35 protein-coding genes and 1 other annotated feature are annotated in these 40,504 nt (G+C 34.5%); of the genes, 6 read left to right on the forward strand and 29 right to left on the reverse strand.

The annotated features are described in order from the left end of the window. Positions 1-92: 92 nt before the first annotated feature. Together ACFO5Y_RS06615 and trkA are read right to left on the reverse strand one after the other, a co-directional pair. Positions 93-1,544, reverse strand: a complete 1,452-nt coding sequence (locus ACFO5Y_RS06615) for a TrkH family potassium uptake protein (protein WP_197104964.1) — start codon at positions 1,542-1,544, stop codon at positions 93-95. Positions 1,545-1,554: 10 nt separating this feature from the next. Continuing rightward, a complete protein-coding gene (trkA, locus tag ACFO5Y_RS06620) occupies positions 1,555-2,907 on the reverse strand; it encodes a Trk system potassium transporter TrkA (protein WP_197104965.1) in 1,353 nt (450 codons plus the stop codon). 763 nt (positions 2,908-3,670) lie between these two features. On the opposite strand from trkA, the gene ACFO5Y_RS06625 reads away from it, so the two are divergent. After that, positions 3,671-4,462: a cytochrome b5 domain-containing protein gene (locus ACFO5Y_RS06625; protein ID WP_380706383.1), complete on the forward strand. Its 792-nt coding sequence runs from the start codon at positions 3,671-3,673 to the stop codon at positions 4,460-4,462. 54 nt (positions 4,463-4,516) lie between these two features. On the opposite strand, the gene ACFO5Y_RS06630 is transcribed toward ACFO5Y_RS06625, so the two are convergent. From ACFO5Y_RS06630 to ACFO5Y_RS06670, 9 genes are all read right to left on the reverse strand, one after another. After that, complete coding sequence (locus ACFO5Y_RS06630) at positions 4,517-5,137, reverse strand: carbonic anhydrase (RefSeq protein ID WP_197104966.1); 621 nt, start codon at positions 5,135-5,137, stop codon at positions 4,517-4,519. A 75-nt stretch (positions 5,138-5,212) separates the two neighbouring features. Next, complete coding sequence (locus ACFO5Y_RS06635; protein ID WP_197104967.1) at positions 5,213-5,704, reverse strand: shikimate kinase; 492 nt, start codon at positions 5,702-5,704, stop codon at positions 5,213-5,215. Positions 5,705-5,714: 10 nt separating this feature from the next. After that, positions 5,715-7,022: a 3-phosphoshikimate 1-carboxyvinyltransferase gene (gene aroA / locus ACFO5Y_RS06640; protein WP_197104968.1), complete on the reverse strand. Its 1,308-nt coding sequence runs from the start codon at positions 7,020-7,022 to the stop codon at positions 5,715-5,717. After that, on the reverse strand, positions 7,015-8,223 hold the full coding sequence (aroC, locus tag ACFO5Y_RS06645; protein WP_197104969.1) for a chorismate synthase: 1,209 nt from the start codon (positions 8,221-8,223) through the stop codon (positions 7,015-7,017). The genes aroA and aroC overlap by 8 nt, the downstream gene beginning before the upstream one ends. Positions 8,224-8,247: 24 nt before the next feature. Beyond that, positions 8,248-9,129: a shikimate dehydrogenase family protein gene (locus ACFO5Y_RS06650; protein WP_197104970.1), complete on the reverse strand. Its 882-nt coding sequence runs from the start codon at positions 9,127-9,129 to the stop codon at positions 8,248-8,250. After that, on the reverse strand, positions 9,107-10,207 hold the full coding sequence (aroB, locus tag ACFO5Y_RS06655; RefSeq protein WP_197104971.1) for a 3-dehydroquinate synthase: 1,101 nt from the start codon (positions 10,205-10,207) through the stop codon (positions 9,107-9,109). The genes ACFO5Y_RS06650 and aroB overlap by 23 nt, the downstream gene beginning before the upstream one ends. After that, a complete protein-coding gene (gene aroF / locus ACFO5Y_RS06660) occupies positions 10,207-11,244 on the reverse strand; it encodes a 3-deoxy-7-phosphoheptulonate synthase (protein ID WP_197104972.1) in 1,038 nt (345 codons plus the stop codon). Before aroF ends, aroB begins: the two co-directional genes overlap by 1 nt. 544 nt (positions 11,245-11,788) lie before the next feature. Next, positions 11,789-12,580 (reverse strand): ribosome small subunit-dependent GTPase A, encoded by a 792-nt coding sequence (gene rsgA, locus ACFO5Y_RS06665; protein ID WP_331459532.1) that lies wholly within the window; start codon positions 12,578-12,580, stop codon positions 11,789-11,791. Continuing rightward, positions 12,577-12,744, reverse strand: coding sequence for a S1 domain-containing protein (locus ACFO5Y_RS06670; protein ID WP_197104974.1), 168 nt, complete (start codon positions 12,742-12,744; stop codon positions 12,577-12,579). Before ACFO5Y_RS06670 ends, rsgA begins: the two co-directional genes overlap by 4 nt. 383 nt (positions 12,745-13,127) lie before the next feature. Here ACFO5Y_RS06670 and ACFO5Y_RS06675 point away from each other — a divergent pair, with 383 nt between their 5' ends. Then, positions 13,128-14,084 (forward strand): glutathione S-transferase family protein, encoded by a 957-nt coding sequence (locus ACFO5Y_RS06675; protein ID WP_197104975.1) that lies wholly within the window; start codon positions 13,128-13,130, stop codon positions 14,082-14,084. 55 nt (positions 14,085-14,139) lie between these two features. Here the strand turns inward: ACFO5Y_RS06675 and ACFO5Y_RS06680 are convergent, their stop codons facing one another. Beyond that, complete coding sequence (locus tag ACFO5Y_RS06680; RefSeq protein WP_197104976.1) at positions 14,140-15,135, reverse strand: ornithine cyclodeaminase family protein; 996 nt, start codon at positions 15,133-15,135, stop codon at positions 14,140-14,142. 452 nt (positions 15,136-15,587) lie between these two features. On the opposite strand from ACFO5Y_RS06680, the gene ACFO5Y_RS06685 reads away from it, so the two are divergent. Continuing rightward, positions 15,588-17,126 (forward strand): MFS transporter, encoded by a 1,539-nt coding sequence (locus tag ACFO5Y_RS06685; protein ID WP_197104977.1) that lies wholly within the window; start codon positions 15,588-15,590, stop codon positions 17,124-17,126. A gap of 69 nt (positions 17,127-17,195) precedes the next feature. On the opposite strand, the gene ACFO5Y_RS06690 is transcribed toward ACFO5Y_RS06685, so the two are convergent. The 3 genes from ACFO5Y_RS06690 to ACFO5Y_RS06700 all read right to left on the reverse strand — a co-directional run bounded on the left by ACFO5Y_RS06690 (position 17,196) and on the right by ACFO5Y_RS06700 (position 19,468). After that, entirely contained in the window at positions 17,196-18,191 is a 996-nt protein-coding gene (locus tag ACFO5Y_RS06690) for an NADPH:quinone reductase (protein WP_197104978.1), read from the reverse strand. A gap of 64 nt (positions 18,192-18,255) precedes the next feature. Next, positions 18,256-18,723: a hypothetical protein gene (locus ACFO5Y_RS06695; protein WP_197104979.1), complete on the reverse strand. Its 468-nt coding sequence runs from the start codon at positions 18,721-18,723 to the stop codon at positions 18,256-18,258. A 70-nt stretch (positions 18,724-18,793) separates the two neighbouring features. Continuing rightward, a complete protein-coding gene (locus tag ACFO5Y_RS06700) occupies positions 18,794-19,468 on the reverse strand; it encodes a uracil-DNA glycosylase (protein WP_197104980.1) in 675 nt (224 codons plus the stop codon). An 88-nt stretch (positions 19,469-19,556) separates the two neighbouring features. Here ACFO5Y_RS06700 and ACFO5Y_RS06705 point away from each other — a divergent pair, with 88 nt between their 5' ends. Next, on the forward strand, positions 19,557-20,066 hold the full coding sequence (locus tag ACFO5Y_RS06705; protein WP_197104981.1) for a GNAT family N-acetyltransferase: 510 nt from the start codon (positions 19,557-19,559) through the stop codon (positions 20,064-20,066). A 10-nt stretch (positions 20,067-20,076) separates the two neighbouring features. On the opposite strand, the gene ACFO5Y_RS06710 is transcribed toward ACFO5Y_RS06705, so the two are convergent. The 9 genes from ACFO5Y_RS06710 to ACFO5Y_RS06750 form a co-directional block, all read right to left on the reverse strand. Continuing rightward, entirely contained in the window at positions 20,077-20,673 is a 597-nt protein-coding gene (locus ACFO5Y_RS06710; protein WP_197104982.1) for a class I SAM-dependent methyltransferase, read from the reverse strand. Positions 20,674-20,737: 64 nt separating this feature from the next. Beyond that, a complete protein-coding gene (locus ACFO5Y_RS06715; protein ID WP_209494358.1) occupies positions 20,738-23,464 on the reverse strand; it encodes a LysM peptidoglycan-binding domain-containing protein in 2,727 nt (908 codons plus the stop codon). A 92-nt stretch (positions 23,465-23,556) separates the two neighbouring features. Next, positions 23,557-24,204 (reverse strand): amino acid ABC transporter permease, encoded by a 648-nt coding sequence (locus ACFO5Y_RS06720; RefSeq protein ID WP_138403452.1) that lies wholly within the window; start codon positions 24,202-24,204, stop codon positions 23,557-23,559. A gap of 108 nt (positions 24,205-24,312) precedes the next feature. Continuing rightward, positions 24,313-24,519: a binding site (T-box leader), on the reverse strand. Between the two features lie 89 nt (positions 24,520-24,608). Then, complete coding sequence (locus ACFO5Y_RS06725; protein WP_138403453.1) at positions 24,609-24,971, reverse strand: DUF6568 family protein; 363 nt, start codon at positions 24,969-24,971, stop codon at positions 24,609-24,611. 65 nt (positions 24,972-25,036) lie between these two features. Beyond that, positions 25,037-26,653 carry an LPXTG cell wall anchor domain-containing protein gene (locus ACFO5Y_RS06730; protein ID WP_197104984.1) on the reverse strand — a complete coding sequence of 539 codons (1,617 nt, stop codon included), beginning with the start codon at positions 26,651-26,653 and terminating at the stop codon, positions 25,037-25,039. Positions 26,654-26,807: 154 nt separating this feature from the next. Continuing rightward, entirely contained in the window at positions 26,808-27,983 is a 1,176-nt protein-coding gene (locus ACFO5Y_RS06735) for a CapA family protein (RefSeq protein ID WP_231606931.1), read from the reverse strand. 13 nt (positions 27,984-27,996) lie between these two features. Then, entirely contained in the window at positions 27,997-31,494 is a 3,498-nt protein-coding gene (locus ACFO5Y_RS06740; protein WP_197104986.1) for a pyruvate carboxylase, read from the reverse strand. 26 nt (positions 31,495-31,520) lie between these two features. After that, positions 31,521-32,144, reverse strand: a complete 624-nt coding sequence (locus tag ACFO5Y_RS06745; RefSeq protein WP_197104987.1) for a thermonuclease family protein — start codon at positions 32,142-32,144, stop codon at positions 31,521-31,523. A 168-nt stretch (positions 32,145-32,312) separates the two neighbouring features. Then, complete coding sequence (locus tag ACFO5Y_RS06750) at positions 32,313-32,774, reverse strand: PTS sugar transporter subunit IIB (protein ID WP_197104988.1); 462 nt, start codon at positions 32,772-32,774, stop codon at positions 32,313-32,315. A gap of 216 nt (positions 32,775-32,990) precedes the next feature. Here ACFO5Y_RS06750 and ACFO5Y_RS06755 point away from each other — a divergent pair, with 216 nt between their 5' ends. Further along, a complete protein-coding gene (locus tag ACFO5Y_RS06755) occupies positions 32,991-34,154 on the forward strand; it encodes a helix-turn-helix domain-containing protein (protein WP_197104989.1) in 1,164 nt (387 codons plus the stop codon). A gap of 89 nt (positions 34,155-34,243) precedes the next feature. On the opposite strand, the gene nrdH is transcribed toward ACFO5Y_RS06755, so the two are convergent. The 5 genes from nrdH to ACFO5Y_RS06780 all read right to left on the reverse strand — a co-directional run bounded on the left by nrdH (position 34,244) and on the right by ACFO5Y_RS06780 (position 38,201). Then, entirely contained in the window at positions 34,244-34,471 is a 228-nt protein-coding gene (gene nrdH / locus ACFO5Y_RS06760) for a glutaredoxin-like protein NrdH (RefSeq protein ID WP_138403460.1), read from the reverse strand. 134 nt (positions 34,472-34,605) lie between these two features. Then, positions 34,606-35,463, reverse strand: coding sequence for an LD-carboxypeptidase (locus tag ACFO5Y_RS06765; protein WP_197104990.1), 858 nt, complete (start codon positions 35,461-35,463; stop codon positions 34,606-34,608). A gap of 29 nt (positions 35,464-35,492) precedes the next feature. Beyond that, positions 35,493-36,284 (reverse strand): ABC transporter ATP-binding protein, encoded by a 792-nt coding sequence (locus ACFO5Y_RS06770; protein ID WP_197104991.1) that lies wholly within the window; start codon positions 36,282-36,284, stop codon positions 35,493-35,495. Between the two features lie 16 nt (positions 36,285-36,300). Then, the gene (locus ACFO5Y_RS06775) at positions 36,301-37,191 is read right to left on the reverse strand and encodes an ABC transporter permease (protein ID WP_138403463.1); all 891 of its coding nucleotides are present in this window, start codon (positions 37,189-37,191) and stop codon (positions 36,301-36,303) included. 8 nt (positions 37,192-37,199) lie between these two features. Continuing rightward, on the reverse strand, positions 37,200-38,201 hold the full coding sequence (locus tag ACFO5Y_RS06780) for an ABC transporter substrate-binding protein (RefSeq protein ID WP_197104992.1): 1,002 nt from the start codon (positions 38,199-38,201) through the stop codon (positions 37,200-37,202). Positions 38,202-38,637: 436 nt separating this feature from the next. Between ACFO5Y_RS06780 and ACFO5Y_RS06785 the strand changes: the two genes are divergently transcribed. Then, positions 38,638-40,344 (forward strand): Rqc2 family fibronectin-binding protein, encoded by a 1,707-nt coding sequence (locus ACFO5Y_RS06785; RefSeq protein WP_197104993.1) that lies wholly within the window; start codon positions 38,638-38,640, stop codon positions 40,342-40,344. Positions 40,345-40,504: the final 160 nt, after the last annotated feature.

Genomic DNA, 40,504 nt, shown 5'->3' on the forward strand with positions numbered 1-40,504 from the left:
TCGTTACTAACATTTTACACGAACCTGTTATGGGTTTCTTTATTTGTCGCACTTAATTTTACAATTCATCTTATACTAAATTATACTGCTTGCTAATAGCGTTTTAGCCATGTATTAGGAGAAAATAGAATTAACATTGGGAATATTTCTAAACGTCCCATGATCATGATGAATGATAATATTATTTTGATAAAAGGACTAAAATGTGCAAAGTTTTGAGAGGGTCCGACAATGCCTAAACCAGGTCCAATATTATTAAATGTTGCGGCTACCGCACTAAAAGAGGATAGTAGATTTGGAGTTTCTAAACTAACTACCAGCACTGCCACAATGAAAATCAGAATATAGACCACCAAGTAACTTAGAACAGTATTAGCCAATTTAGAATCTATACGACGACCTTCATATTGGATGGCAACGACTCGATTAGGACGAATCGTTTGTTTAATTTCAGCCCAAGCAATTTTAACTAATAATAAAACGCGTGAAACTTTTAAACCACCCGCGGTCGATCCAGCCATTCCTCCGACAAACATCAATAGAATGAGTATCAATTGCGAGAATAAAGGCCAATGATCAAATAGAGCAGTTGAATAACCCGTTGTTGAAATGATAGAAGCTACTGTAAAGAAACTATCCCGAAATGCATTGACAACACCATAAGAGGTTGAGATCAAATTCATGGCGATTAAAAGCACACCTACGGCGATAATTGCTAGAAACCAACGAAGTTCTTCACTTTTTAGTACTCGCTTCGCGTGATGTATGAAGACTAAATAGAACAAATTGAAATTGATACTGAATACAATCATACCGATACTTAAAATCATCTCAACTGTAAAACTGTCATAAGGTGCGATACTCCCATTCAAAACACCGAAACCACCCGTTCCTGCTGTCCCAAAAGCTAGTAACATCGCTTCGAAGAAGGGCACACCGGCAAGATACAAGCATATTAGGGTAATCATCATAAAAGTGAAATAAATAATATACAAAATTCGAGCGGTTGAAGACAACCTCGAAACAAGTTTACCAAAGGTAGGTCCAGTCATTTCAGCTTTCATGATATGTACTGATGACGACTCAGCTTTAGGTAAAATCGCCAAGGCGAAGACTAAAACTCCCATCCCACCAACAAAGTGGGTGAAACTACGCCAAAACAACATTGAATGTGATAAAGCTTCCACATCAATTAAAATACTTGCACCTGTCGTTGTAAATCCACTCGCCATTTCAAAAAAGGCATCGACGAACGATGGAATCTGTTGGCTTAGAACAAAAGGAATGGCACTAAAAAAAGAAATAGAAATCCAAGATAGTGATACTATCGCAAAACCTTCACTCGCATAGAAAGTACGACGATGCAATTTCGTCCGTAATAGGGCAAAACCAATAATAAAAGTCCCTAGAGAAGTACCAAGAAAACTAGCAATATTTACCCAACTTTCTTGATAGATCACACTGACTATTAAGGGTAATAACATCAGACCAGCAAGAATCATTAAAATATTTCCGAGGGTATAGCGGATAAATTGTTTATTCATTATGGCCTCCTTACTTCAAGATATCATCAATATCGCTAAATGCCTTATGCTTAGTTACAATAAGCACATGATCATCAGCTAAGATAACATCGTCACCTGTAGGATATATTAATTGCGAGCCTCGTATTATGTAGGCAATTAAGACATTGTCTTTTGTATTTAGATCTTTAAGCTTAATATTCACCACACGACTGCTTTCTTTTACAAGGAATTGTAAAGTCTCAACTTGGTCATCAGCAATTCTAATTAAAGCCTCTACATTTGATGCCGTTGCATTTCTTAAAGAGCGAACGTATCGTAAAATCTTGTTTGTTATTAATCGTTTTGGGGTCACGATGGCTTGCAAGTCCGAGTCACTCAATATTTTTAATAAGCCAGTTCGACTCACTTTTGTCATGACTTTCTTAATACCTAAAGATAGGGCGTACATCGAATTAATAATATTTTCCTCGTCGATACCCGTCAAACTTAAGACCGCATCAAAATTCTCGATACGTTCTTCTAATAACAATTCCTGTTCCATTCCGTCGCCTTTAATCACAACGACTTGTGGGAATCGGTGACTGAGGTCTAAAGCTCTTTCTTCATTTAATTCAATCACTTTTAAATCAATATCCATCTTACTCAGTAGATGAAGAGTGTAATAGGTCAAACGGCCTCCACCAATAATTAAAACCGATTTAATTTTTTCTTCACGATAACCAGCTTTGGAATAAAAGTTTGCTAAATCTTCTCGAGATCCTGTCACATAAACACGATCCCCAACTCTCAAGACAGATTGTCCACTAGGTATAATCGTTTGTTTATCATGGGTTAGGGCGCAAATTAATACTTCACCATATTCATTTCTAAATTGATTTAAAGACTGATCGGCCAACGGGCTGCCAGCTTTAATTTCTAGTTCAACTAGATTCACACGGCCTTTACCGAATTGTTCAATACTGAGTGAATGAGGGAACTCAATACTTTTGGTAATGTAACGAGCAGCAACCATCTCTGGATTGATAACTAAGTCAATACCTAGGCTCTCACGAACAAATTCAATATGATTTGTATATTTAGGATTTCTTACACGAGCAATGGTGTACTTAGCACCTAATTGCTTAGCAATAATTGAACTTATGATATTCGTTTCATCCTCAGGTGTCACAGCAATAAACATATCACACTGTTCAACACCAGCTTCGACTAAATTATCATAATCCGCGCCGTCACCAACTAAACCTGTTATGTCGGTTTTATTAATAATGCGATTCAATCTTTCTGGAATGGTTTCGATGAGAACGATATTATTATTCTCCAATGCTAGTTCTTGGCAAAGAATTTCACCAACTTTTCCTCCACCTATAATGACAATATCCATTTGACGATTCTCCTTCGTTTTCATAAAATTTTAATTTAAATAAGTTGAATATTAGCAATTTGACTTGATCCTAAATATACATGCAATGAGAAGCCTGTAATTGCATGGTTTAGACTAAGAAATATAAGAGCTAATAAGACAGTCATTTCAAACTATATAAAGCAATATTACAATAGTTTCATCAAGTAATAAAGAAAATATTGCTGGCAATATCATAAGTGATTAAACAAGTATAAAGTGATGCTGTTATGCGATTAGGAAAATTGAAAACTTAAAAAAGATAGAAGTTTGAGTCATAGGATAGATCGAGGAACTTAATGAGATGTAAGAGATCAATTTGAATTTTAAAAGAAAATAGAAACATCAGAATTGATTATTATCATATTACTTAAAATAGAATTCAGTCTCTGAGTATCTTTACGCATAAGTCTAAGCATAATAATCTGAATTAACCTCAGAATCGATATTTAAATTTATGCGGTGAAAAAGAAGTAGGGTTGGCGAGATAAAACATGGATATTGTGGAACAATACATTTTCTCATTCGAGTTTACATAATATATATTATCGAACTTATTTAACGAAGATTTCTATAGTACTAAATCTATTGGTTAATATCGTGGCATATGAATTGTATTATAACTTCAGTTATTTTATCATTACTATAATCACTTCGTTACTTTTATATTTTATAAAGGAGAAATTTGATATGAAGAAATCATAAAAAAAATTATTAACTGTTTCATTAGCCGCTAGCGTGTTATTTGGCGCAGACATACGTATGGTTTATAGCTGAAAACACCTCTGAAGCCAGTTCAGAACAAGTTGATAACTCTGAATCTGAAACAGATACACAAATGGATGGTTTGCCATTAATTAGTAAAGCAGATTTAAATGAAGCCAATGGTCAGGATGGAAATCCAGCTTATGTTGCTGTATTTGGATATGTATATGACGTTACTGACATTGATGAATGGGAAAATGGTGAACATAATGGCGCTCAAGCCGGTACTGATGCTTCGAGTTTTTTCATTGAATCACCTCATGCTATCGACACTTTAGAAGGATTAGAACAAGTTGGAGTTTATAATGACTGGGAAGTATCAGATGATTTATTAGCTGAATTTAATAATGAAAACGAAGAACTACCAAATTTAGTTGCAGTTCGTGGAATCGTTTATGATGTTACTGACGAAGAAGCTTGGCCAAATGGTGAACATAACGGTATTAGCGCTGGATCTGATGCAACTGATAACTTTGAAAACGATTCTCCACATGAAGATGACCTATTAAGTACTTTAAAAATTGTTGGAAAACATGTGGATTATGTCTTTTCTGAGGATGAATTAGCTAATTTTGATGGTAAAGATGGAAATCCAGCCTATATTGCTGTAAATGGTACGGTATACGATGTTACAAACTTTGGTGCATGGGCAGATGGTGAGCATCAAGATATGGTCACTGCTGGTACAGATGCAACCGATCTTTTTGAATCAGAATCTCCTCATAATACAGAATTTTTAGAAGCCGTACCATTAGCTGGTCGTTTTGAATAACATTAAAATAGAAAAATCCCAGTCTAATTTTAATCGGACTGGGATTTCTTCTCTTTATAATTCTATGAATTCATTTTCTTCTTCATTAAATATGGAGATCACACCGTCACCAATACTATAATGCCAACCATTTAAAGTTAACTGATTTTTTTCAACACGATCTCTGATATTCTCATAAGTCATAAGATTGCTTAATTGTTGAATTACATTTAACTTTTCAAGTCGATTAGCCTTAACTGTCATATCTTCATCTGGTAACTCTTTAGATACTTGTTGACGTAAGCTTTCTAATTGTGAGATCCAAATACTAGTATATGGCAACTCCTCAATATTTTCAGGAGGATTAATACTTGCTGCACACCCACCACAATTTGAATGACCACATATAATAATATTTTTTACATTTAAAACTTCGACCGCATATTCTATAGCAGATGTAGTGGAAGCATATTTCACGCTCTGCCCTGCTGGTGGGACAATATTAGCAATATTTCTAATGTGAAAAATCTCACCTGGATATGCTTGCAACAAGCGTTCTGGACTCACTCTAGAGTCAGAACAGCCTACAAATAATGTATGGGGTGTCTGAATTTCACTGAGTGATTCATATAAATCCTTATTTTCTTTGTAATCTTGTTCTTTAAATTGTTTCAGTGCTTTATATAAGTTTTTCAATTAACAAAACATCCTATCTTATTAGAATAATATTAAGTTTACTCATCTTAAATTAGAGATGCAAATTTTATTTATTTATATCATAGCAATGATTCTATCTGAAACTTCTTGTGTGTTTAGTGTATCGGTATCAATCGTGTAAGTAGCACAAGTTTCATAATAAATTAAACGCTTCATATATAAAGCTTTTAGTTCCTCAGTTGTTCGATTCTTTGCAATGGGTCTTAAACTCATTTTGTCATTATTGATCCGGTGGTGTAATGTTTCAAAATTTGATTTTAAATAAATTACATTTGATGTCTCTTTTAGTATCGCCCTGTTTGCATAGTTTTCAATACAACCGCCTCCTGTAGATATGACGCCAGGAATTGAATAGTATTTTAATAAAAATTGATGCTCAAGTTGTCTGAATTGTGTTTCACCATACTTATCAAAATAGTCAGATAAAGGCATTTGTATCTTTTTGATAATTTCTTTATCTAAATCATAACATGGTATATTCAATGATTTGCTTAATGTTTGGGCAACAGTTGTCTTCCCTGCTCCCATAAAGCCAATTAGAATCATAGTTAACACCTCAATTTTTGTCTGTTTTTTCTGTTTGAGACATACGTTCAATTTCATCAAAGAATGTTGGATAGCTGATATTCACACAATCAGCATCCTCTAATTCAATAGTTTCATTTGCAGGAATGAGAAGTCCAGCTATTTGTAGCATCATACCAATTCTGTGATCACCATAACTGTTTACTTTTGCTCCTTTTAAAGGAGTTGAACCGTGAATAATTAAGCCATCATGTGTTTCTTCAATGTTTGCATTCATTTTCCTTAATTCTTTCGCTACTGCTTGAATTCGATCTGTTTCTTTAACACGAAGTTCGTGAGCATCTTTTATTATTGTCGTCCCTTGAGCTTGTGTTGCTAAAAGTGCAATAACTGGGATTTCATCAATTAATCGCGGTATGATTGATCCAGAAATACTTGTAGAGAGTAATTGACTCGTTTCAATGCTGATGTCTGCACTGTAATGATTCGGCAGTATGTTAACAAATACTTTTCCACCCATAGCTTTAACAACATCTAAAATTCCTGAACGAGTATTGTTAATCCCTACATTTTTTATTTCGATGTTACTATTTGGTAATAGTAAACCAGCGGCAATAAAGTAAGCTGCCGATGATATATCACCAGGGACATCTATATCTTGCCCAATGAGTTGTTGCCCACCCTCTAACATGATTGTCTTACCTTTTATATTAAGAGATACACCAAATTGCTCAAGCATTTCTTCGGTATGATTTCGTGTTGTTTCCTTCTCTATAATAGTGGTCACACCTTCTGATAAGAGTCCTGCTAATAATATTGCTGATTTAACTTGAGCACTTGCGACGGGCATCTCATATTTGATGGCTTTTAATTTTTCAACGGGTTCAATAATTAAAGGAGGTAAAGTCGTATTTGCAAAACCTTGTATATTTGCACCCATGCTTTTTAATGGATTGATAATTCTATCCATCGGTCTTTGACTTAGGGACTCATCACCAATAAGCGTGCTTTTAAAGTTTTGACCCGCTAATAGACCACTTAATAGTCTCATCGTAGTTCCAGAATTCCCTGCATATAATGGCTTACCCGGCTCTTGTAATTGTTTAATTCCTTTTCCATGAATAATCACTGTGTCTCCATCATCATCAATTTCCACGCCAAGTTGTCGCATTATTTGAAGTGTATTTAAACAATCCTCTGATCTTAAAAAACCAGTAACTTTTGTCATACCTTCAGCAATGGAGCCCATGATTATTGCTCGGTGTGAGATGGATTTATCTCCAGGAACGGACAATTGAAACTGAATATTTTTTAATGAACCTTTTAATCTTTTAGCCATGATTGCCCACTCCGTTTTGCCACATTTCTGGATTTTTACTGTATTCTCTGTAAGAATTCACTGCTTCTTTAAGTTCTATGAAACTATCGTGAGGAAATTTTTCTAAGATTGCTTGTGTTAATTCAGTTGCAATTACCGCTTGAGCTACGACGCTTGCTGCTGGAACAGCAGTCGTATCACTTCTTTCAATATTCGCTTCGTAATTTTCCTTTGTATAGATATCCACACTTTGAAGGGGTTTATATAATGTAGGAATAGGTTTTTTCACACCACGTATTACGACAGGCATACCATTTGTCATTCCGCCTTCTAAGCCACCTAAATGATTACTCAATCTGTAGAAGCCTCTCTCTGGTGTATAAGCAATCTCATCCATCACTTCACTACCGAATCGTCTTGCTATTTCAAATCCATCTCCTATTTCTACACCTTTAAATGCATTAATACTCATCATAGCTTGTGCCAGTCTGCCATCTAGCTTTTTATCAAATTGTGTATAACTACCTAAACCAATTGGCAAACCTTCTGCAATCACTTCTACAACGCCACCTAAAGTGTTACCATCTCGTTTTGTTTGATCTATCTTTTGAATAACGGCCTCTTCTTGACTTGAATCAACCATCTTTACAGGGGATTTATCAGCAAGTTTTCGAATATCAGTAAGAGATAATTTTGAAATATCAGCTTGACCTTGAATACCCCCTAATTCACAAACATAAGCAACAATATCTATGTCTAATTCGTTTAATAATTGCTTTGTAACAGATCCGATAGCAACCCGCATTGCAGTTTCTCTTGCAGATGAACGTTCGAGGACATTTCTTAAATCTTCATGATGGTATTTTATACCTCCTACAAGATCGGCATGTCCGGGACGAGGTCGTTGAACTGCACGTCTTTGTCGACTTTTCGGGTCATCATTCGGTTCGATACTCATTACACTTTTCCAGTTTTTATTATCACGATTCGCTACGATTAGTGTTAAGGGTGACCCTAATGTCTTTCCATATCGTACTCCAGATGTAATTTCTACTGTATCTCTTTCTATCTTCATTCGATTTCCTCGACCGTAACCCTCTTGACGTTTCGCTAATTCATGATTAATTTTCTCAACATTGATGGGTAAACCTGCAGGTAGACCTTCAATAATTGTTGTTAAACTTGGCCCGTGTGACTCTCCAGCAGTAATAAATCTTAGCATGTACATTACCAACTTTCTTTTATTTTATGAATGACGTTTAATTAAATTCTGTATGGTTTCGATATTCATTTGATAACCTGTCATCAAAGTGTAATTTAATGCTGCTTGATGAACTAGCATATCAATACCTGTAATTACCTTACAGCCTCGGCGTTGTGCTTGTTGGATAAATTGAGTCATTAAGGGTTCATAAACAATATCGCAGACGACTGTGTTGGGATTTAACCAAGTTTCATTTTCTAATACTGTTTGCATTGTATTAGGAGACATTCCGACTGAAGTCGTTTGTACTAATATATCAGCATTTGTTACGGCTATTTTTACTTCACTTGAAACAGCCGAATCGATCAGATTAATAATGATGTTCGGAAAGTCTTCCTTTAAACTAGTAATGATATTTTTTATAGCTAATGGGCGGTCAATATTTCTGGCAATAATATTGATATGTTTAATGCCTTCTAATGCCGCCTGAGCCAAGATGATTCGTGTTGTATTTCCAGAACCAAAGATTGTAACAGTTTGATTCTTCAAAAGAACATCTTGTTGTTGAACGGCATTCCAAAACCCTTTGCCATCTGTATTAAAGCCTATCCATCTTCCATTATTGGGTATCAACATATTAATGGCTTGAACATATTGGGCTGCTTGATCTAATTCATCAACACACTGTAGTGCTTGGAATTTTCCAGGCATCGTTACATTAATACCTATCGCATTCAAACTTTTTAAGGCTTGAATGCGATCAATTGTCTCATCTTCCGATGTTTCGAAGGCTAGGTAGACTAAATTTAATTTATCCAATTCAAAACTAGTATTATAAATTAAAGGTGATTTGGAATGACTAAGTGGCGATCCAATCACTGTAGCAAAACCAGTGGTTGCACTAATATCTCTGATGTACTTCATATTGCTCCCACTCCTTTTCAAAATTTTGTTGAAAAGTGTTCAAATCGATTACATGTAAACGACACTGCCCAAATTCATTGGGTAAGACAGTTGTCATTTGATGCGTCCGTCTTTTTTTATCGTTTAACATTATATTTATCAGTTGGTCAGATGTATATGATGGTTTTTCGCTTAATAGATGATATTCACTCAATAATTGTATAAGGCTAGTATAGATATCCTTATGTATAAGTTGTTGAGTAACTGCCATTTTTGTAAAAACAGCCATACCCATAGCAACACCTCGACCGTGACTTATTCGATACTGGCTTCTTTGCTCTAGAGCATGGCCTAAAGTATGACCAAAATTGAGTAATTGACGTAAGCCTTGATCAAATTCATCTTTTAATACGATATCTCTTTTCATTTTGACGCATTCGTAAATAATTTCAGGTAAATCTGAAGATTCTTTATTTAATGGCTGTTCTCTCTCTATTAATTCTTTTAGTAATTTTGGATTCATAATCATTGCGTATTTGATTAATTCACTACAACCATCTTCGAATATGTCTGTCGGTAAAGACTGAAATGTACTCGTATCACACAGAACACAGACAGGATGATGGAAAGCTCCGACTAAATTCTTGCCTTGCGTGATATCGACGGCGGTTTTTCCACCTACAGATGAGTCAATCGCGGCAAGAAACGTTGTTGGAACTTGTATATAAGCGATTCCTCGTAGATAAATACTTGCCGTAAAGCCTACTAAATCCCCAATTACGCCCCCACCTAAGGCGATAAGTACATCATCTCGAGTAAAATGGGCATCTGCCAAGTATCGAATGATTAGCTCGACATTTTTCAAATTCTTTTGAGCTTCACCAGGTGGTAGAGAAAGAAATTCAATATTTTCACAATGATTTTCTAATGAATATTTAAGTTTATCTAAATAACCATGTTTGTTTACGTTATCTTCAGTGATAATTAAAACTTTTCGTTTTTGAATAAATTGACTCAGATATTTTACAGCATTATCGATTAAATTTTTCCCTATTACAATATCGTAAGGTTTATTGACTTGAACTGTAATTCTCTCCATCATATTATCTCCTGGTCTGCACGATTCTTTTCTAATCTCTTCATGAATGCATGTAATTTCCAAACTTTCTCAGTTAATTGTTTGAATTGTTCTGGATATAAAGATTGTGCACCGTCCGATTCAGCGTGATCGGGATCAGGATGGGTTTCAATAATTAAACCATCTGCACCCGCTGCTATTGCAGCTAAAGATAAAGATTCGATAATGTCACGACGTCCAGCCGCATGACTTGGATCAATTACAATAGGGAGATGACTTAATTCTTTGACTATCGCAATGGCCGAGAGATCTTGAGTATTTCGTGTTGTAGTTTCAAATGTTCGAATACCACGCTCACAAAGGATTACGTTCTCATTACCTTCAGACATAATGTATTCCGCACTCATTAACCATTCTTGTATTGTTGCTGACATGCCTCGTTTTAAGAGAATTGGTTTGTTTGTTTTTCCCAAAGCTTTTAATAAGTCAAAATTTTGCATATTTCTTGCTCCTACTTGAAACATATCAACATCTTTAAATAATTCAATCTGATCAATTGACATTACTTCTGAAACGATGGGCATATCCAACTTTTGCCCAACGCTACTCATAATATCTAACCCGCTCTTCCCTAATCCTTGGAAAGAATAAGGGGATGTTCTAGGTTTAAAAGCACCACCCCGAAGCATATTTCCACCAGCTTCTTTCACATATTCAGCTGTTTTTTCTAATTGATCTTTATCTTCAATTGAACAAGGACCACCGATCATTGCGAAATGTCCACCACCAATTTTAATATTCCCAACCTCTATTACACTTGGGTCAGGATGAAGTTGTTTACTTGCTTTTTTATAAGGGGATTGAATCTTTTCAGTTTTAATAACCTTTGGTAAACGAGTAATTAACTCCAATTTGTCATCGGTCACGATGCCATGTAATTCTAGCGTGATTCCTTTAGTGTGTGGTAATAAAGTAACATCCAGCTCCATTTGTTTAAGTGTTAAAGTTAATTTATCTAATTCATCTTCTCTTGTTTGCGGGTTTAATTTTACAATCATTTTTATATCCTCCTTGGATGGTTGAGTATAGATTATCGTCATTGCAATGTCATTTTGACAGTCTCCTTCATTAAAAACTACTTAGAATATAAAAATATATATAAAAAGACCTAGCGACTGCAATCACCTTTAGTAGTGATTCCAGTTGCTAGGTCTTTGGATATACTTTTCTAAGCTGACAATTAGCTAGTTAGAAAATGCTATCTTAAGTTCTCCTATTTGAGTGCAACATAAATCACTCTTACTTGAATAAAAGTAAAAGTAAAAATAGTTATAAAAACTAAAAAATGTTGCACTCATTAAAGATTTCAAGATATTTCCTCCTAACTCATATCATTTGATTAGAATCATACAGGAAAATTATAATTAAGTCAAATAATTATCATCATTTTATAATAATTAATTTATTAATGGACATTATCCTGCTTGTTTTCTATGTTTAGTCTCTAAACTTCTACTACTGATTATTATTAACTATTTAAACTATTTTCTACCAAAAAAGCCGAGTTAATTAACTCGACTTTTCTCATAACTCATAGCTATATTATAGATTATTCTTTTGCTTTTGCATTTTACGAGCATTTTTCATGCCACCATAATCTCTAAACATTTCATTTAATTTAGTTCGTTCGATTTCTTTTGAACTTAATCCTGCGTATTTGGCTTCTCGTCTTAATTTTAAATAGCTATCGTATCTTTCCAATGACATATTTCCTTCGGCTATAGCATTAAGTACCGCACATTTGGGTTCATTTATATGCGAACAATCATTAAATTTACATTGTTGAGCTAAAATATCTATATCATTGAAGGTACGTGTAATATCGGCACTTTCAAATCCGATTTCACGCATACCAGGTGTATCAATGACAATTCCACCCTTTTGACTTATAAATAATTCACGATATGTCGTTGTATGTCGTCCTTTATCATCATTTCTTAACCCATCTGTTTCCAAGATTGTTTTACCGAGAAAATAATTAATTATTGTTGATTTTCCAACTCCAGATGAACCAATAAAGGCAGCGGTTGTACCAGCCAATAGTTGATTTTCTAAGTATTCAAGACTTTGAGGATCAAATGTTGAGGTAACTATGACCTCAACACCAATCGCTACTTCATCCAATTCAATTAGCTTTTCAGTTAAATTGTCACATAAATCTGATTTTGTTAGAACGATTACTGGCATCGCTCCGCTATCCCAAACAATACTTAAGTATCTTTCAATTCGTCGGATATTAAAGTCATTGTTAAGTGACATACAAATATATACGATATCGACATTTGTAGCTACCAGTTGTTCATCATTCGATGTTCCTGCTGCTTTTCGAATTATCGCAGTTTACGACTAAGTACATGATGTATAATTGCATGCCCTTCATCATCGCTCAGCTTATCAACCATAACAAAATCCCCTACAGCTGGATAATCCGATATTTTATCAATGTTATATCGAAACTTTCCAGATACTTCTGCCGTAAATTCCTTGTCATCTGTCATGACTTTATGTATATCTTTTGTTTGTGAAGAAATTCGGTCTACAAACAATTCAGGGTATTGATTTGCTTTTGTATTTATTTCTTTGCTAATCCCTAATTTTTTAATTTATTCAATGTTTTCCTCCATTAAAGTGCTTAAGTGACTACCAACACTTGTGGGAGGTTCCGTACACGATTTAGTCTGTATACTCCTCCCGGAATATTACAATTGCCATTTTAATCATAAAATACTCACTCCTTTTGTACAAACTGTATTTATTTAAATATAACTGAATGATGATGAAATTACTAGTATTTCACGCATTTTTTATGAGGTGTATTTTACGTAAAATATAAAAAGCATGTTATAATCAAAGTATCGATTGAATATGAAAGGACATGATTATGGGATTATTAGTAGATGGACAATGGCAAGATAAATGGTATGACACTGAAAAAACCGGTGGTCGCTTTGTTCGTAAAGATTCGCAATTTCGCAATTGGATAACAGCAGATGGAAGCGCTGGACCTACAGGTGATGGTGGTTTTAAAGCAGAAAAAGGACGTTATCATTTATATGTATCACTAGCCTGCCCTTGGGCTCACCGTACACTGATTATGTGTGCGTTAAAAGGTTTAGAGGATTTTATATCACTATCCGTTGTGAATCCGAAAATGTTAGAGAACGGATGGACATTTGAAGACGGATCTGGAGTCATTAAAGATTCAGTTAATAACGCTGACTTTTTATACGAAGTTTACAAAGCTGCAGATGATAATTATAGCGGTCGCGTGACGGTACCTGTATTGTGGGACAAACAAACGGGTAAGATTGTTAATAATGAATCTTCAGAAATATTACGTATGCTTAACTCAGCTTTTGATGACATTGGTGCTAAACCAGGTGACTACTCACCTGAAGCATTAATGGACGAAATCGATGCTATGAATGATAGAGTTTACGATAACGTAAATAATGGTGTGTATAAGTCTGGATTTGCAACTAAACAAGAAGTTTATGAAGAAGAAGTTACGAATGTGTTCAAAGTACTAGATGAACTAGAAGAACATCTAGAAAACCGTAAATATCTAGTCGGTGATCAGTTAACAGAAGCTGATATTCGTTTATTCACTACCCTAGTTCGATTTGATGCGGTTTATTATAGTCACTTCAAATGTAACTTCAAATGTATTGTAGATTATCCAAATCTATGGCGTTTAACACGTGAAATCTACAATATTGAAGGTGTAGCCGAAACTGTAAATATGCAACACATCAAAGATCATTACTATATTAGTCATAAGACAATTAATCCAACAGGCATTGTTCCTAAAGGACCAGAACTAGATTTTAGCCTATAAAATACTCAAAGCCAGCCTTTTAAGGGCTGGCTTTGTTTGATTATTTAATGTTATTTTAAATGAAGTCAAATTCTGTTCCGATATTTCGTTCAACAGCGCGACGGCGTACAACCTCCGCTACTGCAACATCTAAAGCACCAGTACCGATAGGGATACAAATAATTCTCTCATTAGAATAATCTTCTAGTGTTACTTTATTAGCTGCTAACTCGCCTAAGGTACAATAAATATCATCTTCAGTGACTTTACCAGCTTTTGTTAGTGGTTTTAACACACCACGGTGTAAAGCTTGGTCAACATGGTCAACGATAATTTTGTCCGCTGAAAGAATTACATCTTCACTTACCTCTTCAAAAGACCCCATAGGGAAAACGATCGTTCCAGGTTTAACCATTTCTTTTGTTATAAATGGTTCTTGTGCCGGTGTAAAAGTAAATAATGCTTCATTATCTGTTGCTTCTTCTGGATGATCCGGGTCTGCAATAATAATTTCGCCTTTAACAAAAGGTTCCATATCTGCTTTAAATTGTTCTGCAGTAGAACGTCGATGATTCCAAACAACTAATCGCTCAATATCAAATAAATCAGCAATACAAATGGTGGCTGTTCTAGCTTGTAAACCTGCACCAAACATTCCTACTGTAATAGAATCCTTTTTACCAAGATATTTCAATGCTACTGCTGCCTGTGAACCAGTACGCATATTTGAAATATAAGACCCTTCCATTACAGAAGTAAATGTACCAAGTTCAGGATCAATTAATGTAATTAGTGCTGTAATATAAGGTAAATTCATTTCTTTTCGTTTACCAGCAAAGCCACCAACCCATTTTTGTCCACCAACTTTTAACCAGTCTACATAAGCTGGCATGGCATTCATAAAGCCTTCATTTTGAGGCCAGTTACCTGTTTCGCCTAAATCTAAGGTAACTTTAGTTGGGTTGACAATCTCACCCAAGCCAAACCCTTCAAACGTCTTATCAACTACTTCATTAATCTCCGAAACGGAAATTAAACTCCTTACTTGCTCTTCGTTTAATAATCTTGTCATATGAGCCTCCTATACATTTAATGTCATTTATGCTAAATGAGTGATCAAAAACAAAAAAAGAACACTCCTTACTTTTATTTTACACTAAAAATGAAATTTTCGCTGACAAATTGTAAAAAAGTAATTCATCTGATGAAATTTCTATATATTGAGATAGTCATCAGACGACAAATACGAACTGATTAATAACTTTTAAAATGAAAACAACTCAATGAAAACAGCGTCATCACTGTGTTATTGGAGATGTATACGCTTTTTTATAAAAATAAGACTTGTAATTTGCTATAGTTTAAGTGTATAATCATATCAAATAAAGCGCATTCATCACACAACTTGATGCTTGAGTTATTTTAATACTATTCTATCCAGATGTTGAAAGGCGGGATATTAATTAAAAACGTCGTGTTGTTGATCATGTAAAAAATTTTAAAACAAAATATGGAGGACATAAAATGTCACAACAAGTAGAAGTACAAGAAAAATATCATGGAGCTAAGCAGTGGGAAATTGCTTTTTTCTCATTAAATAACTCAGCAACAAACCTTTATTTATTCGCTTTTGGTTTTTTAACGTATTACGCAACAGGTATCGCAGGTCTAGCAACATTAACAGTTAGTAACTTATTAGGATTCGCACGTTTATTCGACGGGATTATTGACCCAACGATTGGTATTGTCATGGACCATGTGGGAACAAGATGGGGACGTTTCCGCCCAATCATGTTAATAAGTAATATCGCTCTTATTTTATCATTCTTTTTCTTATTTAATTTACACCAATTTGAAGGTACAATGTTAATGGTAATGTATGTAATTGCACTGATTTTCCATAAAATTGCATACTCTTTCCAACAAACAGTTACAAAAGCTGCACAACCAGCTTTAACAAATGATCCAAAACAACGCCCAATGTTCTCAGTTTATGATACAATTTTTAGTTCTATTGGTGTTTTCGCTTTAGGTCAAATCGTAGTATCTAACTTCTTATCACCTCGTCACGGTGGCGAGTTTAACTTAGCATTCTACGGTGAATTTATTACTGGTGTCGTTGTTATCTCAGCAGTACTTACAGTTTTAGCAATGATCGGTATTTCTCGTAAAGATAAAGAAGAATACTTCGGTTTAGGAGAGCAAACAGTTGAAACTAAATCTATTAAAGACTACTGGTCAGTAATTAAAGGTAATACACCACTACAAACGCTTGCTTTAGCAGGTGGGGCAATGAAATTATTAGCTCAATTATATACAGATCAAGCAGTCGTTGTTATTATCTTCGGTATTCTTTTAGGTAATTATGGTTTATCAGGTCAACTTTCATTGTACCAAATTATTCCTAAATTAATTATCATTGCACTATTAACAACATTTGCAAGTAGAAAAGGTCTGAAAGCTTCTTACACTACTTCAGTCCTACTATTATTAGGTTCATTAGCATTATTAGCTGGAGTATTATTTACTTCAAATGATACGACTCAGATTTTTACTAATGGTGGTCTACCAATGATTTTATTCATTGTTGGTTATATTGGAATGCGTGTATTTACAACTTATCCAACGTCAATTGTGTTAACGATGGCAGCAGATATTACTGATTATGAAACAGCTCGTTCTGGACGCTTTGTTTCTGGATTAATTGGAACAATTTTCTCATTAACTGACTCAATCGCATCTTCATTAGCTCCAATCCTTATTGGATTTGTTGTAGCAGGTATCGGATTTGCTGATGCGTATCCAGAAGCAACAGAACCATTAACTGATGCATTATTTACAGGTGGTGTGACTTTATTAATTATCATTCCATTCGTAGTTGCATTAATTGCTCTATTCTTAATCCTTAAATATCCATTGAATAGTAAAGCGATGGAAGAAGTACAAGCAACAATTGCAGCTAAGAAACTTAATAGAGTTAAAGAAGACGCAGCTCCAAATATTCTTACAGAAACACCAGAATCTACAGAACCAGTTGCTCGCTTCAAAGACAAAGACGAATAATCAAATTTTCAAACTAAAAGACTCTGCTAGGTTAAAAACTTAGCAGAGTCTTATTTTTTTTAAAAAATATTATGGTTTTAAGATTGATTTACCGTTTCCAGATCGTGTTAATAAATCCTCATGTACCTTTTTAACTTCCCTTAAAGGGACACTCTCTCCAATAATAGGATTAATTACACCATGTTCTAACATGGCGATAATTCCAGCAGACGCTTCTGTGTAATCCTCTTCAGTTAAGTTTGGTAGTGAAGCACCTAGAACATTAATATTTCGGCTTAAAATGAGTCTAGGAGAGATTTCAATGGTGTCCCTAGCTCCTACGACTACAATTCTTCCTTTTGTTTTGATGGCTTGTAAATCTAGTTCTAAGTTTTTATTAGCTAAGAATTCAATAATAACATCTGGGCCCACTCCATTTGTATACTCATTTAACTGATCAAAATTGTTGTCATTCAAATGATTCATCGCGTAGTCCGCCCCATTATCTAAGATGGCTTGTAAACCTTCTTCGGTGCTTGAAGTTCCAATGACAGTTGCTCCAATGGATTTAGCCATCTGAACAGCAAGCGTCCCTACACCACCAGTTGCGCCATGGATAAATACTGTTTCGCCCGCTTTTAGATTCGCTCTTTGGAATAATATATGGTAGGCAGTAAACCCAGGAATGCCTAGAGCAGCGCCTTGTTCAAAACTGGCATTATCAGGTAGAGGTAACACGATATCTGAATCCACAACTATCTTTTCAGCATAAGTTCCAGATTGGTTCACTTTACGGAAAGTTCCAACAAATACTCTATCTCCAACTTGGAAATTAGATACATCATCGCCTATTTCTTCGATGACTCCCGCTCCATCAAAACCAGGTGTAAATGGTAGTTCTGGAATATATAAATTATAATTCCCAGTTAAGACATAAGATTCGTTAGGATTGACACCAACGGCTTCCATTTTTATTTTTACTTGATTACGATCAATTTCTGGTTCAGCTACTTCTTTATATTGTAAATTATGATAGTCTCCGAATTCTTCAACCACTACAGCATTCATTAGTTTATTCTTGTTCATTTATACCCCTCTTTATCTTTAAAACTTAATAAAAAATACTTCTAAAAAGAAGTATTTTGGTAATTTATGCTAATTTACGTAAATTTTTTAATTCATTAATTTTAACGGATGGTGCGCCGTTCTCACTATATAAAAATTCACGAGGTGTAATACTGTTAGACATTGCAACGATTAATCGATCACGGTAAGGCTCTGGTAATTCATCAAATAAAAATTGTTCCTCTGTAAGATTTAATTGCTTTCTAAGTGACTCAATCTCACCTTTGGATTTCAATTTATAAGAACGAGTTGGGAGTTTTTCGGTAATATCTCTTTCTTCTACACGGTAGAAGTAATTCTCATCACCATAATTAATTTCTAATGCCCCTGAGTTGGTTCTTGTTTTAGTTACATTTGAATATTTATCTTTTTGGATTTCCCACCAGGTCTCAATACCTTTGACTGCTTCTTCTTCGGTTTGGTAACTACCATGTTCTTTGCGGATATTTTGTCTGCGATTAACCCAATAATTAGTAAATACTGTCTGATTCATAGAGTACCTCCTAGATTGTCTTGATAGCGTTATCATATGATACATATGGTATAAGGTCAAATAAATAGCCTTAAATATTATCTAATTTCCAGTCAATTGGCGTTTGTCCATCAGCCTCTAAGAGAGCATTAACTTTGGAGAATGGTTTGGATCCAAAGAAAGAATGTCTTGCCGAAAATGGACTCGGGTGTGACGACTCTATAATGAAATGTTTGTTAGTATTGATTAAATCTTTCTTTTGTTGCGCATGTCTTCCCCAAAGCAGAAAAACAACCGCATGATCTAAATCATTTAATGCTTCAATAGCATGATTAGTAACCTTTTCCCAGCCTTTATTTTTATGGGAATTAGGTTTGTGTGCTCTCACTGTCAAAACTGTATTTAACATTAAGACACCCTGTTTTGCCCATTTTTTTAAATAACCATGATTTACTGGAGGATATTTTAAATCATTTTCCAATTCTTTATAGATATTTCTTAATGAAGGCGGAATTTTAACTGTTTCTTTAACTGAAAAACTTAATCCATGTGCTTGATTTGGACCGTGATAAGGGTCCTGGCCGATGATGACGACTTTAACATCTTTGTACGGTGTCCACTCAAAGGCAGTCCAAATCTCTTCTATTGGCGGATAAACGATATGTTCTTCATACTCATCGATTAAAAATCGTTTTAAAGATTGATAAGATTCTGTGTTAGTAGCTTCTTCGATAATAGGTTGCCAATCATTTTGTATTTTTATCATTTTCTCCTCCTTAATATTATTCTATACCTTACATTAATTTACTCAATTTGTTAAACTTAAAGCATTATATAAATATAGAGGTGTACCATTGTCAAAAATAACATTTAGAAATGCAACATTAGAGGATGCAAGTCAAATTTTACAAATCTACCAACCATATATCGAGAATACAACTGTTACAATGGCCATCCAAGTGCCTACCATTGAAAATTACAAAAAAGTTATGCAAAAATTTATTGAGCAATTGGCTTTTGTAGTAGCTGAAATAGATCATGAGATAATTGGGTATGCTTTTGCTAATCACTTTCAAGAAAAGCGTCAAGCTTATAAATACACTTGTATTATCAATTTATACATCAATCCCTCCTACTATGGCACTGGTTTAGGCCAGCAATTATATGAGAACTTAGAACAGAAATTAAAACAAATTGGAATTGTTCAACTTTATTCGAATTTAACTGCAAGTAATATTGCTGGTTACCGTTTCTTACAAAAAAATGATTATACAGTAGTGGGTCAAATGCCTAAATTCGGCTATAAATTTGATGAATGGCATGACATCGTATGGATGGCAAAAACAATTCAGTCTAATACTTAAGAAAGCTCTTCTACAAACTAAATATATGTAAAAAATCTCGGGAATCATAGGTTCCGGGGATTTTTATTTTGTCTATAAGTTCAAAAGGTGTTTCTTCTTCTAAATATTTGATTACTACCCGTTCTGGATAGTACAAGATGAGTTTTACTGGACGACGAACCAAGTTCACAGAGTACATGATATTATTTATTACATTTTTAAAAATTTTAAACGCAAACGGATTGAAAAAATAGAAAATTGAATCACTCGATTCAACAAGATAACCGTCAGCATAAGTATGTTTAATATAAATATCATTATTAGGTACTTTGAAGCGCTTTTGAAATTGTTTTTTGTTATTCTCTAATTCATCAAACGTCATTGGATGAAGTTCTATTCCTTTAACAGTAATACCAAATCGATAATGAACATAGAACAAAGCTCTCCCTGTTCCACAGCCCATATCAACGAAAACATCATCTTTTGATACAGTTAGATTATCAAATAATAGACTCAATACGTCATAATCCGTCGATTCTAAGCGATGGTAATCATAGATTGCTGCCTGCCAGTCACGTTCATTAGTCGTTTCTATGTTTAATAAGTTGTCCCATTCTTGGTTATTCATTTAATCACCTGAATTAAAAAACGGGCAAGAAGCCCGTTTAAATTTTTTATTTAAAATGTGTTAATTAGCGAGTTAAACCGAAGTATGCATTGATTCCGTTAACAAGCCCATTAATTAATTTCTTCTGATATGAAGGGTTAATTAATTTTCTAAATTCTGCATCATGATCTTGGAAACCTAACTCTACTAATGTAGCCGGAACGTCTGTCTTACGTGTAACATGTAAGTTTTGCGCACGAGTTCCCATATCATTCGCTCCAGTAATCGCAACTAAGCTATTTTGGATAGCGTTTGCTAAACGTTTACCTTCTGGAATAATGTCTGTTCCAATATGGTGATCGACTGTCTCATAGCCTTTTTCATCGATAGATTGATCATGATATAAGGTTACGATACCGTGAGCCGTATTTGGAATCGGCATTGCATTATGATGCACACTAATATAGGCATCTGGCATAATGCTATTTGGTTCTAAATGACGTTCATGTAAAGGAATTGTTTCATCATAAGTTCTTGATTCATAAACAATATATCCTTGGTTACGTAAAAGTGTTGATAATTGAGAAGTGATGTTTAAGTTTAAATCTTTCTCTTTTCGATTATTCGCAGCTGAACCTGTTTCAGTTCCACCGTGACCTGCATCTAGGTATACAACATTCTTACCTTGTGGCACTTCTACAGAAGCAGATTTAGGCACATATCCTACGATACTTCCATTTGAATTTAATAATTCAATATATTTCGTTCCGCCTTTAACAAATTCACGTTTAACTGTAAATCGTTGACCAAAATAATCAACTACATCGTGAGTACGACCTGCATAAGATAAAGTGTTTCTTAATGCTTGTGTTGTACCATTTAACTTCACATCGTAGTTTACTGATACTGGAGTTACGCCAGATAAATCTGGAATTGATTGGTTGCTAGATCCCGAGTTGTTATTATTGTTTCCACCATTATTTGAACCTGTTGGTTTTGAAACAATTAATACGTCTCCTGAATATAAGTAATTGCTTGTTAATTTGTTCCAATCTTTTAGATTTTGAACAGTGATACCATGTGCTGATGCGATTTTGTATAAGTAATCGCCTGATTTAACCGTATAAGTTTTTGCTGATGTTGATGGTTTGTCATTGTTATTGTCGTTGTTGCCATTGTTCCCTGAATTATTTCCAGAACTAGATGGTTTAGAAACAACTAGACGGTCGCCTGGGTGAATTAAGTTTGATGAAAGGTTATTCCACTCTCTTAATTGAGCTTCAGTAATGCCGTATTGATTAGCAATTTTACTTACCCACTCTCCAGATTTAACCACATGAACTTTAGAAGGTTTATTTGTATTGTTATTTTCTTCTTTTTCTTCTTCTTTATCATCTGGTTTTGGAGCTGGAGTTGTTGAATTTGGTTTAGAAACAACTAACACATCACCTGAATAAATGTAATTACTTGTTAATTTATTCCAGTCTTTTAAGTTTTGAACTGAAATTCCATAACGACTCGCGATTGAGTATAAGTAGTCACCTGATTTAACCGTATGAGTTTTAGCAGGTGTCGTCTCTGGTTTATTGCTTTCGTTGTCACTATCATTACCAGTGTTTGAACCACCAGTATTATTAGGATTTGAAACAACTAAACGATCGCCTGGGTGGATTAAGTTAGATGATAAGTTATTCCATGATTTTAATTGTTGGTCAGTAATTCCATACTGAGCTGCAATCTTACTTACCCATTCTCCCGCTTTTACAACGTGAACTTTTTTAGTTCCAGAATTTTCATTGCTGTTATTGTTATTATCATCTGGTTTAGGTGCAGGTGTCGATGTGTTTGAACCTGGTTTTGCAACGTTTAAAACATCGCCAGAGTAAATATAGTTGTTAGATAACTTGTTCCAGTCTTTTAAGTTCTGAACAGTTACACCGAAACGACTCGCGATTGAGTATAAGTAATCGCCTGATTTAACTGTATATGTTTTCGCTGATTCTGTGTTTCCTGAGTTATTATTAGTGTTTTCAGAGTCACTATTTGAATTCTCTGAGTTACTGTTTCCGTTATTATTAGCAGACGTAGAAACAACTAAACGATCTCCTGGATGGATTAAGTTTGATGATAATTTATTCCAAGATTTAATTTGAGTTACTGTCACACCATATTTTTGAGCAATTAAATTAACTGATTCCCCAGCTTTAACGACGTGAACATTTGTCGTTGAAGTGTTTCCAGTTGAATTGTTATTATCATTTTCAGTTGATGTTGGCTTTGGTGCGGGTGTTCCTGCTTTAGAAACATTCAGTACGTCACCAGAATAAATATAATTGCTAGTTAAGCTGTTCCAATTTTTAAGGTTTTGTACTGACACACCATGTTTAACAGCGATGGCATATAATGAATCACCTGATTTTACTGTATAAGTTGATCCTGTTGCCGTTGCTGTATTTGTGTTATTAGACACAACTGGTGGTGTATTTGTTTCAACTTCAGTGTTGTTAGAATTTTGTGTCTCATTTGAAGGAGTAGAAATTTCTTCATTTTGTGCACTTTGACTCACTAATAAACTTTGATCTGGAAGTATAATATCGTTATTTAAACCATTAATTTCTTTAAGTTGCCCCAATGAAAGGCCATGACGGCTGGCAATTGAATATAAAGTATCGCCAGATTGAACAACATATGTTGATGAAATTTCTTGTGCTGCTACGATTGATTGTGATCCACCAATTGCAACAAGCGCTGCTAATGAAAGCGAAACAGTAATCCATTCCCCTTTACGTTTGCGCATTAATTTTCTCTCCAAAATGAACACTCCTCAGATTTTAGTAATGTATATTTCAATTGTAACATGTTTTCATTACCAAAACGACTAGATTTATTACAAATATTAATAGATTAATTATCCGCTTTAGCAAAGCGGTTCTCAAGTAGATTCATTAGTTGTGATATTGTGAATGTCATAATGAAATACAATAATGCCGCAAATAATAACGGAGCGAAAGTTGTATAAGTTGCCCCTCTTACAGTATCCGAAGCAAACATTAAGTCTTTGATTCCTAAAACTGACACGATAGACGTTTCTTTAATTAATACAGCAAACTCATTACCAATCGCTGGTAAGATGTTTTTAATCGCTTGTGGTAAAAGTACTTTTCTAAAAGCTACCCATTTAGGTAAACCAAGTGCTCTTGCTGCTTCTGTTTGACCTGTATCGATTGATTGAATACCACTACGCATGATTTCTCCCATATAAGCAGTAGAGTTAATAGTTACAGCTAATACTGCAGAGATGAAATCATCCAAATAAATATTGAACATTGGAAGTCCAAAATAAACTAAATAAACTTGAACAAGTAACGGTGTCCCACGAATAATTTCTACATAAACACGCGCGATCGTACTAAGTATTTTGTTTGATGAAATACGCATTAAAGCTAAAGCAGCTCCGAAAGGTAATGATAAAACGACTGTAACAAATGCTAATTGTATTGTGTACCAAGCTCCATTTAAAAATAGCGGGTAATATTCTTGAATAATATCCATAAGTATCTCTCCTCTTAATTTTATAATAATGATCAAACTAATATAAAGACTGTAAGTGTGTATACAAATAAACAAAAAAAGTCTCTATTTCTAATGCATAACATTAAAAATAGAGACGAAATATCCGTGGTACCACTCTGTTTAATTGACATAATCAATTCACTTACTTATAACGCATATGCGATATTAGCTACTATGAGTTCACTAATATGTCTATTAAGTGCGGTTCAGCAAAGTGAATCTTTGTAGCCTTTCACCGGTTGCTACATCGCTTTTAGTTCACGTAAACTTACTCTCTTAAATCTTCGACGACTATTTAATTTAGAATAATATTAAAAGAATGAGAATTGTTTGTCAACCTAAATTCTAATTAATACTCCGAATATATGATATTAAATCCGTTTCTATGATGCTTCTACGAACGATGCGATTTCTTCTTCGGTCATAGAACTATCACAACGGACTTTTACATCGTTTCCATCAGCATATAGAATACCTGGAACAGTCGGTACACCATATTTTTCACGAAAGTCTTTTAATTCATCTGTATAATCAGGATGTTCTGAATTTACAAAATTCACTTGAACTTTATGTTCTGTACTTACTTTATGAAGTTTAGGTGCAAATTTACGGCAATATGGACATGTAGGACGTCCGATAAATACGATTGTACCTTCTTCATTAGAAAGTAATTCATCTGCTTCAGTCGGAGAAAGCTCCGTAAAGTCTTGTACGATTTCTAAAAATACATTTTCTTCTGCTGTCATATTAATAACCTCTCTTTCATAAGTAAATAGTACCTTAAATCTGGCCTTTAAACCAATTTTATTGCTCAATCTAATTCAATATCTTGAAGTGTTTCTCTTTTTTTACGCTTTATACGAAGGGTCGTAAATAATAAAATTAAGCCAATAATTAAGATGATTATTGCGATAATTGTCATCGGTTTTCTTTCACCAGTCGAAGGTAATTCGATATTACCTTTATTTGTTTTTTCACCTTTGTTCTCTTTATTTTTATTATTCATCGAATTTGATGCACTTGGTTTAGGAAGATCTTTTATATTTGTATTACTTCGAACGTTTGAAAGCTGGTCTTTTAAAGATTCTAGATGATCATTCGGTACTACCAAGTTATCAGGGACTTCGTCTAAGGTTTCATCTAATGTTAATTCATCATTACTTTCTGAATCTATTTCTGAAGTTGACTCTCCACTTAAGGCTTCTTCTAACGTATGTGATGAAATATCTTTTTGAACATATTCATCATAATAGCCAGACGAACTCATCGAGTTTGTAACCCACTGTTGTGAGCTATCGTCAAAAAATACTAGTTTCACTTGATATCTTTGGTGGATACTACGTACTAAATTTACGGCTTCTTCATTCGTATGCATATTCGAGTTTAGATAATTGACAAGTTCGCTCTTTATTAACTCAAAAGCCTCTGTGTTAATGCTATAAATATAATTCCATTGATTCTCTTTTAAGTTGATGACTTTTTGATAACTCTGTATAAATTCATCTTTGTTATTATTTTTTATAAATGCTCTTTGTGCATATTGAGCTAATGTTTCTATATCAATTAAACTTAACTCTTTAGCATAACTATATGTTTCATAGGCTAGATTATCTAAAACGATATTTGGTTTATCCGCTAAAGCATTTTCTAAAGCTTGTTGATCTAATTGCTCACTATATAGTCGATAAATATCTTCAAAAGCAACTTTACGATAAGCTTTAGCAACTATCTTTTCTAAATATGTATCAATTTGAACGAGATAATCATTTAAAGACGTTTGGCTATTCAGTAATATCTGGTCATTTGATAAATATTCAGATGAATACGGATATAATTGACACTCATTGTAGGTGGCTTTTGATTGACTCGTGTTTTCTTTACTAGCGTGTAATTCATTTAGTGTAAAATTCAAATTGGAATAGTTTTGTTCTACGACATTACGATCGGCAATTAATTGGTTTAATGCAACTTGAATTTCTTGGATATAGGCTTGCCATTCCAAGACTGATTCATGACTTGCGACAAGATTTAATTGTTCTTCTTCACTTAAATATATAAACTCAGGGTCCAATTCAGATTGAAGTGCATATACCTCTTCGATAACGATGAGTAGTTGTGAATTTGCCCAATCTAGGGAATCTACTTCCCCGCTTTCTAACAAAGCAATATAATTATTAAGCTCGTTATATTGTGCTTGAACTAACTGTAATTCCGCTTCAACTTCTTCAATTGTTCCATTTATTGATTCGGCTTCAAGACTTTCATCCGTTGGATTTTGTAATATGTTTAAACAATCTTCTAGTGAAATCGATTCATAATTAATATCCTGAGTAACAATATAAGGATCCGGCGCTTCCTGTGCGAATATTGAACCAAAAGAATTAAGTAATAAATTTAATAACATCATTGATATGATTATTTTTTTCATAAATAACACCTCCATATATAAATACGTAAAAAAGTGTCATTTCCATTATTTTATTTATTGACTTAATTAACAACTTTTCAAATTGCTATTTTAGACAACAAAAAAACAGTTAATGAAATCGATTTGCTTTCACTAACTGTTTAAACTATCTCTATTAGTCTAAGTATTCAACTACTTCTACTTTATTAGTATAATATCGCATTCTTTGTTCTAATTCAGCATACAACTCACTGGCTTGAGCTAAGCCATATTCATCAGCATCTGCTAAAGGAACTACAGAGTATACCGGAGTCTCTGGCATACCGAAATTAAAGGTCGGCATGAATCGCATTGAATCTAAGACAACTTCACCATTACCAAGTTTATTAAATGTATATTCGGTAATACCTCCGACTTTTGTGTCAATTTCATACTGTCCAGTTAAAAAGTTCCCGTGTGAGAACATTCCTGCTTGGCTCTCATTATAATTAATAAATGGTTGTAAGACATGCGGGTGTCCGCCTAGAATAAAGTTTGCTCCAGCATCACGCGCTGTTTGCATAACTTCTAATTGCCACGTATTAGGTAAGTAATCATACTCATTTCCCATATGGAACATGACAACTGACACATCCACTTCCGTATTCAGTTGCTCAACTTCAAGTGGAATTAAATCCAAATCAATGAGTGATAATAAATATTCTTGATCTTCTGGGAGATAGTTTCCATTCGCATCATTAGCATAAGACAGAAAACCAACGGACATATCTCCTACTTCGATGATGCGAGACGTATTGTAATCTTCCCATGACTCATAACTACCTACATACATCATATCACGCTCTTGTAAGGCGTTAATTGAAGCATATGCCCCGTCTGCACCTAAATCAAGTGAATGGTTCGTTGCATTATTAACAATATCAACCCCAGCGTTTTGAAGTGCATCAATAATCTCTTCAGGTGAATTAAAAGCTGGGTATGTTGAAGGTCCAAAGACACTTCCCGCTGTGATCATCTCTAGATTCGCAGTTGTAATATCCGCATTCTCTAAATACGGTCTAACCCCATCAAACATATGATCAAAACTATAACCATCCCCAGTATCCGCATCATAATAAACCGTATCATGAACTAATACATCTCCAATAGAGCGAATTGTTACAGAATCAACCACTTCATAATCACTACTAGATCCATTCTCTTCAGAAGTGTCAACCACTTCTTCACTGCCAACTTCTTCGGACTCAGCAACCGATTCCCCCTCTTGGCTAGCCGATTGGCAGCCTAAAAGGAGAAATGTTATACCGAGAAATAAACTTATTAATTTTATGTTATTTAATCTTTTTTTCAACATTCACGCATCCTTATTCGAATTCTATCAGTAAATCTCCTGCTGTAATTTGATCTTGTTCTTTCACATAGATGCTTTTTATTACCCCAGCTTTAGGTGCTTGAATCGCATTTTCCATTTTCATTGCTTCAGTAATAATTAATACATCATTTTGTCTTACATGATCGCCTTCTTTAACATTTACCTTAAATACAGAACCAGGCATTTGTGCTCCGACATGATTCAGATTTGAACGATCTGCCTTTGGACGAGCTACTGATGATAAATCAACATTATTATCAATAATTTCTACTTGTTCAGGCATTCCATTTAGATTGAAATAAACAATACGTGTGCCATTTTCTTTAAGCGGTCCAATACTTGTTAATTCTACTAAGAGTGTTTTACCAGGTTCGATATCAACGACAATACGTTCATTTAACTTCATACCGTATAAGAAGGTTGGTGTATCAATTATATCAACTTGACCAAAATCTTCAATAAAGTTTAAATATTCTCTAAATACTTTAGGATACATTCCTAGACTCAACATTGAGTTCATATCCACATCTTTATAAAGCTTTTCATTCAATTCTTCTTCGGCTTCTTTGAAGTCGAAAGGTGCTAAGTGATTCCCTGGTCGATCGGAAATCGCTGTTTCATTTTTTAGAACTACTTTTTGTAATTCTTTATTCATACCACCCGCAGGTTGGCCAATCTCTCCTTTTAAGAAAGAAATAACAGATTGTGGGAAGTCTAACGCCTCGCCTTGCGCAATAACAGATGATTCGTCTAAATCATTTTGAACCATGAATAAAGCCATATCTCCTACAACTTTAGATGATGGTGTCACTTTTACAATATCTCCGAATAAGAAGTTCACACGGTGATACATATCTAAGACAGCGTCATAACGATCGCCTAGCCCTAAGGATTGTGCTTGCATACGTAAATTACTATATTGACCACCTGGCATTTCATAATCATAGACTTTTGTCCAAGCAGTTGTTAAATCACTTTCAAACGGCGTGTAATACTTACGTGTTTCTTTCCAATAATTTTGCATGATATCATTCGCTTCAACGTCCACGTTAATATTACGGTCAAGGCCTAGACGTGTATAGTACAAGGCATTCGCATCTGGCTGTGAATTTTGACCCGATAGAGCTGCATTAGCAGTATCCACAATATCCACCCCAGCATCAATCGCTCTTGAGTAAATAGCTACACCAGTACTTGTCGTATCATGTGTGTGTAAATGAATCGGTAGTGATACCTCTTGTTTCAATGCAGAGATAAGTTGGTAAGCTGCCTCAGGCTTTAAGACACCAGACATATCTTTAATCGCAATTGTATGAACACCAAGTGCTTCCAATTCTTTTGCCATATTTACGTAATAATCTAATGTATATAGGCTTGATCGTTGTGGGTTCAAAATATCCCCTGTATAACAGATTGTTCCTTCGACGATTTTTCCAGTCCCTAACGCTGTTTCAATTGGGAATTTTAACGCTTCTAACCAGTTTAGTGAATCAAAAATCCTAAAGACATCGATGCCCTCTTGAGCACTTGTTTTAATAAACTGTTTCACTAAATTATCTGGATAGTTCTTATAACCTACCGCATTTGAAGCACGCAATAACATTTGGAAAGGAATATCCGGAATTAATTGACGTAAGTCACGCAATCTTTGCCATGGACTTTCTTTCAAGAAGTTATAAGCGACATCAAACGTTGCTCCTCCCCACATCTCTAATGAGAAGTAGTCACGCATTGTTTCATTCATAAATGGCGCAATTTCACGCATATCTGTCGTTCTTAAGCGTGTCGTTAAAACAGATTGATGTGCATCACGAAGTGTTGTATCTGTTAGTAAAGTATTCTTAGTTCCAAGAATAGCTTTAGATACAGCTTCAGGTCCTTGTTGATCTAAAATCTGTTTAAATGACAAAGCTTTCTCGTCGTGTGGCTTTGTCCAAACATCCCCTGGTGTACTGAATGATTCACGGTGAATATTTGTACGGTGACCTTTAATTTTTGGCACTTGTCTCAATTCAAAGTGAGGTTTTTCAGTTTTTTCAATCCCTGGGAAGCCATTGACAGTGACATTCGCAATATACTTCAATAGTTTATTCCCGCGGTTTCTTGGAGGTATAAAATCGAATAATTCCTTATGCGTATCAATGAATGACACATCATATTCACCAGAGACAAATTGTGGGTGTTTAATAATGTTTTCAATGAAACGAATATTTGTTTTGAGACCCACGATACTCATCTCTTCTAAAGAGCGTCTTAAGTTAGCAATGGCGCCATCTTTGTGAATTGAATACGTTGAGATTTTAACAAGTAATGAATCATAGTAAGGGCTAATATTCGCCCCACTATAAGCGTCACCAGCATCTAAACGAACACCAATCCCACCAGGAGAACGGTAACCGATGATCTTACCAGAATCTGGTGCAAAATTATTTAAAGGATCTTCTGTCGTTACGCGCGCTTGAATAGCGAAACCATTTAAGTGAATATCTTCTTGGCTTGGGAAACCGATGGCTTGATCAAATAATGCTTCACCATCCGCAATTAAAATTTGCGTACGAACAATATCTAAACCAGTTACTAATTCTGTAATGGTATGCTCCACTTGAACACGTGGATTTACTTCGATGAAGTAGAATTCATTTCCTGAGACTAGGAATTCCACTGTACCGGCATTAATATATTCGATATGATTCATTAATTGAAGCGAAGCATCTGTTAATTTTTCACGCATTTCCGAGCTTAAATTAAATGAAGGTGCTACTTCAACAACTTTTTGATGACGACGTTGAATCGAGCAGTCTCGTTCATATAAATGCACGACGTTGCCATGTGTATCTCCTAAAATCTGTACTTCAATATGTTTTGGTTCATTAATGTACCTTTCAGCATACATGCGGTCATCACCAAAAGAATTTTTTGCTTCGGATTTCGCACGGTCATAGGCACTTTCAATCTCATCTTCAGACGCCACAATACGCATCCCTTTACCGCCACCACCGCTGACAGCTTTTAGCATAATCGGATAACCATGTTCACTCGCGAAGGCTTTAATATCTTCTAATGAATTATCATCTGTCACAGTACCTGGAATGATTGGCAGTCCTGCAGCAATAGCCGTTTCACGCGCACGCGTTTTATTCCCGAACATTTCTAAATGTCGAAGTTCAGGACCGATAAAGATAATACCTTCTTCCTGACAACGTTTCGCAAACTCATAGTTCTCACTTAAGAAGCCATAGCCCGGATGAATCGCATCAATGTTTTTCTCTTTAGCTAAAGCAATAATACCTTCAATATCTAAATAAGCCCCCGTCGGACTTAACGTCTCGCCTACCAAATACGATTGGTCTGCTTTTTGTCTATGCAGCGACCCGATATCTTCTTTAGAATAAATCGCTACCGTTTCAATTCCTAATTCTTTACACGCACGGATAATTCGAATGGCAATTTCACCGCGGTTGGCTATTAATATCTTGTTAATTTTATTCATTTACTCAACTCCAATTTGTTTGCTATTTAATTCCAAATATTTAATGATTCATTTTGAGCCCGATCCTCAGCCTCTCTTAAAAGCGTCTCATAAGAATTATTAGGCGGATTGACATATCTCACTCGAGCTAATCCTTCTTCCAATAAGGCTTCATTCATTAACACATCATCACTATACACATAGGCTAATATCCGATTGTAATTATCTGTAGGTGGACCGACATCCAGTTCGATATATACTTGATCCGCTTCCTTTAGATAAGTTTCATTCATTTCTTTAGCTTCCTGAGCAAATGGTGCAGGATCACCACTATCATAATTCATTTCTGGTGTATCGATGATTAAGTATCTAACGGGAATTTCATATCCATTCAAATCAATTCGCATGGTGTCTCCGTCATTTACAGAAACAAGATCCACTGGAATCTTTTTCAATGTCGGTAATACTTCAAAATTCTCTCCGTTAAATTCACTTGAAATAACTTCCGCGTCTTGATTATCAATGACTGTATTGGATGAATCAAAATTTAATAAATCAGGTGCAAAGAATAAAACTAAAATAATAACGATGGCTGATAAGCTGATACCCATTTTATTATTTCGATTCCCTAACTGCTTTAATAATCGACGTAAGAGTGATTTATTATTCAAGTAAGCCCTCCGTTCTATTAGGTTAAATATACAGTAGCTATTATATCATAATTATTAGACTAGTTTACTCTTTTATCAGTAAATTTTAATCTTAAAGCATTTAATGTTTGATGTAGTCAAAAACCCCCAACAAAAATATTTGTTGAGGGTTTATAAATAAAAAATGGTTTATAATAAAACACTTTCTTCATCTGGTGTTTGACGCACTTCTACTTTAGTCCCTTGCTCTGAGATTGATGCCAACCAATTAATTTGTTTACTATTCAATGAGACTCCAGGTGCAATTGTTTTTCCTCCACCTGTTGGAGCCACACTCGATAAAGTTACTAATGGGATTGAAAAACCAAGATTCATAATAATTTTCAAATCTGCAATTGTTTCAAAGATTAGTATCGGATGTTTTTCTGAATCTAATTTATTTAGCATTTTAATGGCCTTACTCATACTATAATAACGACATGTAATCCCATCCGGCACCGACATATCTAATAGACCTTGTTGCATTTTATTTTCTGAAAGTTTGTCATTTACGACAATAATAAGATTACTCTCGACTTCACTACACCAGAGTTCGGCTACTTGCCCATGGAGAAAATGATCGTCAATTAGAGCCATTCTTACATTAGACATTGCATCTCTTTCCTTTCTAAATTTACATTCAGCGGATATGTTACGCCACTTAAGAACTAAGTGCAATACTTTTCCATTAAAATACACAAAAAATTCGATTTAGTTTGATGAAATCGGTAAAAAGAAATCACTAATTAAGATAATCATTAGTAAAGAATTAAATTTTAAGGTATAATGTTATCTGAACTAATAACTAAAATGGGTAGAGGTGAAAAAATGTACTTGAAAACAACGTCAAATAACCATTCTGAGTTTTACACAATTATGGATGAGTCTTCCATTTCAAAATCTAAAAAGACAAATAGACGGATGCAAATTCAAAAGAGTGATTCTGATTTATTTTTCCGTTTTAATCAATCAGTGCGGTTAACTTCTGATATAGGACTTGCCTTAATTGTGTTAACTACTACACCTGAAGATGAAGCAAGTTATCAGGAATTTATCTTAACTAATAGTATTGATTTAGTCCCAGGTGTCTATTTTAACACACTCGCTATCACAGAAGAATGTAGTATTTTTATGGAACCGCTTGGGAAGGATTCTCCTAAGACAGTCCCTACAGCTAAAAAAATTGCGATTCGAAAATACGAACCAAAACTAATGATTGAAAAACTACATACTTTGTTCTATCAAATTAAGATGGCGCCTTTCGAAAGCTTATCTATTCCAGGAGATTATTATGAACTTATTATTGTTGATCAAGGTGAGTTAATTCATCACATTGATGATGCGGAGTATATTGCTAAAAAGAATGATTGCTTTATCTATCAACCAGGACAAGTTAGAAAACAAAGTATTACTAAAGATGGAGTAACGTCTTATTTATCAATTATATTTGACGCAAAGGGGCTAACTCCTACAGCAACGAATCAAATCATACACTTAGGTTCTCAAAACACAGCTTTAATTGAACGAATCATTGAATTATCAAACATTACAACCAATGGTAGATATACGGATGATGAAGTGTTATTAAACTTAAAATTAATTCTACTTAAAATTGTTCAAGGTGAAGCGAATCATACCGAAAAACCAACCACATCGATGCGCGAAAACTATGAAAGTGAATTATTCCAAGCGATGGTAGATTTCTTGGATGCGCATGTTGAAGACCAAAACCAAGTGAGTGATTTAGTTGAACATTTCTCATTATCAAGATCAACCATTCAATCATTATTTAATAAATACGCAAATACGACACCAAAAAATTATATAAATACAATTCGATTAAACAGAAGCAAACAAATGATTCAAGAAACTCAAATGACCTTATCACAAATAGCTGATTATCTAGGCTATGGTTCGATTCAATACTTCTCTCGGGCATTTAGTAAGGAATTTGGTTTAAGCCCTTCTAGCTATGCAAAATCGATTGTTTAAACAATTAAAACTTGCACTAATAATAAAAATTCCACTCCTTAAGTTATTGACTAACTTTAAAGAGTGGAATTTTTTAAATTATTAAATTATTAAGCTAATTTTGCTAATAAATCTGGACGGAAACCGTTAAAAGGCTCTTCCCCATCGATTTCAACTACAGGGAGTGATTGAAAGCCTAATGATTTAATATGATTCAGTGCTTCCTCATCAGCAAACACATCTAGAGTAGAATAATCGACACCTTTATCATCTAAATATTTTTTTGTAAAGTTACATTGCATACAATTTGGTTTTGAATAAACAGTAATTTTTGACATGGATATGACCTTCTTTCTTTGAACTAATATACTCATCATACTGTATTTCCAAATAAAAAACAACTACATGTTGATCGCTTTATTAAATGCGACACAATATATAGTTGTTTTACTTAAAAATGATAATATTTAAACTAATTCATTCTGAATGGATAAACGGCCTCATGATGACCGACATAATCCGTAAAGTATAATTTGAAATTATATTTATTCTGATAAGTTTGGATTAATTTGTATAAATCGTCTTCTTGGCCTTTTTCTTTTATTTCACTGAAATGACCAATAACCACAAATTTCATTTTATCCAAAATATTTAATAAATCAAGCTGTGAAAAGTAACTACGCATTTTATTAATATCTCCTAACTGACCTTCAAGAAGTAAGCCTTCTGCATTTGCAATATTAAAATATGGTGTCCCAGCTAATTTTAAATAGCATCGGATATTTCCACCGATAATAAGCGCACTTTCATCAATTTTGTTTGGTGTTGTACTCCCTCTATCAATCCGTTCATTATTAAATAGCACACGTTTAAAACTATCTTTTGCAACGCCTGTATTATCTTTAATGATATTCGTTGCTAAAAAGTTTACAGCTTTGACGTTTGTCTTTAATAATAAAGCATTAATAATCACTGTATTGTCACTATAACCTAAATAAAACTTATCAGAAATAGTTTCAATCGCTCGCCAATCATCTTCAGTAAATTGGTTTAAAACTTCTAACGCCAAGTCTCCCCCTGATAAGTCGAAAATGGCTTTGATATTAGGATCTATCAAGGCATTGTACAATTCTTCTTTTCGGTAAGTAGCGTCATGTGTTTCATTATTAATGGGATCAATATATATAGTAGGGCTAATATGAACTTTTAGATCAAATTCATTAACCAAACAATCATATAATGATGTTATCTTTAATCTTACTTGTTCATCTAAGTCTAGTCCGTTCGAACAACCAAGCAAGATAACTTCATCATCAGAATTCAGGTGCATATTATCATCACTTTCTATATCAAGTTTTTTTAAGAAGCATTTGCTTCCATCTCTACTAATTTTTCCATAAGTTCGTGCAAATGTCCAATTTCTAAGTTAGCAATTTCTTCTTTACTGTAAACATTCGCAATTTTTCCTTGATGGAGAACAACGATACGGTCACCATATTTAATTGCATCTTGCATATGATGCGTAATCATTAAAGTAGTTAAATTGTTTTCTGTTACCATTTTGTGTGTCATTTCCATAACTTGTTTAGCAGTACGAGGGTCTAACGCTGATGTATGCTCATCTAATAATAACAGTTGGGGTTTTTGAATCGTCGCCATAACTAAAGAGATGATTTGTCTCTGTCCTCCAGATAGATATTCTATGGGTAAATCTAAGCGTTTTTCTAAATCTAAATTAAACTGAGAAATATACTCTGCCATTTCTGCCTTATTATCAGCATTTAAAGATAGAGACAAACCACGTTTTTTACCACGTTTACTTGCTAACATTAGATTCTCGAATACTGACATACGAGGAGCTGTTCCCATACTTGGGTTTTGGAAAACTCTTGCAACAATACTGGCACGCTTGATTTGAGGGATTTTTGTAATATCCGTATTATTTAATAAAATGCTTCCTTCATCGGGTTCGATATGCCCTGTAAGAGCATTAAATAACGTGGATTTCCCTGCCCCATTCGTTCCTATGATCGCAATAATCTCACCTTGTTTTACTGAGAGAGTAATATCTTCTAACCCTTTGACAATATCTCCTGTTCTTCGTTGAAAAACTTTGGATACATGGTTTAATTCTAAATAATTTTCTGTCATCATTACACTCTCCTTCCTATAATTTTCCTAGTTTAGCTTTATTTAAGCCCATCTTCTTAGAAATAGCTGGTAATGCTAAGAATATAGCTAACACCAAGGCTGAGATTAATCTAAAGTCGTTTGGATTAAAGCCTAATTGAAGAACAAAGACAATTATTAATCGATAAATCACTGATCCAACAACGATTGAAATAAAACGCCCAGATAATTTCATTTGTTTTCTAAAGATAACTTCTCCGATAACAATTGAAGACATAGCAACAACTACGGTTCCTGTCCCCATCTGAACATCTGAGAACCCATTATCTTGTGCAACTAAAGCACCACTTAGTGCAATAAATCCATTGGCAAACATTAATGCTAGACGTTTCATTGTATTTGTTTTAATTCCGAATGAAGCCGCCATAATTTCATTATCACCGGTTGCAATAATCGCTTGTCCTAAATCTGTCTTAAATAAATAAGTCATAAAAAGGATAACAAGTAAAACAACAATTAAGCCAACAATAGCTCTTTGATATTGAACACTTTCAATCGCTTCACTTAAGTAACTATAGATTGTATCAAAACCACGTAAGCTTAAGTTCGGACTCCCCATGACACGTAAGTTGATCGAATAAAACCCAGTTAGGGAAATAATACTAGCAAGTAAAGCAGGAATATCAAAATACGTTGTTAATATTCCTGTTACTAGACCAGCTAACATTCCAGTAATAATAGAAGCAAAAGTGGCGACAATTGGGTTAACACCCATTGTAATTAATGTAACTGCCGAAGCAGCACCTAAAGTGAATGATGCCTCGCTGGTTAAATCGGCGAATCGTAGGATTCTGAAACTAATGTATAGTCCCAATCCCATAATTCCCCATAATATTCCTTGGTAAACTGCACTAAAATAAATACTCATACTAACAACTACTCCTCACCTAAACGGTCCTTAATATCCATCACTTCAGAAGCAAGCTCTTCTGGTACTTCAATACCTAAACGATCAGCTGTTTCAAAGTTAATCACAGGTTGTAATTCATCTAAAAATCGCACGGGTGTCTCACCTGGATTTGCACCATCGATGATTTCTTTGGCAACATCTGTTGCTAATAATCCGATATCTTTCTGGTTAATTGCTACAGCTGATAATGCCCCTTGCCCTACCATCACGTCAACCGTTGTAAAGACTGGAATTCCAGCTGCATCTGTTGCATCTAATAAAGTTTCAAAAGCACTTGCAATCGTATTATCTGAACCAACATAGATTGCATCGACTTCGCTAGCTAAAGTTTGAGCCACTAATTGCATGTCCATTGTAGAAGCAATTCCTTCAATTTGAACTTCTAAGCCCATTTCTTCTGCAACTGCTGCTGCTTGTTCAGTTTCTGCCAATGAATTGTCTTCACTTGTTGTATAGATCATACCTACTTTTTGCACATCTGGTTGTAATTGTAATAATAATTCAAATTGATCTTCATATGGTACTGCATCACTTGCACCAGTAATGTTTTCGCCTGGATTTTCTAAATCATCAACAATTCCTGCTGAAACAGGATCAGTGACCCCGGTCATAATAATTGGAATATCTGATGTCACATTTTGAAACGCTTGTGCTACCGGAGTCGTAATGGCGAAAATCATATCAGGCTCTTCCGCCACTACACTTTGAGCGATCGTTGAGAGGATGTTTAAATCTCCTTCAGCGTTTTGGTAATTAATCGTTAAGTTTTCACCTTCAGTATATCCGTGTTCCGCTAGCCCATCATAGACACCTTGTCGGATATCATCGAGTGAACTATGCGTAACTAATTGAACAACCGCTACATCTAATGAATCTTCTTGAGCGAAAGCCTCTTTTGTTGTTGTACTTGATACAACGACTAATGCCAGTGCAACCATTGCTAAGATAAGTTTTTGTAATTTTTTCATTTTTATTCTCCTTTTATATAAAAAACAGCCGACACATACAATCTGTGTGTCAGCTTAATAAAGCATAAAAAAAGACCACATAGATTGTAAGACTACAAACTCTATGTGGTAAACTGGATTAAGAGCCACATAGATACAGTTTCAGTTAAATTCAAACTGGGCTGTATCCATGGAACGGATTCCAAGTCTACAACCTATCTACGCCAGCTTTGCCAGATTAAATTAATTTTGTTGTTAACTTGGTTCGTCATATTCATTGGCCCCTTTCGTATTTGTTAATACAATGATACAACCTCGTCAAATATATGTCAACCATTTCTATTCTTTTTTTAATCTTTCTTTAATAATCGGCTACGTTTTGATAATTAGTAATTTAAGCTTATTTAATGTACAATAATAGTCTGGTAAAATCATGTTATTAAAGGGGGTTTGGTTGATGTCATTTGATGGCTTTTATACACACAAAATTACAGAAGAGCTAACTTCCAAACTAAAAAATGGACGCATACATAAAATTTATCAACCGTTTGAACAAGAATTACAATTCGTTATCCGATCAAATCGTACCAATTACCGAATGGATGCTTCGATTCATCCAACCTACTATCGCTTACACTTGACTGATGAGAAATCGAATAACCCACAACAAGCACCTATGTTTTGTATGTTATTACGAAAACATCTGGAAAATGCAACGGTATTGGATATTCGTCAATATGAAAATGACCGAATCATCACATTTGAATTAAGTGGTCGCGATGAACTGGGTGATCTACAAAGTTATTTACTTATCTTTGAATTAATGGGTCGTCACAGTAATATTATATTGGTTAATCCAGTTACGAATAAAATCATTGATTGCATTAAACATATTCCGCCAAGTATGAATAGTTTTAGAAGTTTACAACCAGGTGCTGAATATATCTTACCACCTAAGAATGAAAACCAAGAAAACATCTTACAATTGAGTGAAGCTCAATTAAACGAGTTCGCGACTGAAAACCAAGAATTACTCGCAACAGGTAAAGCATCTAAAGTGATTCAAGGGATGTCTGGTCTCGCTAGTAAACAAATTACCGCGTGGATAAATGATGACCAGTTGACAGCGTATCAAGCCCTTGAAAAATATTTACACGAGTTAAAGACAGGCCAACCCGTCATATTTAGAACTGACAATCAAATGAAATTTTACGCAATGGATCTGCCCTATCTTAAAGGTGAACGAGATTATTATGAATCATTAAGTAGATCACTGGATGTCTTCTATAATCAAAAAGTTCGTTTAGATCGAGTTAAGCAATTATCTGGTGATTTGATTCAACGAATTAAACAAATCATTGAAAAAAATTATCATAAATTAGAGAACTTAGAAAAAGACCGACAAGTCGCTCAAGATGCGGATACTTATCGTCTAAAAGGTGAATTAATCAATGCCTTTTCGTATCAAATCGAAAAAGGTCAATCTTCTACCGTTGTAGCTAATTATTACGATAACAATGAACCTTATACCATTGAATTAAATCCTAGAAAGACACCGTCAGAGAATAGTCAAACTTATTTCAAACGCTATACCAAATACCGTGACTCATTACGTTTTATTGAAAAACAAGAAAAATTAGCACAGCAAGAAATTGAATATTTGGATTCAGTCCTTGTTCAACTTGAACAAGCAGAAATTGAAGACATTGAAGATATTAAAGCTGAGTTAATTCGAGAGGGTTACGGCGGTAAACGGAATAAGTCCGTTAAAAAACGAGCAAAATCTAAATCTAAGCCCCGTCGCTATCAATCAAGTGATGGTGTGATGATATATGTTGGTCGTAATAACCAACAAAACGATGAATTAAGTATGCGCAAAGCAAGTAAAAACCACTGGTGGTTACATACTAAAGATATTCCAGGAGCGCATGTGATTGTCGAATCTGACAAGCCTAGTGATCAAACGATGACAGAGGCGGCTGAAATAGCCGCTTACTACTCTAAATCGCAAAATTCTGCCAATGTCCCTGTCGATACAGTCCAAGTGAAGCACTTACGTAAGCCTAATGGTGCTAAACCAGGTTATGTGATTTATGAAGGTCAAAATACATTATTTGTCACACCTGTAGAGATGAAAATAAACGAACTAAATATGAATGGATAATTTAAAACCGATCCGCTACCTAGTTTTTTGAACTAAGTAGCAGATCGGTTTTTATTTTTCTAATAGTTGAATTGCAATAATTATTGCGACAATTTTTTATTTACTCAATTAATAAGAGTTCGTGTAAAAATACTTCCAAAGGTGTTTGGTAATCTAAGCA

This window comes from Ruoffia tabacinasalis (assembly GCF_042652985.1).
Taxonomy (GTDB): domain Bacteria; phylum Bacillota; class Bacilli; order Lactobacillales; family Aerococcaceae; genus Ruoffia; species Ruoffia tabacinasalis.

Excerpts from the sequence above, each read along its gene's own strand:
- ACFO5Y_RS06650 (WP_197104970.1), bottom strand. The coding sequence starts at position 9,129 with ATGAAGTACATCAGAGATATTAGTGCAACCACTGGTTTTGCTACAGTG.
- ACFO5Y_RS06710 (WP_197104982.1), bottom strand. The coding sequence starts at position 20,673 with ATGAATAACCAAGAATGGGACAACTTATTAAACATAGAAACGACTAAT.
- ACFO5Y_RS06670 (WP_197104974.1), bottom strand. The coding sequence starts at position 12,744 with ATGACAGATGACAAGGAATTTACGGCAGAAGTATCTGGAAAGTTTCGA.
- ACFO5Y_RS06740 (WP_197104986.1), bottom strand. The coding sequence starts at position 31,494 with ATGAATAAAATTAACAAGATATTAATAGCCAACCGCGGTGAAATTGCC.
- ACFO5Y_RS06785 (WP_197104993.1), top strand. The coding sequence starts at position 38,638 with ATGTCATTTGATGGCTTTTATACACACAAAATTACAGAAGAGCTAACT.
- ACFO5Y_RS06695 (WP_197104979.1), bottom strand. The coding sequence starts at position 18,723 with ATGAATCAGACAGTATTTACTAATTATTGGGTTAATCGCAGACAAAAT.
- ACFO5Y_RS06755 (WP_197104989.1), top strand. The coding sequence starts at position 32,991 with ATGTACTTGAAAACAACGTCAAATAACCATTCTGAGTTTTACACAATT.
- nrdH (WP_138403460.1), bottom strand. The coding sequence starts at position 34,471 with ATGTCAAAAATTACTGTTTATTCAAAACCAAATTGTATGCAATGTAAC.
- ACFO5Y_RS06690 (WP_197104978.1), bottom strand. The coding sequence starts at position 18,191 with ATGAACAAGAATAAACTAATGAATGCTGTAGTGGTTGAAGAATTCGGA.
- ACFO5Y_RS06685 (WP_197104977.1), top strand. The coding sequence starts at position 15,588 with ATGTCACAACAAGTAGAAGTACAAGAAAAATATCATGGAGCTAAGCAG.
- ACFO5Y_RS06730 (WP_197104984.1), bottom strand. The coding sequence starts at position 26,653 with ATGAAAAAAATAATCATATCAATGATGTTATTAAATTTATTACTTAAT.
- ACFO5Y_RS06775 (WP_138403463.1), bottom strand. The coding sequence starts at position 37,191 with ATGAGTATTTATTTTAGTGCAGTTTACCAAGGAATATTATGGGGAATT.
- ACFO5Y_RS06635 (WP_197104967.1), bottom strand. The coding sequence starts at position 5,704 with ATGATTCTAATTGGCTTTATGGGAGCAGGGAAGACAACTGTTGCCCAA.
- ACFO5Y_RS06750 (WP_197104988.1), bottom strand. The coding sequence starts at position 32,774 with ATGTCTAATGTAAGAATGGCTCTAATTGACGATCATTTTCTCCATGGG.
- ACFO5Y_RS06780 (WP_197104992.1), bottom strand. The coding sequence starts at position 38,201 with ATGAAAAAATTACAAAAACTTATCTTAGCAATGGTTGCACTGGCATTA.
- aroA (WP_197104968.1), bottom strand. The coding sequence starts at position 7,022 with ATGGCTAAAAGATTAAAAGGTTCATTAAAAAATATTCAGTTTCAATTG.
- ACFO5Y_RS06615 (WP_197104964.1), bottom strand. The coding sequence starts at position 1,544 with ATGAATAAACAATTTATCCGCTATACCCTCGGAAATATTTTAATGATT.
- aroB (WP_197104971.1), bottom strand. The coding sequence starts at position 10,207 with ATGGAGAGAATTACAGTTCAAGTCAATAAACCTTACGATATTGTAATA.
- aroF (WP_197104972.1), bottom strand. The coding sequence starts at position 11,244 with ATGATTGTAAAATTAAACCCGCAAACAAGAGAAGATGAATTAGATAAA.
- ACFO5Y_RS06725 (WP_138403453.1), bottom strand. The coding sequence starts at position 24,971 with ATGACAGCAGAAGAAAATGTATTTTTAGAAATCGTACAAGACTTTACG.
- ACFO5Y_RS06720 (WP_138403452.1), bottom strand. The coding sequence starts at position 24,204 with ATGGATATTATTCAAGAATATTACCCGCTATTTTTAAATGGAGCTTGG.
- ACFO5Y_RS06675 (WP_197104975.1), top strand. The coding sequence starts at position 13,128 with ATGGGATTATTAGTAGATGGACAATGGCAAGATAAATGGTATGACACT.
- ACFO5Y_RS06765 (WP_197104990.1), bottom strand. The coding sequence starts at position 35,463 with ATGCACCTGAATTCTGATGATGAAGTTATCTTGCTTGGTTGTTCGAAC.
- trkA (WP_197104965.1), bottom strand. The coding sequence starts at position 2,907 with ATGGATATTGTCATTATAGGTGGAGGAAAAGTTGGTGAAATTCTTTGC.
- ACFO5Y_RS06680 (WP_197104976.1), bottom strand. The coding sequence starts at position 15,135 with ATGACAAGATTATTAAACGAAGAGCAAGTAAGGAGTTTAATTTCCGTT.
- aroC (WP_197104969.1), bottom strand. The coding sequence starts at position 8,223 with ATGCTAAGATTTATTACTGCTGGAGAGTCACACGGGCCAAGTTTAACA.
- ACFO5Y_RS06700 (WP_197104980.1), bottom strand. The coding sequence starts at position 19,468 with ATGATAAAAATACAAAATGATTGGCAACCTATTATCGAAGAAGCTACT.
- ACFO5Y_RS06770 (WP_197104991.1), bottom strand. The coding sequence starts at position 36,284 with ATGACAGAAAATTATTTAGAATTAAACCATGTATCCAAAGTTTTTCAA.